Genomic DNA, 57,671 nt, shown 5'->3' on the forward strand with positions numbered 1-57,671 from the left:
GCGGTGATGGCGATGCGTACGTACCGGCTCTGGGTGGCGGGGAAGGTGATGGTGACGGTGTTCCCGTTGCCCGGGCCGAAGACGTACGCGGCCGACGCGACCAGGGTGCTGAAGGCGGCGCCGTCGCCGCTGCCCTGGACGGCCAGGGTCTGCGTGCGGCTCTCCCAGGACGCCGGCAGCTTCAGCACCACCTGGTCGACGCGGGTGGTGGCGCCGAGATCGGTCTGCACCCACTGCGGAAAGGTTCCGCCCGCGCTCTCCCAGTAGGTGGCGGGGTCGCCGTCCGTGGCCTGGGCGGCGCCGTGGACGCCGTTGCTGCTGCTCGCCGCGGCGGGCCGGCCCGCCGCGATGCCCGGACCGCCCGCGGCCGCGGCGGTCAGGGCGGGCCAGCCCATGATCAACAGGGCCGTACTGAGGACGGCGGCCAGCGCCCGCCACCTCCAGGTGTGCCTTCTCATAGGTCCTCGTCCCTCGACATGAACTTCCGGAAGCAGGTGAGACAGGAATTTGCGTGTTGCCGTGCGAGAATTGCAGAGCCCTGCTCAACCGTCCACACTTCTGACCGCACTTCCGTGCCTGCATCACTTGCGCAAGCTGGGCGTAAATAACGCAAGCGATTTGCGTGGACGAGGGAATTCCGCTGAGGCCGAAGCCGACCTACGGTGCTAGTCATGCGGTTCCTCCCCACCAGCGCTCGGCGCCTCGGGCTGCCCAGACGGGCCGTCTCCCAGATCCTGCTGACCCAGCTGGCCCTCGCGGCCGGGGTCCTCGCGCTGGCCACCGGACTGTTCCTGGCACCGCTGAGCGCCCAGCTGGACGACCAGGCCATGCGCCGCGCGCTGGCCATCGCCCAGAGCGCGGCGGCGGACCCGTCGCTGGCCGCGGACCTCCTGGGATCGGGCCCGGCGGCCGACACCCCCGTCCAGGCCGCCGCCGAACGCATCCGGCGGGCGACCGGAGCCGAGTACGTGGTCGTCCTCGACCTGAACGGCATCCGACGCTCCCACCCGAGCCCCGACCGGATCGGGCTCCCCGTGTCCACCGACCCGGGCGACGCACTCGCCGGCCGTGAGGTGATGGAGATCGACGAGGGCACCCTGGGTCGGTCCGCCCGTGGCAAGGTCCCGCTCGTCGCAGCCGACGGGGAGATCGTCGGAGCGGTGTCGGTCGGCATCGCCTACGACAACGTCCGCGACCGGCTGGTCGGAGCCATCCCCGGTCTGCTGGCCTACGCCGGCGGCGCCCTGGCGGCCGGCGCGCTCGCCGCCTACCTGCTCTCCCGCCGGATCCACCGGCAGACCAGGGACCTGGCCTTCTCCGACATCGCCGGCCTCCTCGCGGAGCGGGAGGCGATGCTCCACTCCATCCGGGAGGGCGTCATCGCCCTCGACGGGAAGGACCGGATCCGGCTGGTCAACGACGAGGCCGCCCGACTGTTGGGCCTCAGCCCGGACACCGCGCACACCCTCGCCGGCCTCCCCCTCGACGAGGTGCTCGGCGCCGGCCGCACCACCGACGTCCTGTCCGGCCGCGTCACCGGCCGCGATCTGCTCGCCGTCCAAGGGCCCCGCGTCCTGGTGGCCAACCGGATGCCCACCTCGGACGGCGGCGCCGTCGCCACCTTGCGCGACCGCACCGAACTGGAGCACCTGGGCCGCGAGCTCGACTCCACCAAGGGTCTGATCGACGCCCTGCGCGCCCAGGACCACGAACACGCCAACCGCCTGCACACCCTGCTCGGCCTGCTCGAACTGGGCCTGCACGAGGAAGCCGTCGAGTTCGTGACCGAGGTCGTGGGCGTGCACCGCACCACGGCCGAGCAGGTGACCGAGCGGGTCCACGACCCCCTGCTGGCAGCCCTGCTGGTGGGCAAGGCGACGGTCGCCGCCGAGCGGGGCGTCCCGCTCCGGCTCGCCCCGACGACCCTGCTCCCCGACCGGCTGGTGGATCCCGGCGGCCTCGTCACCATCCTCGGCAACCTGGTCGACAACGCCCTGGACGCGGCGGCGGGCTCGGCGGCCCCCCTGGTCGAGGTCGACATCCGCGCCGACGGCCGCAGCGCCGTCCTGCGGGTGCGCGACAGCGGCCCGGGCATTCCCGCCGGGCACCGCGAGGCGGTCTTCACGGAAGGCTGGTCCACGAAGCAGCCCCGGGCCCACCGCGAACGCGGGCTCGGCCTCGCCCTCGTACGCCGCCTCGCGGAGCGGCAGGGAGGCAGCGCCCGGGCCGGTGAAGCAGCGGACGGAGGGGCGGAGTTCTCCGTCGTACTCCCGGAGGCCCTGCGGTGAACGAGACCCCGATGCACGTATTGGTCGTCGACGACGACGTGCGTGTTGCCCGGATCAACGCGGCCTACGTGGCGAAGGTTCCCGGGTTCCGGGTCGCCGCGCAGGTCCATTCGGCGGCCGAGGCACTGGAGTTCCTCACCGCCCACCCGGTGGACCTGGTCCTCCTCGACCACTACCTACCGGACGAGAACGGCCTCGACCTGGTCCGTCGGCTGCGTCAGCGCGGCCACCACACCGACGTCATCATGGTCACCGCGGCCCGCGACCTGACCACCGTCCGAGCGGCCATGCGCCTCGGCGCCCTCCAGTACCTGGTCAAGCCGTTCACCTTCGCCGGTCTGCGCGGCAAGCTGGAGGCCTACGCCACCCTCCACCGCTCCCTGGCCGGGGGAGGCGAGGCCGAACAGGCCGAGGTGGACCGGATCTTCGGCGCGCTCGCCACGGCCGGAACCCCCAACGAGCTGCCCAAGGGCCACTCCCCCACCACCGCGGAGCTGGTGCGCCAGGTCCTGCGCACGGCCGAGGGCCCCCTGTCCACCCAGCAGGTCGCCGACCGCGCCGGCATCAGCCGCCAGACCGCCCAGCGCTACCTGAAGCTCCTCGACCGCGCCGGCCGCGTCACCCTCGCCCTGCGCTACGGCGAGACCGGCCGCCCGGAACACCGCTACTCCTGGCAGCCGCCCGGCGGAGCCTGAACCGGTCGGGGACCCGACGCGGCCGGAAGCCCGACCAGCCGCCTATACCGCCCCTGCCCCCGTCAGGGAGCGGACCTCGGTCTGCGCGTGCTTGCGCTCGTCCGGCTCCTCGCCGGAGGTCACCGTGCCCAGCCATCCCGCCAGGAAGCCCAGCGGGATCGAGACGATCCCCGGGTTCTGCAGCGGGAAGTACTGGAAGTCCACCCCGGGAAACAGGGATTCCGGACTCCCCGAGACCACCGGCGACAGCGCCACCAGCAACACCGAGGGAAGCAACCCCCCGTACACCGACCAGACGGCCCCCCGCGTGGTGAACCCGCGCCAGAAGAGCGAGTACAGCAGCACCGGCAGGTTCGCCGAGGCCGCCACCGCGAAGGCGAGCCCCACCAGGAAGGCCACGTTCAGGTCCTGGGCGAGCAACCCCAGGCCGATCGCCACCGCACCGATCCCGACCGCCGCCAGCCGCGCCACCGTCACCTCGCTGCGCTGCCGGGCGTGCCGGCGCTTGAGGGAGGCGTAGAGGTCGTGCGCGACGGAGGCCGACGAGGCCAGGGTGATCCCGGCCACCACGGCGAGGATGGTGGCGAAGGCGATGGCGGCGACGAACGCGAACAGCACCGCGCCTCCCGTGGACCCGGCGCCCCCGCCGAGGAAGGCGGCCAGCAGCGGTACGGCCGTGTTCCCCGAGGCGTTCGAGGCCCGCACCGCGTCCGGCCCCACCAGCGCGGCCGCACCGAAGCCCAGCACGATGGTCATCAGGTAGAAGCCGCCGATCAGCCCGATCGCCCACACCACCGACCGGCGGGCGGCCCGCGCGGTGGGAACGGTGTAGAAGCGCGACAAAATGTGCGGCAGGCCCGCCGTCCCGAGCACCAGGGCGAGGCCCAGGCTCATGAAGTCGAAGCGGGAGGTCCAGTCGCCGCCGTACTTGAGGCCGGGGCTCAGGAAGCGGGTCCCGTGCCCGCTGCGGTCGGCCGCGGTCGTGAGCAGCTGGTCGAAGTTCCCGTGGAAGCGCAGCAGGACGAGGACGGTCAGGGTCACCGCCCCGCCCATCAGCAGTACGGCCTTCACGATCTGGATCCAGGTGGTGGCCCGCATGCCTCCGAAGGTCACGTAGACCACCATCAGCGCGCCGACCCCGATCACGGTCAGGGTCCGCGCCCCGGGCCCCGAATCCCCGAGCAACAGGCCCACCAGGCTGCCCGCGCCGACCATCTGGGCGATCAGGTAGAGCACCGAGACCACCACGGAGGAGGTCCCGGCGGCGATCCGTACCGGGCGCTCGGCCATCCGGGCCGCGACGACGTCGGCGAGGGTGAAGCGCCCGCAGTTGCGCACCAGTTCGGCGACCAGGAAGAGGACCACGAGCCAGGCGACCAGGAAGCCGACCGAGTACAGCAGGCCGTCGTAGCCGAAGAGGGCGATCAGCCCGGAGATCCCCAGGAAGGACGCGGCGGACATGTAGTCGCCGGCGATGGCGAAACCGTTCTCCAGCGGGGAGAACAACCGCCCGCCCGCGTAGAACTCCTCGGCCGAGCCGTGCCGGTTGCGACTGACCCAGGTGGTGATGCCGAGGGTGACGGCGATGAAGAGGCTGAACAGGATCAGTGCCAGGGTCTGGTGTTCGGTCGTCACCTGGCTTCCCCCCGGGCCCGGTTCCGCTCCTGGTCGCGTTCCTGCTCGAAGACCGTCCACCGCAGGTCGAGCGCGGCCCGGTCCCGCCGCAGTCGGGCGTGCCGGGCGTAGGCCCAGGTCAGCAGGAAGGTGCTGAGGAACTGCCCGAGCCCCGCCAGCAGGGCCACGTTGACCGCGCCCACCACGGGCCGGGCCATCAGGCCGGGCGCCGCCGTGGCGGCGATCACGTAGGCGACGTACCAGAGGAAGAAGCCGATGGTCGCCGGGATGACGAACCTCCGGTAGCGGCTGCGGACCTCCTGGAAGGCGGCGCTGCGCTGCACTTCCAGGTAGATGTCGGATGCGCCGGGCGCGGGGCGGTCCCCCGGGGCCTGGTGTGGCGGGACCGTTTCCTCAACCTCGCCCCAGCCCACGGCCAGTGCGTCGTACCAGGGGTCGTCCAGCCGGATCGTTCCGGCATCGCGACCATCGTGCTTGTCCACCGAACTCTCCTTGTCCGCCGCCGCATTGGCCGCGTGCCCACAAGGATGTGCGGAATGAATCGTTTCCGGACTGGTGTCCCGGTGCTCTTCACTCCTTCAGGTGATGGAGTGAAGAGCACCGGTGTGCCGTGGCACCGGAGGGTGTCCGCCCGGTCAGGCGTCGATGCGCGAACGGTCCAGCGTCGCCGCCGAGCTGGTGATGAACTCCTTGCGCGGAGCCACCTCGTTGCCCATGAGCAGGTCGAAGACCTGCTCGGCGCCGTCCAGGTCACCGATGTTGATCCGGCGCAGCGTACGGAAGCGGGGATCCATGGTGGTCTCCGCGAGCTGGTCGGCGTCCATCTCACCGAGGCCCTTGTAGCGCTGGATGGAGTCCTTGTACCGGATGTTCTTGCGCTGGTACTCCAGCAGGGTCTGGCGCAGCTCGTTGTCGGAGTACGTGTAGACGTACTTGTCCTGGCCGCGCTTCGGCTGGACGAGCTCGATCCGGTGCAGCGGCGGTACGGCCGCGAAGACCCGGCCCGCCTCGACCATCGGCCGCATGTACCGCTGGAAGAGCGTGAGCAGCAGGCAGCGGATGTGCGCGCCGTCCACATCGGCGTCGACGAGCAGGACGATCTTGCCGTAGCGGGCGGCGTCGAGGTCGAAGGTGCGGCCCGAGCCGGCTCCTATGACCTGGATGATCGCACCGCACTCGGCGTTCTTGAGCATGTCCGAGACCGACGACTTCTGGACGTTGAGGATCTTGCCGCGGATCGGCAGCAGCGCCTGGAACTCCGAGTTCCGGGCAAGCTTGGCCGTGCCGAGGGCCGAGTCGCCCTCGACGATGAAGAGCTCGCTGCGGTCCACGTCGTCACTGCGGCAGTCGGCCAGCTTGGCCGGCAGCGAGGAGGACTCCAGCGCCGTCTTGCGGCGCTGCGCCTCCTTGTGCTGGCGGGCCGCGATCCGGGTCCGGGCGGCCGCGACGATCTTCTCCATCACGGAGCGGGCCTGCTGCTTGTCGTCACGCTTGGTGGAGGTCAGGAAGGCCTTGAGCTCCTTGGCGACGACGGCGGCGACGATCCGGGTGGCCGCCGAGGTGCCGAGCACCTCCTTGGTCTGGCCCTCGAACTGCGGCTCGGCGAGGCGGACGGTGACGACGGCCGTCATGCCCTCCATGGCGTCGTCCTTGACCACGTCGTCCTCGGCGACGCGCAGCAGCTTCGCCGAGCGCAGGACCTCGTTCACGGTCTTGGCGACCGAGCGCTCGAAGCCGGACACGTGGGTGCCGCCCTTGGGGGTGGCGATGATGTTGACGAAGGACTTGACGTTGGTCTCGTAGCCCGTGCCCCAGCGCAGGGCGATGTCGACGCCCAGCTCGCGGGTGACCTCGGTCGGCGTCATGTGACCGCGGTCGTCGAGGACCGGGACGGTCTCCTTGAAGGTGCCCGTGCCGGTCAGGCGCAGCACGTCGCACACGCCCTTGTCCTGGGCGAGGTACTCGCAGAACTCGCTGATGCCCCCGTCGAAGCGGAAGACCTCCTCGGTCTTGCCGGCGCCTTCGAGGGCGCGCTCGTCGCGGACGACGAGGGTCAGGCCGGGCACGAGGAAGGCGGTCTGGCGGGCCCGCTGGTAGAGCGTCTCCAGGTTGAGCCGCGCGTCCTTGAGGAAGATCTGCCGGTCGGCCCAGTAGCGGACCCGGGTGCCGGTCTTGCCCTTGGCGATCCGCTTGACCTTGCGCAGGGCGTGGTCGGGGTCGAAGGGACCGTCGGGGCCCTGCTCGGTGAACATGCCCGGGACGCCGCGCCGGAAGCTGATCGCGTGCGTCGAGCTACTGCGGTCCACCTCGACGTCGAGGCGGGCCGACAGGGCGTTGACGACGGAGGCGCCGACGCCGTGCAGACCGCCGGAGGCCGCGTACGACCCGCCGCCGAACTTGCCACCGGCGTGCAGCTTGGTCATGACGACCTCGACCCCGGAGAGGCCGGTCTTGGGCTCCACGTCGACGGGGATGCCGCGGCCGTTGTCCCGGACCTCGACCGAGGCGTCCTCGTGGAGGATCACCTCGATGTGGTCGCAGTACCCGCCCAGGGCCTCATCGACGGAATTGTCGATGATCTCCCAGAGGCAGTGCATCAGGCCTCGGCTGTCTGTGGAGCCGATATACATGCCGGGGCGCTTGCGAACGGCCTCGAGGCCTTCGAGGACGAGCAGGTGCCGCGCGGTGTAGTTGGAACCGTCCCGGTCTGCTCCGGACAGCAGCGCGCTGGAAGGCACGGACGTGTCGGCGGTCACGCAGTTCGCTCCTCGCTGAATTTCTTTTCTGGCCCGGTCGGGCGCAGGGGTGGCACGAGTGCCGGTCCGAGGGTACCGAGGCCTGGTAGAGCCGATGCAACGCCACCCTCTCGCGTTCCTCAGCCTAGTGCAGATCCGCACGGGTGTTCGATCCCCCGGGAGGGTGAAGCAAACATCACGTTCCCTTCCAGGCATGAACCATTTAGTGTTCGGGCACGTCCTCATGCACAACCGGCGCTCACGCCGGGAGGACGGGAACTGCTACAAGCGAACGACTGACAACGCGAAACCGTAAAGCAACGCAATACGGCTCCTTCGCCGCCAACCGGCAACAGCCGGCCAGCTTCGGAAGGAAGTTTCGAGGAAAAGCCGCGAGCGGGAACGTTTTCGGCCTGGTTGGATGTTGACCCTGGTACGACAGCTCGTCGAGCTAGAGAAGAGGCGACGTGACTACTGTTCTGACACCCGCGACCCCGCTGACGGCCGCTGACCGATGCGACCGCTGCGGCGCCCAGGCATATCTGCGCGTCGTCCTGCTGAGCGGTGGTGAACTGCTCTTCTGCGCCCACCACGGGCGTAAGTTCGAGCCGGAACTCAAGAAGATCGCCGCGGAAATACAGGATGAGACCGAGCGGCTGACGTCCGCTCCGGTGGCCGCTGCCGCCGATACCGAGGACCGCTGACACTTAGGCCTGCGCCTCGCATCCGACGAGCAAGGACCGGCCCAGGCCGGTCGACGGGCGGTATCCCTGAGACCCAGGGATACCGCCCGTCCTCATGCCGGGGTACTTCAGCGCCTCCGGACACCCCCTCTGACGCACGCACCCCCCTGCGAAGGCGTGAGGGGTGCCTGGACGCCCTCCCGGCACCCCCGGGGTGTCTTCACACCGCGTCGGACCGCGCGCGCCCCTGGGAGCCGCTCACGAACTCGATCAGCGGGGCCACCCTGGTGTAGACGCCGGGACTGTCGGCCCGCCCGCAGCCGCGCCCCCAGGACACCAGGCCGATGAGACGCCCGCGGGCCACCAGCGGCCCGCCGCTGTCCCCCTGGCAGGCGTCCTTGCCGCCGTCGGGATGGCCCGCGCACACCATGGAGTCGGCCCGGTACTGGCCGTCCCGGTCCCCCGGGTACGCCCGCCGGCAGGTGTCGTCGTCCAGCACGGTGACCGGCGCCGCCCGCAGGCCGTGGGCGTAGTCGCCGAAACCGCTGGTGTCGCCCCAGCCGTAGACGGTCGCCCCGGTCCCGGGGTCGTACGCGCGGTCGCCCGCGCCCGCCATGGGGAGCACGTGATCGGCGGGTACCGCCTCGGCCAGCTCCAGGACGGCCAGGTCCCCGGCATTGCTCGCCGGGTCGTAGGCCGGGTTGACCCGGGCCGCGCGCACCGCGATCTCCCGGCCGTCGGCGGCGCGCAGCTCCGTCCGCCCGGTGATCACCCGGAAGTCGGCGACGGACGCCACGGGGCCGCCCAGCACCTGGCTGCCGAGGCAGTGGGCGGCCGTCACCACCGTGGTCGGGGCGACGACGACACCGCCGCAGAACTGCCCGTCACGGGTACCCCCGAACCGGTCACGGCTGGCGAGGGCCACCACCCAGGGGTTGTCGCCCGAGGTCACGGGCTTCCCGCCTATGACCACGCTGTCCGCGGCGGCCCGGGGCGTCTGAGTGAGCGACGCGGCAGCCGCTCCCGTCACCAGCGTCAGCGCGCCCGCCAGGGCACGGGCAAAGGGACGACGCATGAGGCCTCCTGACTCCGAGTGTGTATGACTCCACCCAGAGTGGTGTGCCCGGTGGCCGTGCGCACCCGCGCGGCCACCGGCGTACGCCCCTGCGGAACAGGTCCCGTACCGGACCCGTCCCGAGGCCCCGCCGCGATCCGATCAGTCCAGGTAGTCGCGCAGCACCTGGGAGCGGGAGGGGTGCCGCAGCTTCGACATGGTCTTGGACTCGATCTGCCGGATGCGCTCCCGGGTGACCCCGTAGACCTTGCCGATCTCGTCGAGGGTCTTCGGCTGGCCGTCGGTGAGGCCGAAGCGCATGGAGACCACGCCGGCCTCGCGCTCGCTCAGCGTGTCCAGGACAGAGTGCAGCTGCTCCTGCAGGAGCGTGAAGCTCACCGCGTCGGCCGGGACGACCGCCTCGGAGTCCTCGATGAGGTCGCCGAACTCGCTGTCGCCGTCCTCGCCGAGCGGGGTGTGCAGGGAGATCGGCTCGCGGCCGTACTTCTGGACCTCGATGACCTTCTCGGGGGTCATGTCGAGTTCCTTGGCCAGCTCCTCCGGCGTGGGCTCGCGGCCCAGGTCCTGGAGCATCTGGCGCTGCACGCGGGCGAGCTTGTTGATCACTTCGACCATGTGCACCGGGATGCGGATGGTGCGGGCCTGGTCGGCCATGGCGCGGGTGATCGCCTGCCTGATCCACCACGTGGCGTACGTGGAGAACTTGTAGCCCTTGGTGTAGTCGAACTTCTCGACGGCGCGGATCAGACCCAGGTTGCCCTCCTGGATCAGGTCCAGGAAGAGCATGCCGCGGCCGGTGTAGCGCTTGGCCAGGGAGACCACGAGGCGCAGGTTGGCCTCCAGCAGGTGGTTCTTGGCGCGCCGGCCGTCCTCGGCGATGATCTCCAGCTCGCGCTTGAGCTTGGGCGCGAGCTTGTCGGAGTTCGCCAGCTTGTCCTCGGCGAAGAGACCGGCCTCGATCCGCTTGGCGAGTTCGACCTCCTGCTCGGCGTTGAGGAGGGGGACCTTGCCGATCTGCTTGAGGTAGTCCTTGACGGGGTCCGCGGTGGCGCCGGCGACGACGACCTGCTGGGCGGGAGCGTCGTCCTCGTCGTCGGAGATGACGAAGCCCTTGTTCTCCCCGCTCTCCTCCTCCTCGTCCGCCTCGCCCTTCGCGGCGTCGGGCCCGTCCTCCGTGGACTCCCCGTCGGCCTCGTCGGAGTCCTTCTTGGCCGCGGTCTTCTTCGCCGCCGTCTTCTTGGCGGCGGTCTTCTTCGCGGGTGCGGCCCTCTTGGCAGCCGTCTTCTTCGCCGCCGTCTTCTTCGCGACGGGTTCGGTTCCGGGCTCCGCGGTGACCGCGTCGGCGGCGGCGTCCGTCGCCACGGGCTCGGCCGGACCGGCCTCGTCCGTCACGGTTCGGGGTGCCGTCGTCGTCGACGCGACGGTCTTGGTCGCCGTCCGCTTCGCGGGGCTCTTGGCCGCGACGCTCTTGCGGGTGGTGCGCTTGGGCGACTCCGCGGCACTGACCATCAGCGTCACACCCTCTTCCTCGAGGATCTGGTTGAGGCTGCGCAGAACATTCTTCCACTGGGTCGCAGGAATCTGGTCAGCCTCGAAGGCCCGACGCACGTCATCGCCGGCGATCTGCCCCTCGGCCTTGCCTCGCTCGATGAGCGCCATCACAGACTCGGAATCGGCGATCTCCGACGGGAGCGTACGGGATGTGCTGGCCGACACGAACAACCTCTCGGAACGATGGAAACGGCTTCCGACCCCGGCCTGGTGCTGGACCGGAGCCGACGACCACCGACTGGGGATGGGCCGGGGGCGCGGGCAGGGGCCGGGGAGCTGCACAGCATCCCCAAGGGCTGCTGTCTTCCCTCCGTCGGCCATCACCTCTTACGTCATCGCGTGACGTCGCGGAGCGTTACGCCCCATCTTGGTGGCCAGGGTCACACGAAGGCCCGACCGACACCGTCCGTACGCTCACACAGACGCGTCCGGGGGCTGCGAACGACCCCCGGACGCCGGTGTCGCCGGACCCGAAACGGGCCCGGCGACGGTGCTGCACCCCCGCGCCCCCGCGCGTCGGTGCGTCAGTGCTCGCGCGGGGCGGGGACCACGCGCTCGACCTCCGGATGCACCGTCAAGAGCTGACGCATGGCGTTCTCGGCTCCCATGGCGTCACCTGCGGCGAGGGCCTCGACCATCCGCGCGTGGTGTGCCACGCAGGTCTCGCTCGGTCGGTCGCAGGCGGTGACGGGGCTGCCGGAAACCTGGAGGGCGGCGGAGACGATGCCGGCGAGGTGTTCCAGCATGCGGTTGCCCGCGACCTGGATCAGCAAGGAGTGGAACTCGTGGTCGGCGCGACCGAAGGTGATCACGTCCCCCTGGCCGAGGGCGTGGCCCATGATCTCGACCATGTCGGCGAGGCGCTGCTGGACGTCCGGGCGGCCGTGCCCAGCGGCGAGGCGGGCGGCGAGCGGCTCGATCGTCAGGCGGAGCTCGCCCAGCTCGCGGCGCTGGTCGTCACGCTGCGGTCCGAAGGCGCGCCATTCGATGATGTCCGGGTCGAGGAGGTTCCAGTCGGCGACGGGGCGGACGCGGGTGCCCACGTTCGGGCGGGCGCTGACGAGGCCCTTGGCCTCCAGGACCCGCAGGGACTCCCGGACGACGGTGCGGGAGACCTCGAAGCGCTGGCCGATCTCCTCGGGAACCAGCGGGCGGTCGGCGCCGAGGTCCCCGGAAACGATCATCTGGCCCAGCTGCTGGACGAGTTGGCCGTGCAGTCCGCGGCCGCGGCTGCCGGCGGCTCGGCGGCCGACACGGCTCAACTCGACGTCGGCGCCGTCCCAGTGGGGCGGTCCGACCCGGTCGGACCCGGAGGTCTCCGCGAAGGGGTAGCGGTCGAGTTCGCCCGGGCCGGCGAGGCCGGTGTCGGCATGGCGGGCGGCGGTCATCATGGTGTGCGCAAGGGTACTCACGAATCCTTTGTCGGCCGCGCCTCCTTCACCCTTGAGGTCTTTGGTGAAAAGCACACGAAAGGGTGATCGGTGCCACCTACGCAATTGACGACTTATCGTAAAGAACCGGGCCTTTTGCGGGGAGTTGCGATCCGCTTCACGTGATGTCGAGCGATCCGGTCTTCCATGGTCCTCCGGACGTCGTCTCCCGCACCGGAACGGTCACCAACGGACTCGCGCACGCAGTCCTGTGAACCCATAGGCGCACAACAGGACCATCAGCGACAACACCAGTGCGGCGCCGACGGGTTGGGCCACCATCCGCAGCGCGCCCAGGACGAGCCGGTCGGCCTCCGGCGGCCACTGCCCCCAGGCCAGGTTCCGGAGCCGGGAGCCCAGTCCGCCCACCGGGTGGGCGGACGGCCCCTCCAGGGTCTTGCGCACCAGCGGTACGACCATCACCGGTACGGCGAGCACCGCGGCCATCCCCGCGGTGGCGGACCGGAACACGCCGGAGGCGAGCACACCGGCCCACGCGCAGCCGACGAGGAGCCCGGACCAACTCGCGGCCTGGGAGATCCACTCGGCGGGCGGGTGCAGGGGCGCGGTCGCGAACACGAGGCGCAGGGCCGCCGCGTCGGCGACGACGGCGAGGGCACCGAGCAGCAGCGCGAGGGCGCCGCCGACCACGAGTTTGGCGGTGAGCAGCCCCAGGCGACGCGGCACGGTGCCGCGGTCCGCGGCGAGCGCGGGGTAGCGGTACTCCTCGCCGAAGGCGAGGGCGCCGAGCAGTCCCGCGCCGATCGCGGCAGGGGGCAGCGGGAGCAACTCGGGCCAGGCCGCCAGGAGCCGCCCCTGCGGGGTGTGGCCCGCCCGGGCGAGCACGAGGGAGATGAGCACGGAGGCCACGACGACGGAAGCCACTGTCAGGAGGGGCGTGGCGGTGCCGAAGATCCGGCGGAGTTCGTAGCGCAACGGACGCAGCGGCCCGCCGACACGGCGTACCCCGGAGGTGGCCCGCCCGGGGTCCGCGTAGCGGGGGCGGGCGCTTCCCGAGCGCCTGACCTCGAGGTACCCGGGGCCGGGGTGCGTCGCTCCGGAACGCGGCTCTGCTGAACGAGGCGCCTCGACAGGCCCGGGGTGGGGGGCCGTCGCTCCAGGACTCCATGTCCCGGGGCGGTCGCCTGCGGGTTGCTTCGAGCCGGCAACGGCGGCTTCCGGCGCCGGGCTCGGATCCGCCGGGGCTCCCGCAGGCTCCCTCGCGCCGCTCTCCGCGCCGGAACCGGGGCCGATGCCGTGTCCCGGGAGCGAGTGGGGCGCCGGGCGGGGTGCGGCTTGGCCGCCGGGGCGCGCGTCGGCCCGGTTCGTGCTCGCCGACGCCTCGAAGCCCGCCCCGGCGCGGATTCGGGCGCCGACTTCGAGGCGCACCTCGGAGCCGACGTCCGACCGGGCTTCCGAGCGGGTCTCGGAGTGGTGTTCCGAGCGTCCGTCGGAGCGGAGTGGGGCGCCTGCCCGGGTGCGGGCCTGCGGAACGGGCGAAACCGCTGCTGCGGCGTCACCGACCGGCTCGACGTTGCCGACGTCGCCGATGTCGCCGGTCTGCCCCGTCTCGTCGGCGAGTTGGTGAACCAGGACGCCGTGGCGGAAGGCCGCCTCGCCGATCTCCGCGCAGCTGCTGCCGTACACCGACAGGCGGCTGCCGCTCTCCTCGACGATCTCCACCGCGCGCCGGTCCGCCCGCGCCTCGCGGGTCAACACGTCGGCCAGCCTCGCCGCGTGCGGGGTGCGCACCGCGACGCGCGGCCGCAGCCGGGTGCGGGCGAAGTCGGCGGCGTCCTGGTCGGCCACGAGCCGGCCCGACGCGATGGAGACGACCCGGTCGGCGTTGCCGGCCGCTTCCTTGGCGTCTCCGGTGGTGAACAGCACCGCGCCGCCGAGGGAGGCGTGGCCGCGCAGCAGTGCGTGCAGCCACGCACGCTCCTTGGCGGAGAGCCCGGCGCCGGGCTCGTCGAGGAGGAGGGTGCAGGGATCCGCGAGCAGGGCGGCGGCCAGCCCGACCCGGCGCTCCATGCCGAGGGAGAGCGACCCGAGCCTCTCGTCGCGCAGGCCTCCGATGCCGACGACCTCCATCATCGTGTCGGCGCGGGAGGCCGACACTCCGGCGGCGGCGCACAGCATGCGCAGCTGGTTGCGGACGGTCCGCGCCGGATGGCCGGGCACGTCGCCGAGGAGCACGCCGACCTCACGGCCGGGATGCGGGATCCGATGGAGCGGGCGCCCTCGGAAGTACGTGATGCCGCGGCCCGGTTCGAGTTCGAGCATGAGCCGCAGGGCGGTGGTCCTGCCCGAGCCCGGATCCCCGAGCAGGGCTGTCACGGACCCGGGGCGGGCCTCGAAGGTGAGGCCGTCCACGAGGGGCGGGAGTTTCCGACGGGGTGCGCTGGTAAGTCCAATGGCCTGGAGCATCGCTTCTCTCGCGGGGGGTGAGACCGCTCTGCGGCAGTGTGAGTACCGCAAGCAAGATAACGCGATATGTCCGATTTTCTACGTAGCCGGTCCGTGGGGAAACCGGTGTCGTAGCGGCTGGCTCAGACCTCGGGGCGCAGCATCGGGGGGTTGAGCAGGGTGGCGCCGCCGGCCCTGAACAGCTGGGCGGGCCGTCCGCCCTGACGGGTCGTGGTTCCTCCGGCGGGCACCAGGAACCCGGGGGTCCCGGTGACCTTGCGGTGGAAGTTGCGCGGGTCGAGAGCCACGCCCCACACCGCCTCGTAGACCCGGCGCAGCTCGCCGACGGTGAACTCGGGCGGGCAGAAAGCGGTTGCCAGGGAGGAGTATTCGATCTTCGATCGAGCGCGTTCCACGCCGTCGGCGAGGATCGTCGCGTGGTCGAAGGCGAGTCCGGCGGACGCCTGGTCGGGCGATTCCAGGAGTTCGTCGACCGGCGCCCAGCGGGCGCTGTTGGCGTCGCCGCCGGCGCGTGGGGCGGGCAGGTCCGGGGCCAGCACCAGGTGGGCCACGCTGACCACCCGCATGCGGGGATCCCGCTGCGGATCACCGTAGGTGGCGAGCTGTTCGAGGTGCGCGCCGTTCCCCGCGTCGGGGGCCGCCGGATCGTGGGCGCACAGCCCGGTCTCCTCGGCGAGTTCCCGGGCCGCGGCACCCGCCAGGTCCTCGTCCCCTCGGACGAAGCCTCCGGGCAGCGCCCAGCGTCCCTGGAACGGCTGCTCGCCCCGTCGCACCACGAGCGCGCAGAGCGCGTGGCGCCGCACGGTGAGCACGACCAGGTCCACGGTGACGGCGAAGGGCGGATAGGCCGACGGGTCGTAGGGCGACATGCCGCGATCATAGTCGTCTGCCTGACGATAAACAGGGCTTTGGTGATCCCGGAGACCGTGATCTGGAACCCAGCGGCCATCTTCCCGATCACATCGGCCCCGTGGAGGCGTCGAGCGGCACTCGCCACACCTGCGACCCACCGGCGATCCCGGCCGGTGGGATCCGGTGCGGGCCACCGCAGGAGGCGGGGTCGGGAGCGTCCGTGACCGTCCGCGCGGTGGGTGCGGGTACCGAACGCCCCCCACCCGTCAGTGTTGCGAGGTCCCGGCCTATCCGCCCAGTTGGAGCACATCGGCGGCCTCCTCCACCATGCCCACGCCGAGCCTGCTGATCCGTACGGTGAACGCTTCCCCGGCGACGCGCAGGCCCGACAGGCGCAGGGCGCCCAGTGGCGCCCCGGCCGGCGGAGCCACCGCGACCGTCGCCGCCGGGGCGTCGGGTCGGATCCCGGCGAGGGCCGTCAGCGCGTGGATCCCGGCGGCGGCGGCCACCGCGGCGGGCCTGCAGGCGGTCGGGTGGGGAAGCGGGGCGCTGCCGGCGGTGCGCTGCTCGGCGGCGTACATCTCCGGCAGGCGGTAGCCGAAGGTCTCCGCGGCGTCCAGCAGGCCGCGGAGCAGTCCGGCGGCTTCCTTCTCGAAGCCCGCCTGGACGAGGCCCGCGACGGCGACGGCGCTCTCATGGGCCCTGACGGCGCCCGACCGGTGGCCGAAGGGATTGTGGCCCGGCTCCCGGGTGGCCATGCTCCGCAGTCCCCACCCGGAGTCCATGGCGGGGGCTCCGAGGAGCCGGGCCAGTTGTTCGGTACGCACCGGGTCCAGCAGGCCGGGGGCGAGCCGGCCACCGCCCAGCAACCCGGTGTCCAGCAGATGTGCGGCGGCGCCGGTGAGCCGGGGCAGCGGCCGCCCGTCGGGGTGCAGGGCCGCGGCGGGGCGGCCCCCGTCCGGTCCGTCGATCCAGAAAGCCGCCCGAAATCTCGCTCTCAGCTCGGCGGCCCGTTCCCGCCATTGCGCGCCTCCGGGTCGACCGCACGCGTCGAGCAGGTCGGCGCCGAGCAACGCGGCCCGATGTGCGTGGGCCTGGGTTTCCAGGCGCCGGGGTCCCGGTTCGGGGTCGGCGAGGAAGCCGTCCTTCCCGAATGCTCCGCGCAGCCAGTCCAAGCAGCGTTCGGCGGCGGGGAGCAGACGGGCCACCTCCTCCTCGGGAAGCCCCCATCGCCGCGCCTCGGCCAGGAGGGTCGGGAAGCCGAGGGTGGCCTCCGTACCGGTGCATCCCGGCGGCAGCTGCGGTCCGGCGGCGCGCAGGGGGCCGGGAATCTTCCCCGCGTCGGCGCCGGTGCCGCCGGTTTGGCTCCGGGCGAGCGTCCGCAGCGTGGCGGCGGCCAGTCCGGTGCCGAGCGGCAACGCCATCCGCGCGGCCCAGAGCGACTCCGCCGGGGCCAGACCCAGCCGCCACGGCGCTCCTGCCGCCACGAAGGCGTCGGCGGGCGACTCCGGGTCCCTGAGGAGCAGGGCGCCCAGGTCGTCGAGGCTGGTCCGGAACCAGGCGTCGGCCCTCGGGTCGTCGCCTTCGGCGCGGGCCGCGGCGAGGGGGTTCGCGACCCGTCCCGCCGGCGCCCTTCCGGTGCGGTCGTGCGTCGTGCGCAGTCCGATGGCACGGGACTCTCCCGGCGCCAGGTCCAGTTGCCACCGCAGGAGTCCGGCGGAGGCGAGGGCGTCGTCGGGGGCGGGTTCGGCGGTGGTGACGGCCAGCGCCTCACCTGCGCTCCAACGCAGTCCGGCGGCGTGGACGGCCGCGGGCAGCTCGGGCCCCGGTCTACCCGCTGCCACCGTGGCCAGTTCGGCCAGGTCGGTGCCGAGGAAAACCTCCACGGTGAGTCGCATCGGGCGGGCCGCGAAGCTGCGCAGAGTGATCCGCTCGGTGCCGTCGGCGTGCCGGACGCGCTCCACTCCGATGTCGGGGTCGGGTCCGGGTTCGAAGCCGGTGCGGACGGTGGCGGCGAAGGCGGCCCGGTCCGCGCCGAGGCTGCGCCCTTGGACGGCGACCGGATCCCGGCCGGCGACGCGGAGCACGCAGCGGGACAGGAGCCGTCGCCCGGCACGGTAGATCCCGTCGATGCCCCTCCCGGTGAGCTGGCCGTGCTCCGGGGAGATGGCCAGGCAGGGTGCGGAGACGCAGATCAGGGCGCCGTGCACGGGGGGAAGATCGGCCCGGCGGGCGCCCGGGTTCCCGGGTCCCGGCGTGCTCGGCCGGCCGGGACCGGCTCCCGGCGCTTCCACCGCACCGGGGTGCCCGTCGGCGGCGCCGGGCCCGTCCCCGGGTACCGGGCTCGGGCGCTCGCCCGATCCCCCGGGCTGCCGGCGGGGTCCTGGCGGGGTCGCAGCGTGTTCCGGAGGGGGAGGCGACGCGGGGTCGCCGGGCGGCGGACCCGCGTCGGGGCGCGCCCCGGACCGGGGTGAGGTTCCGGGGGGCCGGTGCGGGGCGCCCGGGGGGCCGGCCTGAAGGGAGGTGGGGGGCCCGGTGGGGTCGGTCCGGGGTACGGGGGGAGCCATGTGCCGCCTTGTCTGCGCTCCGGCCGGTTCGGCTGGGCGGCAGCGCGGCCGGGCCCCCACCGCCCTCCAGGGGAACGCCCCGGCCCCCACCCGGGTCACGGGCCCCGGTGGTGACTGGCCCCGCAGCGCGGGGCGAGCTGGGCGCAAGGCCGCACCCACCGCGTCCCTGAACCACCGGACGCCGCTGTCGCGGCACGAGCCGCGTCGGGCGCTCACTGTCCGCTCCCCTCGGTGCTACGGGACTCGGTGCGGCGGGACCCGGGGCGCCGGGACTCCGCACGGCGGCCGGTTCGGCGGCCGGGCGGCCGGGTGGTGGCGGCAGACCGCTTGCGGCGCGGCTCGCGACGACTGCGTTCCTCCCGCAGGCACTGCCGCAACCCCTCCGGGTCGATGCCCTCGTTGCAGGCGTGGTGGAGCAGTTGCGCGAAGCGGTACTCGGAGTCGGCCCGCAGCGCGAGCCCGAGCGCGATCCGTGCGGTCGGCTCGTCCCCGGTGGACCAGGAGACCCAGCCCGCCAGGGTGAGCGGGGCCGCCGCGTGTTCTCCGTACGCCCCGACGCAGCGCCGGGCCAGGGCTCGCCACAGCCTGAGGGCGGGGGCGGCCTCATCGTCCTCCATCCACTCGGCGGCGATGTCGCGGATCTCCCGGTCCTGGAGGCCGAGGATCACGGCCGCGGCCTCGTCGTGGCCGAGCAGCGCGTCGTCGCGGTCGTCGGCGCGGACTCCCGCTTCGGTGGGCGGGGCGAGCGCCAAACGCCGCATCAGGGTCTTGGCCACGGAGAGGGTTTCGACGCCGACCTCCTCGCGGGTCGCGCCGTCGAGGATCTTCGGCACCAGGGCGACGGCGGCGCGATCCAGTGCGGCCTCCTGGTCGGCGACGGGCGCCCCCCGCAGGGGCGCGAACCGGTCCTCGATCTCCTGCAGGGAGCCCCGCACCTGGAGCCCGGCGTAGGTCGCTGCCGCGGCCATCACCGAAGTCCCGGACGGGTTGAGGGGTTTGCCCTCGGCGGGGCAGCAGTCGGCGTCGTGACAGGTGTAGGACCAATAGCGGCCGGCCGAGAGGCACAGGGCCTCCAACACGGGCACGTCCAATGCTCCGCAGGCGATGCGCAGCCGCTGGGCAAGCGGGTGGAGCCGGGTCATGACCTGGCGGCCGCTCTCCCCCTCGCGCGGGTCCTGGGAGAGGAACACCACGATGCCGTCGGGCTTGGAGCCGCGCCGTTCACTGCCGCGGACCAGACATTCGGCGACCTGGCGGGCGGTCTCCTCCCATTCGACGGGCGAGAGGGGAATGCCGACGCGGAGCCGGCCGCCGAAGCGTCCTCCTTCGCCGTGCACGGCGACCATGACGAGGGAGTCCGTCGGGTGGAAGCCGAGCATGTAGGGCAGCGCGTCGGCCAGTTCGGCCGGGCTGCGCAAGGTGATCGGGGATGGGGTCGGGGTTCCGGACGGGCTCGGTGAGGGACGGCCGGACTGGCTGGGTGATTCGTGGTTCTTCGTCATGCGTCGACGGTCCCGCGCCCGGCCCGATCACGAAACCCCTGTGGATAACTCGCCATTCATCCGAGTTTCAACATCCACAGGTCGAGAGCGGCCCGGGCACGATGTCGGCGACATCGGGTTCCATGGACGCATGCACACACATCGCGCGCACTCGGCCGGCTCCGCACTCGACATCCCTCCACCCCTCGATCGCCCACGCGTTGAGGGTCGTCGCGCCCCCATCGGCCGTCGGCGCATGGAGGCATCCGTAGGTGCGAGGGCCGGAACCGCCGTCGACCCGATTCCGCCGTCGGGTGCCGGACCCCGCCTCAGAGCCGCTCATCCTCCGGGGACTTGCCGAGCGCCGTCACCACGAGGGCAGCCGCCGCGAGCCCGCCACCCCACCACATCACGGCGTTGACCCCGGCGCCGTCCGCCGCCAGCCCTCCGACCAGCGCCCCCAGGGCGATGGCCCCGTTGAAGACGCCGACGAACAGGGCGGACGCGGACTCCCGCGCCTCGGGGGCCGAGGACAGCAGCCAGGTCTGCGTGCTGACCGACACCCCGCCGTAGGCCAGCCCCCACACCACGAGCAGCACGCCGGCGGTCAGGACGGAGCCGCCGAACACCGGCAGCAGCGCGACCGTGGCCGCCAACGCGGCGCTGATCACCAACAGGGTGGAGCGGGGTGAGCGGCCCGCGCCCGCACCGGCCGCGAAGTTGCCGGCCACGCCGGCGACTCCGTACACCAGCAGCAGGGTGCCGATCATCCCGGCGCTCACCCCGGAGACCTCCTCCAGGACCGGGCGCACGTACGTGTAGGCCGCGAAGTGGCCGGTGACCAGGAGGGCCACCACACCCAGACCGGTCCGCACCCGTGGGTCGGCGCACAGACGCAGGACACCGCCGAGCCGGACCTCCTGCTCGGCGGGCAGCGGTGGCAGCGACACCGCAAGGGCGACGAGCACCACCAGCGCCAGTACGCCCACCGTCACGAACGCCGATCGCCAATCGGCGAGTTCGCCGATGTACGTGCCGGCCGGGACACCGAGCACGGATGCCACCGCGATACCGCTGAAGATGAGGGAGGTCGCGGACCCGATCGACTTCGGCGGCACCAGCCGCACCGCCAGGCCCGCCGCGATCGTCCAGACACCGCCCATGCCGATACCGACCAACACGCGGGCGGCGACCATCACGGCGAAGTCCGGCGCCCACGCGGCGAGCAGGTTGCCCACCGTCAGCACGGCCATCAGCGCGCACAGCACCGTCCGCCGGTCGAACCGCCCCAACAGCGGGGTCAGGAGCGGCGCGGACACCGCACCCACCAGGCCGGTGATGGTCAGGGCCAGCCCCGCGGTGCCCTCGGTCACCCCCAGGGCGTCCCCGATCGGCGTCAGCAGGCCCACGGGCAGCATCTCCGACGTCACCACCGTGAACGTCGCGCCCGCGACCGCCGCGACGCCCAGCCGGCCACGGGTCGCCGACCGTTCGGACACCCCGCCGGGGCCTGCGTTCTTCTCAGTCAGTGCCATGGCAACCAGCCAATCCGCTCCGACCTGCGGGAACAACAGCCGATCTCTCATCCTTCGATGAGCAGGACTACTCGATCCGTCCGCGCCCGGCACACCGCGGACGCGGGCGCCGAGCAGAGGGGAACACCATGGAGGGAGCGGCATGAGCGGTGTGGAGATCCGCGAGTTGGAGGCGTTCCTCGCCCTCGCCGAGGAGTTGCACTTCGGCCGGGCGGGCGAGCGGTTGTACGTGTCCCAGAGCCGGATCAGTCAGCTGCTGCGATCACTGGAGGGACGCATCGGTGCCCGGCTCGTCGAACGCACCAGCCGCCGGGTGGGGTTGACCCCGCTGGGTGAAAGCTTCCTGGCCGGTCTGCGCCCCGCGTACGATGCCCTGCGCGCCACCGTCGACGAGACCCGGGCCGCCGCGCGGGGAGGGGGCGGGGTGCTGCGCATCGGCTTCCAGGGCACGGTCGACGACCACCTGAATCGGGCGATCGCCCGATTCGGCGACCGGTACCCGGGCTGCGCGACCGAGATCGCCGAGATCCCGCTGTCCGATCCCTTCGGGCCGCTGCGCCGCCAAGAGGTGGACTGCGCGGTGGTCCTGCTGCCGGTGACCGAGGAGGACCTCCTCCTCGGCCCGGTCTTCTCCCGACAGCCCCAGACCCTCGCCGTGTCCGTCCGGCACCCGTTCGCCGCCCGCGAGTCGGTGCACGCCGAGGAGTTCGCGGACTGCCGACTCATCGGTATCGACGGCCCCGCCCCCGACTACTGGCGGCGGGCCCAGGCGCCGGGGCGGACGCCGGGCGGCCTGACGGTGCCGGCGGGCCCCCGCGTGAACACGCTCCAGGAGGGGCTGAGCCTGACGGCGGCCGACCGGGGCGCCATGCTGCTGTGCCGGTCCACGGCCGACTACCACGGGCGCCACGACTCGCTCACGTTCGTCCCGGTGCGGGGTCTGCCCGACTCCGAACTGGGCCTCATCAGGAGCCGTGCGCGTCCCTCCGCGCAGGCGGAGGCCTTCGCCGCGGCGCTCGCGGAGGCGGTCGGTACGGACGCCTGACGGTGGGCACGGCCCCGCAACGCAGGCGAACGACCCGCCCCGCCCCACCTCAGCCCGACGTCGCGAGGACCAGCGGCAACACCTGCTCGGCGCCGGCCTGCCGCAGCAAACGGGCGGCGACGGCGAGGGTCCAACCGGATTCGGTGGAGTCGTCGATGAGCAGGACGGGCCCGGGAGCCGCCGCCAGTGAGGCCGCCAGCTCATCGGGTACGGCGAAGGCCCCGGACAGGGCCCGCAGGCGCTGGGCGGAGTTGCTGCGGCGTGCGGCGTGGGCGCCGTCCGGCCCGGTGTACGTCAGGCTGCCCAGGAACGGGAGGCGGCCGACGGTCGCGACGCCCTGGGCAAGGGAGCCGACCAGCTGCGGTCGGGTCATCGACGGTACGGCGACGACTCCCACGGGCCGGGCCGTGGCGTCCTGGACGTTCGGCGCCCAGCCGCCCGCGGAGCGCGCCCAGTCGGCGAGGACGGCCACCGCGGCCTGCAGGACGTCATCGGGGACCGGGACGTCGGGAGCGGTGTCGGCGAGGAGCGGACGCAGCCGGTTGCCCCAGCCGATGTCGGACAGACGTCCCAGGGCCCGCCCGGTGGAGCACTGCTCCTTGGCCGGAATGCGGCCCTTGAGGTTGACGCCCAGCGCCGGCATGCCCGTCGGCCACATCCGGCGCGGCTCGACCTCCACGCCCGGCCGGTCCAGTTCCCTGGCCGCCCCCGTCAGGGTCTCCGCCGACACCGAGGAATCCGCCCAGGTACCCGCGCAGTTGTCGCAGCGGCCGCACGGGACGGCGCCTTCGTCGTCCAGCTGGCGGCGCAGGAACTCCATCCGGCACCCGGTCGCGCTCACGTAGTCCCGCATGGCCTGTTGCTCGGTGGCCCGCTGGCGGGCGACCCAGGCGTACCGCTCGGAGTCGTACGTCCACGGCTGACCGGTGGAGGCCCAGCCCCCCTTGACCCGCTTGACCGCCCCGTCGACGTCCAGGACCTTGAGCATGGTCTCCAGCCGGGTGCGGCGGAGGTCGACCGCGGCCTCCAGGGCCGGTACGGACAGGGGCCGTCCCGCTTCGGCGAGGGCCGTCAGGGTCTGCCTGACCTGCGCCTCGGGCGGGAAGGCGGTGTCGGCGAAGTAGCGCCAGATGGCCTCGTCCTCCTTGCCCGGCAGGAGCAGCACGTCCGCATGCTCGACGCCGCGGCCGGCGCGCCCCACCTGCTGGTAGTAGGCGATCGGCGAGGACGGCGAACCGAGGTGGATCACGAAGCCGAGGTCGGGCTTGTCGAAGCCCATGCCCAGTGCCGAGGTCGCGACGAGCGCCTTGACCCGGTTCTCCTGGAGGTCGGTCTCGGCCTGGAGCCGGTCGGCGTTCTCCGTGCGCCCCGTGTACGAGGCGACGCCGAAACCGCGCTGTCGCAGGTAGGCGGTGGCCTCCTCGGCGGCGGCGACGGTGAGGGTGTAGATGATCCCGGAGCCCTGCAGTTCGTCGAGGTGCTCGGCGAGCCAGCCCAGCCGGTGCGCGGCGTCCGGCAGCTGGACCACGCCCAGCCGCAGGCTCTCCCGCTCCAGCGGGCCGCGCAGCACCAGCGCCTCGCCGGCGCCGGTGCCCAGTTGCTCGGCCACGTCCGCGGTGACCCGGGCGTTGGCGGTCGCGGTGGTCGCCAGCACGGGCACGCCGGGGGCGAGCTCGGCGAGCATCGCGCGCAGCCGGCGGTAGTCGGGGCGGAAGTCGTGGCCCCAGTCGGAGATGCAGTGCGCCTCGTCGACGACCAGGAGGCCGGTCGTGGCGGCGAGCTTGGGCAGCACCTGCTCGCGGAAGTCGACCGAGTTGAGACGTTCCGGGCTGACGAGGAGGACGTCGGTCTCGCCGCGCTCGACCTCGTCGTAGATGGTGTTCCACTCCTCCGGGTTGGCGGAGTTGATCGTGCGGGCCTGGATGCCGGCCCGCGCGGCCGCCTCGACCTGGTTGCGCATCAGGGCCAGCAGCGGCGAGATGATCACGGTGGGGCCGGAGCCGCGCCGGCGCAGCAGGGCGGTGGCCACGAAGTACACCGCCGACTTTCCCCAGCCGGTGCGCTGCACCACCAGGGCCCGCCGTCGCTCCTCCACCAGGGCCGCGACCGCCTGCCACTGGTCCTCACGCAGCCGCGCCGACCCGCCCGGGGCGCCTACGAGCTCAGCGAGGATGGCATCGGCTTCGGTACGGAGCTCCAGGGTGGTCATGCCCCCATGCAACCCGATGGCAGGGACAATCGGCCAACTCACCCAGCGTGACGCGCCGCCCACACCAGGCCGTCGGCCGGTCCCCCGGGCCGGGCGGGGCCGGGAGGTGTTCGCGCTGGTGCCCGAGCCCGGGGCGCAGCAAATGCGTCATTCCCGATGGGATGGGGCAAGGATATGAACGGCATACCGGCGAATTCCGGTCTGCGGCCTCAAATGCTCATTGCCCCACCGTCACGGGCCACGCGAGAATCAGAGTGCTCCCACTCCGCTCGTCGGCGCTCCCCAGGGCCGAGCCGCGGCGTGCCCGCATCCCAGCCGTGCCCGTTCGCGGGCGTGTACCCGAAGGGAGGACCGTGACCTTCGGATTCACCTCGCCCACGTCCCTGACAACGGCCACCGGCGGCGCCAGTCGGCACGGCAGACTGCTCGAACCCGACGAGTGGACGGCGGCGGGCATCCCCCTGCTGCGCAGTCCGCGCGAGGTCGTGAGCGGCCTGCACTCCCGGCACGGCCCGGCGCCCTCCACCGCGGTGATCGCCGTCCTCGATCCCGAGGAGCGCCTCGTCGCGAGCGCCTCGTTCGTCCAGCGTTCGGCCTCGGCCGACGGCTGGGAGTACCGCAACGCCCTGCTGTCCCGGTTGCGCCGGATCCTCCCGCACGACCTGCGGCGACGGACCCCGGTCCGCACGGCGGTGTTGCTCTACTGCCGTGACAGCGACGAGCGCTGGACCGAGGAGGACGGCGCCTGGATGTGGGGGCTGCGGGACGCATGCACCCTGCACGGTCTGCGCTGCGGGGCGTACATCACGCTGACCCGCGGCGGCTGGCAGGTGCTCGGGGAGGGGCGCGGCGGACGGCACCCCGGCTCGGATTCCCGGCCGGAGCGCCTCGGCGGCACGACGGGCGAGGTCACACCGCTGACGCCGTTGACGCTGCGGACCGGCGGCGGCGCGGCCGAGGCCCTGCGACGGACCGCGGCCCGCTGAAGCCCGGGCGGGGCCGACGCCCGGGCCGCCCCGCCCCCGGACCGCGTGCGGTACGAGGCGTCAGACGCCCGCACCCAGCACGGAGTTGATCTGCTGCGCGTCGCCGCACACGATCAGCAGCGTCCCGGCACGCGTGAGCGCGACCGGCAGCGCGGCGGTGATGGTGTCGACCGGTCCGCCGTTGGCCGCGAAGACCACGACGGGACGGCCGGCGGCGCGCTGCGCCTGCGCCGCGTCCGCGTAGAAGACGTCGTCCCCGGCCTCGTGCTGGGCCCAGTACGAGGCCTCGCCGAAGGACAGCTCGTGAGCGGCCCACGGGTGCGGGTCGCCGGTGGTGAGCACCAGGATGTCGCCGGGCGCGCGCCCGGTGTCGAGCAGCAGGTCAACGGCCTCGTCGGCCGCGTCCAGCGCACCCTCGGCGGACGCCGGGATCAGCTGGACCTGCGGCACCGCCGCGGAGACGGACGGGGTGGTGGGGGCTGCGGAAACAGGTCCGGGGGCGGCCTGCGCCGCGCGCTGCGCGGGCGGGGCGGGCCGGGCGGGACCGGGGCGTCCGGGCCGGGGTACGGCGGCGGGACGCGGACCAGGTACGGGGCGGGGGGTCTGCGCGGTGCGGCCGGCGGCCGGCGTGACGCGGGGACCCTGGGCACTCTCGTGAATCTGAGGCTCCTCGATGGCGGGGGTGAGAGGCATGAGTTGATATCTATCAAACACCGGTACGAAACGTACCGGTGGGTGGCACGTGGGTGCGATCAGAAATCGAAGCCGAGTTGGCCTCCGTCTTCCAGCGCCGCCGCCTCCTCGCTGCGGCGCACCTTCTTGAGGTGGCGCCACCGCGGCAGCGCGTCGAGGTACGACCACGAGAGCCGGTGATGGGCGGTCGGGCCCCGCTCTTCGAGCACGGCCCGGTGCACGGGCGAGGGATAGCCGGCGTTCGCGGCGAAAGCGAAGTCCGCTATTCCGTCGCCCTGTTCACCCAGTTCGGCCATCATGCGGTCGCGCCGGACCTTGGCGATCACCGAGGCCGCGGCGACGGCGACGCAGGACTGGTCGCCCTTGATCACCGTACGGACCCGCCAGGGTGCGCCGAGGTAGTCGTGCTTGCCGTCGAGGATCACCGCGTCGGGCCGCACCGGGAGGGCTTCCAGGGCGCGCACCGCCGCGAGTCGCAGCGCGGCGGTCATCCCGAGCTCGTCGATCTCCTCGGGGGAGGCGTGCCCGAGGGCGTGGGCGGTGACCCAGTCCTCCAGGACGTCGAGCAGGGCGTCGCGTCTTCGGGGGGTGAGGAGTTTGGAGTCGGTGAGTCCCTCGGGCGGGCGGCGCAGGCCGGTGATCGCCGCGCAGACGGTGACGGGACCGGCCCAGGCCCCTCGTCCGACCTCGTCGACCCCGGCGATGACCTTGGCGCCGGTGGTTGCGCGGAGGGAGCGCTCGACGGTGTGGGTGGGTGCTTCGTACGGCATGGCGCCAGCAAGGTTACGCCGCCCCGGGCCGCCTGCACACCCCGGCCCACGTCGAGCCGTTCCCGGTTCGGCGCGGGCACGCGCACCAGCCCTCCCGGACGACGCCCCCGCGCCGCCTGACCGGGCGGGGGCTCCGGGGGTGCGGGGCAGCAGCGGCGGGACCGCTACCGGCCGGTCAACACTCCTCACCCTCACCCCTCAATTCGCTGCCGCACAGCAAGCAGCGACACATCACCGTCGCCGGAATCATGTCGGCCACAACCGGAGCACCTGCCTCCACCCGAGTGCTCCCCCGCCACCCCGCGCAGCAACAGCGCGAGGATCGGATCAGCGGGCGGACCCGCCCACGCAGCCCCGTCGGCGCAGGCCACCCACCCATGCGACGCGGTCGCGATCGCGAAGCCGTGAACGCAGCCGCACGTACGAGGACCCGGGCGCGGGGTGCTGCCCCGCGCCCGGGTCCTCGTGAGGCCGTCGGACGGGCTTCGACGAGCCCGACGAACCGGCCCGGACCGCCCGCGCCGACGAACCGGCCGGGACCGCCCGGCGCCGACTAGCCGGCCCGGGCCGGCTGCTCCGGCAGCCAGGCGGGCAATGCTTCGGTGCGGGCCAGCCAGGCCGCCGGCAGCACCTCGTCGCCGCGGCCGGCCAGCACGCCGCCGACGATGGCACAGGTGGTGTCCACGTCCCCGCCGACCTGCGCGGTGGTCCAGAACGCCTTCTCGTAGTCGTCCAGGGCCCGGGCCGCCGACCACAGGGCGAACGGCACCGTGTCGTGGGCGCTGGTGCGTCGGCCGCAGCCCAGCACCGCCGCGACCGTCGTCGCGTCGCCGTAGTCCAGCATGTCCCGCGCCCTGCGCACCCCCGCGCCCACCGCACTGCGCGGAACCAGCGCGATGACCCCGTCCAGCAGCTCGGCGGCCGTCGGCCGGCCCTGCGGAGAGGCCGCGAGCGCGGCCGCGGCGGCCACGGCCATCGCCCCGCACACCGCCTCGCGGTGCTGGTGGGTGGTGTAGGCGGAGATCTCCGCCTGATGCGTGGCCTGCTCGGGGTCGTCCGCGTACCAGGCGCCGAGCGGGGCGATCCGCATCGCCGCCCCGTTGCCCCAGGAGCCCTGCCCGTTGAAGAGCTCGGCCGCCAGGGTGCGCCAGTCCGCGCCCTCCCGGACCAGCCGGAGCATCCGGTTCACAGCGGGGCCGTAGCCGCGGTCGAAATCGTGGTGGGCGGCGAAGGAGCTCGCCAGCGCGTCCTGGTCGATGCGTCCGTGCGTGGCGAGCACGGCGACCACCGAGCAGGCCATCTCGGTGTCGTCGGTCCACTGCCACACGCCGCTGCCGACGGGCAGCTCGCGCCGTTTGAGCAGCGGGTAGTTCACGGGGACGAAGTACTGGGAGCCCAGGGCGTCCCCCAGAGCCAGCCCTCGGAGGCTGGACAGGGCGCGTGCGTAGCGCCTTTCGGGAGTGGTTTCAGCGGTCATCGCGCGTCACTCTAGCCGTCCAGGTCATAAGGCTCGGGTGTGGTCCAGCGCTCAAACGGGCGGTCCATCCGGTACCGGCCGTCCGGGCCGAGGAGCAGCACCCGGTATTCGCCGTTCCCCGGGTTGGACAGTGCCTCGAACTCGGCCACCGACCAGTGGAACCAACGCATGCAGAACAGCCGCATCGTCAGTCCGTGCGTCACCAGGAGCACGTTCTCGGGGTGGTCGGAGGCCTCGAAGCTGCGGTAGAGGCTCTCCAGGAAGGAGCCGACGCGGTCGTACACGTCGGCGCCCGACTCCCCCTGGGCGAAGCGGTAGAAGAAGTGCCCGTAGGCGTCCCGGTACGCCTTCTGCAGGCGTACGTCGTCCCGGTCCTGCCAGTTGCCCCAGTCCTGCTCGCGCAGTCGCGGCTCCTCGCGCATCCGTACCCGCGTGGGATCGAGGCGCAGCTCCCGGAAGGTCTGCAGGGTCCGGCGGTAGGGCGAGACGTAGGCGCTGATGTGCTCGTCGCCGAAGAGGGCGCGCAGCCGGACTCCGGCCTCGGCGGCCTGTTCGCGCCCCTTGGGGGTCAGGCGCAGGGCGTGGTCGGGCTCACGCTCGTACACCGTGTCGTCGGCGTTCCCCTCCGATTCCCCGTGCCGGACAAGGACGATGCGCCGTGGTCGTACCATCCCATGACCCTATTCGCCGACCGGCGCCCACGCGGACCGGGGCGCGCCGGGCCGGGAGGCGGGGCCTTCGTACGGTCAGACGGTCCAGCCGGGTTCGAGGTCCACGACGTCTCCGGTGAGCGCTTCGACGTCGGCCTCGGTCTGGGCGCGCAAGGAGAGCCGTTCGACCCGCTCCTGCCGGTACTTGCCGTGCTCCGCCGCCGCCCGCCACATCGACAATACGAGGAACTCGCGGCCGGGCGCTTCGCCGAAGAGGCCGCGGACCATGCCGGGCGAGCCCGCCATGGCCGGGTTCCACACCTTCTCCTGCATCAGCGTGAAGTGCTCCTCGCGCCCCTCCCGCACCCGGGTGTGCGCGACCCGGACCACGTCGGCGTCGCTGAACCGGGGCTGGAAACCGGTCTTCACGTCGAAGCGGTGGTCGAACAGCGTGGCGCGCGCGTGGGTGTACGTGCCGTTCTGCGCGGCGGCCAGCCGGTCGTGGGAGCGGGCCATGAAGGAGTCGTAGAAGGCGCGGCTCTCCCAGAACGTGAAGACGTGCGCGACGCCCTGCCGGCCCCGGCTCCAGCCGCCGCCCTGCCCGCGGAATCCTGGCTCCCCGGGCAGCCCCGCCCACTTGCGTTGCCCGCGCTCGAACCCGCGTCGGTCCGTCACCGTGCAGCGAATCCACTTGACCAGCACCGCGCCATCGTACGGGCCGGGTGCGGCCCGGGTCAGTCCCTTGAGCGGTGGATCCGAAGCAGTTCGGCCGCGTCCCGATCGGACAGCCGGAGACCGAACTCCCGATCGAGGAGCCCGATCAGGGCCTCGGCCGCGACGTCCTCCCGCTCGACGTGCCCGTCGGGGTGGAGGCGGGTGAGTTCGCCGCCCACCAGGGCCTGCCGGACTGCGTCGCCCTGGAGCTGGACGAGGGTCCGCCCGACGAAGGAGGAGCGGGGGTGGGAGGAGCTGTAGTGGTTCAGCACGACGTAGTCGACGGGGTGGTAGCGCTGCGGGGAGAAGGCGTACAGGTCGCGCCAGGCACCGGCACGCAGGGCGCACAGGACGAGGATCCCGTCCTCCTCCTCGCGGACGCGGAACGTCCACTGCCCTTGGCGGACCTCCTGGCCGGGCCGGGCGAGCGGTACGGGCTCGCACGGGCCCTGGTAGCCGAAGCCCGCGTCGCAGAGCCACGGCCGGCCCTCGACGGTGACGACGAGGACGGCGTGCGTCACCGCGAGCAACTCGTCGCCCCGGGTGCGGTTGCGGGCCCCGCGCCCGGACACCTCGAAGCCGATCCGCTCCAGGGCAGCGGCCAGCAACGAGTTCTGTTCGTAGCAGTAGCCGCCGCGACGGCCGTGCACGAGTTTGTCCTCCAGGGCTTTGACGTCCAGTTCGACGGGGCGGCCGAACAGTACGTCCAGGCTCTCGAAGGGGATGGAGGCGGTGTGGGCGCGGTGCACTGCGTACAACGTCTCCAGGTCCGGCCGGAGTTCCCGCGCCCCGGTACCGGTTCCGCCGCCCCGGCCGCCGCCGCCACCGTCCACCGGCCCGGTTCCGTCCCCGTTGCCCAGGCCGATCCGCACCAGGTACGCGTCCAGGTCCAGTTCGTCACCGCTCCACATGGCTCCCCCACTCCCCCCGCGTGACATTCCGGGGGCGCACCCCGTGGCGCACACCCCGCACCATGATCGCCGCGGCCGCCGCGCACGACCAGCCCACCCTCCGGAGGACCTGACCACCTTCCGGAGTACCTGACCGCGTCGCGGCGCCGGCCGGCCCCCCGCCGGGCGCTACAGCTCGGGTTCCGGGGGAACACGGTCGGTGAACGCGCGCAGCCTCAGCCGCGGATCACGATGGTCCGCCAGCCACCGCATTCCAAAGTCCTCCGCTGCCAAGCCCGCACGTGCGACCCCGGCCCAGTCGTCCCGGTCGAGGACCGCGAGGTACCTCGCCCGGAACTCCTCCCGCTGCTCCGCGGCGCACCCGACCGCCTCGGGCGACGCGACGGTCAGGTGCTGGGCGAGCAGTGCACACATGTAGTAGCGCTCCAGGTCCGGTCCCAGCGAGCCCACCCGCCGGGAATGCGCGTCCAGTACCGCTGCCGCGTGCGGGTAGCGGCCGAGGGTGAGTCCCATTCCGGAGCACACGGTCATCCGGTACAGCAGCCGACCGGTGTGGTCGACCATCCCGATGTCGTCATCGAGCTCGTCGAGCGCCTCGTGGGGCCGGGCGACCTTGATGAACTCGTCCACGAAGTAGGCGTTGAGGAAGTCGCCGTCGAAGGCCCTGCGGAGCAGCCACGGTCGGATGGCCGGGTCGTCGAGCCCGCACAGGGCGTGGACGACGTGGACGCGCCCCCAGCCGGTGACCCGCTCGGCGAGCCAGAACAGGGCCCCGACCCCTCCCGGCTGGCTTTCCAGAGCGCGCGCCGCCCACGGCCCCATGCCCCGCGAGAGCAGCCCGATCGTCCGGATCAGCGGGATGTCGTCGTCCGTACCGGCGGCGGTCAGCAGGGCGAGCCCGATGATGACCACGGCCCGGTCGGTGCCGTGCCGCACCAGCCACCGGCCGGTCGCGCGGGCCTGCGCGCGGTCCGCCCGTGCGGCTGCCGCGACGATGTGTTCTTCGGGGATGTGCGAGATTCCGAGGCCGTGCACGACCTCGGCCAGCTCGGCGGGAGGGGCGCAGCCGCGTGCGAAGTGCGCGTCGAGGAGGAGCACCACGTCCCGCTCGGCCTTGTCGCGGTCGGCGGGTTCGGTCAGGGGCCGGCCCCGGTACGACGTCTCGTCGGGATACGGTTCGCCGTTGCGCGGCAGCGGCTCGTCCGGGAACCTCCGGTGCAACCACAGCGCGTGCTCGAACAGGATGGTGGGTGATCCGGGAGCTGTCGTCCCGGTCGTCCCGGTCATCGGCGGATTGACGACTCGATTCTGTTGATCATGTCGGGGAGCATGCCACGGCCCGGCGCCGCCGACAAGGCCCCGCCCGCCGGCACCCGTTGCGCCGGACACGGACACGGACACGACGAAGGGGACCGCCCGTGGGGTCGGTCCCCTTCGTGAACTGCCGGTCAGCCGCGTGCGCGGGTTACGTCACGTGTCGCGTCCCGCGCCATCGCGCACCCGGATCAGCTGCAACCGCTGGTCGAGCCGCAGCCCTCGCAGATGTAGCAGGAGCCGGCGCGCTGCATCTTCGTGCCGCACGAGAAGCACAGCGGGGCGTCGGCGGAGACGCCGAGCTGCATCTCGACCAGTTCGGCGTTGCTGTGCGCCGTCTTCGGAGCCGGGACCGACGCGATCGCGACGGGCTTCGGGGCCGCCGGGACTACCGCGACCGGAGCCGACTGCGCGAGGGTCTCGGTGTCCAGTTCCTCGCCGTCGAGCGGCTCGTAGGAACCGGTGTCGAGGTGGCGCTGACGCTCCTCGGCGGAGTGGATGCCGAGGGCGGAGCGGGTCTCGAAGGGCAGGAAGTCGAGCGCCACGCGGCGGAAGATGTAGTCGACGATCGACTGCGCCATCCGCACGTCCGGGTCGTCCGTCATACCGGCCGGCTCGAAGCGCATGTTCGTGAACTTCGCGACGTACGTCTCCAGCGGGACGCCGTACTGCAGACCCACCGACACGGCGATGGAGAAGGCGTCCATCATGCCCGCGAGGGTCGAACCCTGCTTGGACATCTTCAGGAAGACCTCGCCCAGACCGTCGTCCGGGTAGGAGTTCGCCGTCATGTAGCCCTCGGCGCCACCGACCGTGAAGGAGGTGGTGATCCCCGGGCGACCCTTCGGCAGGCGCTTGCGGACCGGGCGGTACTCGATGACCTTCTCGACCGCCGCGCGGATGGTCTCCTCGGCCTTCTCGGTGACCTCGGTCTTCTCCGCTTCCTTCTTCTTCGCGGAGAGGGGCTGGCCGACCTTGCAGTTGTCGCGGTAGATCGCGAGCGCCTTGACGCCCATCTTCCACGCCTCGAAGTAGATCTCCTCGATCTCCTCGACGGTCGCCGTCTCCGGCATGTTGACCGTCTTCGAGATCGCGCCGGAGATCCAGGGCTGGATCGCGGCCATCATGCGGACGTGGCCCATCGCGGAGATGGAACGCTCGCCCATGGCGCAGTCGAACACCGAGTAGTGCTCGGTCTTCAGACCCGGGGCGTCGACGACCACGCCGTGCTCGGCGATGTGCGTGACGATCGCCTCGATCTGCTCCTCCTGGTAACCCAGGCGGCGCAGGGCCTGCGGGACGGTGCCGTTGACGATCTGCATCGAGCCGCCACCGACGAGCTTCTTGAACTTGACCAGGGCCAGGTCCGGCTCGACACCGGTGGTGTCGCAGGACATCGCCAGACCGATGGTGCCGGTCGGCGCGAGCACGGACGCCTGGGAGTTGCGGAAGCCGTTCTTCTCGCCGAGGCGCAGGACGTCCTGCCAGGCCTCGGTGGCCGCGGCCCAGATGATGTTGTCGAGGTCGTCGGTGCGCGGCGCGACGGCGTTGGCGTCGGCGTGCTGCTTCATGACGCGCTTGTGCGAGTCGGCGTTGCGGGCGTAGCCGTCGTACGGACCGACGATGGCGGCCAGCTCGGCGGAGCGCTTGTACGCGGTGCCGGTCATCAGCGAGGTGATCGAGGCGGCGAGGGTGCGGCCGCCGTCCGAGTCGTACGCGTGGCCGGTCGCCATCAGCAGGGCGCCGAGGTTGGCGTAGCCGATGCCGAGCTGACGGAAGGCGCGGGTGTTCTCGCCGATCTTCTGCGTCGGGAAGTCGGCGAAGCAGATGGAGATGTCCATCGCGGTGATGACCAGCTCGACGACCTTGGAGAAGCGCTCGGCGTCGAAGGACTGCTTGCCCTTGCCGTCGTCGTCGAGGAACTTCATCAGGTTCAGCGAGGCGAGGTTGCAGGACGTGTTGTCCAGGTGCATGTACTCGCTGCACGGGTTCGAGGCGGTGATGCGGCCGGACTCGGGGCAGGTGTGCCAGTTGTTGATCACACCGTCGTACTGGATGCCCGGGTCGGCGCAGGCCCACGCGGCCTCGGCGAGCTGACGGAAGAGCGCCTTGGCGTCGACCTTCTCGATGACCTCGCCGGTCATGCGGGCCCGCAGGCCGAACTCGGTGCCGTTCTCGACGGCCGTCATGAACTCGTCGTTCACCCGGACCGAGTTGTTGGCGTTCTGGTACTGGACGGACGTGATGTCGTCGCCGCCCAGGTCCATGTCGAAGCCCGCGTCGCGCAGGGCGCGGATCTTCTCCTCCTCCTTCACCTTGGTGGCGATGAAGTCCTCGACGTCCGGGTGGTCCACGTCAAGGACGACCATCTTGGCCGCGCGGCGGGTGGCGCCGCCCGACTTGATCGTTCCTGCGGACGCGTCGGCGCCGCGCATGAAGGACACGGGACCGGAGGCGTTGCCGCCGGAGGAGAGGAGCTCCTTGGAGGAGCGGATGCGGGACAGGTTCAGGCCGGCGCCGGAGCCGCCCTTGAAGATCATTCCCTCTTCCTTGTACCAGTCGAGGATCGACTCCATGGAGTCGTCGACGGCAAGGATGAAGCAGGCGGAGACCTGCTGCGGCTGGGGGGTGCCGACGTTGAACCACACCGGGGAGTTGAAGCTGAAGATCTGGTGCAGGAGCGCGTAGGTCAGCTCGTGCTCGAAGATCTCCACGTCCGCGGGGGAGGCGAAGTAGTCGAAGTCCTCGCCGGCCTTCGTGTAGGTGTTCACGATCCGGTCGATCAGCTGCTTCAGACCGGTCTCGCGCTGCGCGGTGCCGACCGCACCACGGAAGTACTTGCTGGTGACGATGTTGACCGCGTTCACCGACCAGAAGTCGGGGAACTCGACGCCACGCTGCTCGAAGTTCACCGAGCCGTCGCGCCAGTTGGTCATGACGACGTCACGGCGCTCCCAGCTCACCTCGTCGTACGGGTGCACGCCCGGGGTGGTGTGGATGCGCTCGATACGCAGGCCGCTCTTGGCAGCCTTGGTCCCCTTGGTGCGGGAACCTCGCGCCGAGCCGCTCGCCGTCTCTGTCATGCCGCTTCCTCCCATATGCGGGCAAAAACGCCCTAAAGTGCCAGCGCTATTCCGCGGCACGGTGCTGTGTGTCTTGTATCTACGAATCTCGCCCTGCCGACCCACGGGCCGGGCCGCGCCGAGGTGCGGCCCGTCGGGTCAGTCGGCGGCGGGGGCGGGCACGGGGACGACCCGGGGGGTCCCTCCGGGCTCGCACTCGTGCGGAGGCCGGGGCTCGCGGAGTTCCGCGATGGCGGCCTCGAAGTCTTCAAGGGTGTCGAACGCTCGGTAAACGGATGCGAACCGCAGGTACGCGACGAGGTCGAGCTCCTGCAAGGGGCCGAGTATGGCCAGACCCACGTCATGGGTGGTCAGTTCGGCGCTGCCGGTGGCGCGCACCGCCTCCTCGACCCGCTGGCCGAGCTTGGCGAGGGCGTCCTCGGTGACCGGCCGCCCCTGGCACGCCTTGCGGACACCAGAGATGACCTTGCTACGACTGAAAGGTTCGGTGACCCCACTGCGCTTGATCACCATCAGTGAGGCCGTCTCCACCGTCGTGAAGCGACGGGAGCAGTCGGGGCACTGACGGCGCCTGCGGATCGACGTTCCGTCATCCGTGGTGCGACTGTCCACGACCCGACTGTCGGGGTGCCTGCAGAAGGGGCAGTGCATGGTTCCCTCACCCTTCTTGTGGCACGACCGAATCACCCCACGGAGCCCCTGAACGGCAGGGACTGGTCTCTGCCGGGGGCTCGTGAAGCAGCTCCCAGCATATGCGATACCGGAGACCTTGACCGACCCGGGGACCACAACTTGTGGGCGGCGGCGCTCATCCAACCACTAGATCTTGGGTTGGGATGGATTTTCACCACTCCGCGTGTCGCGGCGCCCGACGGGCGGTGACCGGGGCCGGCGGTGCCAGACTGGACGGCGACCCCCACGGCGGCGGCCGCACCGGAAACGGTACCGTAGGCGCGAAGTGCGACATCGAACCCACATTCGACAAGAAGGCGGGCCCACACCCCGGGCCGATCGCGGGACCGTCGTCGGCAGTCACGGAACGTCACGATCCAGCAGCTTCGGCGAGCCGCGGCGGGCGCGCCCGGCCACTCGATCACCCGTCCGGCTCAGCCATACACCCAGCCGCCTGACCCAGGTGGACGATCCTCGATTTTTCACTCGAACGTGTGTTTGGCGCAACCTTTCGAAAGCAACTACCGTTGTCCAGCGAGGGAGAACATTTCGAGAGGGGCCGACGTGACCACCACCGCAGACAGTGCCACCATCACTGCCCAGAACCGCTCCCAGAGCCGACTCGAGCCGGTGCATGCCATGAACGACGCAAGTCCGAACCCGGAGGCGGAGCCCGTACGCCCCGCACGGTCGCTGCCAGGGCGACCTCCAGGCATCCGCGCCGACAGTTCCGGACTCACGGACCGGCAGCGCAGGGTCATCGAGGTCATCCGCGACTCCGTACAGCGCCGCGGCTACCCGCCGTCGATGCGCGAGATCGGCCAGGCGGTCGGCCTCTCCAGCACCTCGTCGGTGGCACACCAGCTGATGGCTCTGGAGCGCAAGGGCTTCCTGCGCCGCGACCCGCACCGTCCCCGTGCCTACGAGGTGCGCGGCTCCGACCAGCCCAGCTCGCAGCCGACGGACACCACCGGCAAGCCGGCCGCGTCCTACGTGCCCCTGGTCGGCCGGATCGCGGCCGGTGGTCCGATCCTCGCCGAGGAGTCCGTGGAGGACGTGTTCCCGCTGCCCCGGCAGCTGGTCGGTGACGGCGAGCTCTTCGTCCTCAAGGTCGTGGGCGACTCCATGATCGAGGCCGCGATCTGTGACGGCGACTGGGTCACCGTCCGCCGTCAGCCCGTCGCGGAGAACGGCGACATCGTCGCCGCGATGCTGGACGGCGAGGCCACCGTCAAGCGCTTCAAGCGGGAGGACGGTCACGTGTGGCTGCTCCCCCACAACGCCGCCTACCAGCCCATCCCCGGTGACGAGGCCACCATCCTCGGCAAGGTCGTCGCCGTACTGCGCCGGGTCTGACCCCGCCGCCCCTCAGTCGGCTCCGGGACCCACTGCGCCGGTCCCGGAGCTGTCGCGCGTCCGGATCCGGTGCGGTTCGTTCCGGTCTGATCCGGTTCGGTCCGGTCCGGTTCACCGAGTGCTCCGGAGCCGGCGGTTCCGGAGCTGGGTCGTTCGAGTGAGGGCGCGTTGGCTTCCCTGTCGGCCCTAGGCGCCGTCCGCCTGCGCGGTGGCGTCGATCGCGGACAGGGAGCGGCGCACCTGGTTGCGGTCCGTGGTGTACCAGAAGTCCGGCAGCGTGGCCCGCAGGAAACTCCCGTAGCGGGCCGTGGCCAGCCGGGGATCCAACACCGCGACGACACCGCGGTCGCCCGAGGCGCGGACGAGCCGGCCCGCGCCCTGGGCCATGAGCAGGGCCGCGTGCGTGGCGGCGACCGCCATGAATCCGTTGCCGCCGTGTTCCTCGACCGACTTCTGCCGCGCGCTCATCAACGGGTCGTCGGGGCGCGGGAACGGAATCCGGTCCATGACGACGAGCTGACAGCTGGGTCCCGGCACGTCCACGCCCTGCCAGAGGGAGAGCGTCCCGAACAGGCAGGTCTTCGGGTCGGCCGCGAACGTCTTGATCAGCTCGCCGAGCGTCTCCTCGCCCTGGAGCAGGATCGGGTTGTCGAGCCGGCCGCGCAGCTCCTCTGCCGCGGCCTTCGCACCCCGCATCGAGGAGAAGAGGCCCAGGGTGCGCCCGCCCGCCGCCTCGATCAATTCGGCCAGCTCGTCCATCATGTCGCCGCGGGTGCCCTCGCGGCCCGGCGTCGCCAGGTGCTTGGCGACGTAGAGGATGCCCTGCTTCGGATAGTCGAACGGGGACCCGACGTCCAGGCCGCGCCAGAGCGGGACGTCCTCCCCCTCGACGCCCTCCGGGGAGAGGCCGAGCGAGGCCGCGATCCCGTTGAAGTCGCCGCCCAGCTTGAGGGTGGCCGAGGTGAGGACCACCGAGCGGTCCTCGAAGAGCTTCTCGCGCAGCAGCCCGGACACGGAGAGCGGTGCGACGCGGAGGGTGGCGCCGAACCGGTCGTGGCGCTCGTACCAGACGACGTCGTACTCGGAGCCGGCCGTGATCCGCTCGGCCACGGAGTGGACGTTCTCCACCGCGGCCAGCGCCTGCTTGCGGACGGCGTCCTCGTCGTGGACGGACTTGTCGCGGGTGGCGCCGATCGCGGAGATCACGTTGCGCGCCGCGTCCCGCAGGGACATCAGGGCGTAGCCGAGATCCTCGGGGACCTCCTCCAGACGGCCCGGGAGCGCCAGCTCCATGACCCGCTCGAAGGACTCGGAGGCGGTCTGGAGGGAATCGGCCGTCTTCTCATCGACGAGCTTGGCCGCTCGCTTCACGGCCCGGTTCACCTGGCCCGGCGTGAGCTCGCCCGTCGCGACGCCCGTCACGCGCGAGACGAGCTCGTGGGCCTCGTCCACGATCAGCACCTCGTGCTGCGGCAGCACCGGCGCCCCTTCGATGGCGTCGATGGCGAGCAGCGCGTGGTTGGTGACGACCACGTCCGCGAGCTTGGCCCGCTCCCGGGCCGCCTCCGCGAAGCATTCGGCCCCGTACGCGCACTTCGTGGCGCCCAGGCATTCCCGGGAGGAGACCGAGATCTGGCTCCATGCCTTGTCCGAAACACCGGGGGTGAGGTCGTCGCGGTCGCCGGTCTCGGTCTCGTCCGCCCAGTCGCGCAGCCGGATCAGGTCCTGGCCGAGCTTGCTGGTGGGGGCGGCCGCCTCGAACTGGTCGAAGAGCCCCTCCTCCTCGTCCTGCGGAGCGCCTTCGTGGAGGCGGTGCAGGCAGAGGTAGTTGGACCGGCCCTTGAGCATGGCGAACTGCGGGCGGCGGCGCAGCTGCGGGTGCAGCGCCTCCACCGTGCGCGGGAGGTCACGTTCGACCAGCTGGCGCTGGAGCGCCAGCGTCGCCGTCGCCACGACCACGCGTTCGCCGTGCGCGAGGGCGGGCACCAGGTAGCCGAGGGACTTGCCGGTACCGGTACCGGCCTGGATCAGCCGGTGGGAGTTGTCGTCGATCGCTTCGGCGACGGCTTCGGCCATGGCCACCTGGCCGGGGCGCTCCGTGCCGCCGACGGCGGAGACGGCGGCGTGCAGCAGGTCGGGGAGGGAGGGCTTCGTCATAGCAGTGCCAACCCTACGGGGCGCCACCGACAGTGGTGGAATCGATCAGCCGTCACGGTCGGTGGAGGGGGTTGGGCACCGTGCCGTGCCGGACCGCGTGCGGGCGTTCCGGGCGGTCGCGGTAGCCGTCCTCGTGCAGGCGGTTGCGGTTCAGGCAGAGCCGGTCGATCCGCTCGGTGAGCAGGTCGAACTGCTCGTGGCGGTCCTTCAGCTCGGGGAAGCGTGCCTGGTGGCGCAGGATTTCCGCCCGTACGAGGGACCAGAAGTCGCGCTCGGGGACGGCGAGCCGGTCCTCGCAGATCGCCGACAGGTAGCGGAAGACGCCGATGAACAGCCCGGAGTGGATGAACTGGGTGAGGAAGGCCGGCGGCTCGGTGAGCAGGGCGGCACGGACCTCGTCCGGCATGGTGGCGTGCTCGGGGAGCGGTATGCGGCTGATGTTGATGTCGTCCACGAAGTCCTTGACGGCGAGGCGGACCGGTACGTCCTGCTCGTCGAAGATCACGATCGTGTTCTCGCCGTGCGGGGAGAACACGGTGCCGTAGCGGTGGAGGAAGTGGAGCAGCGGGGGCAGCAGGGCGGCGAAGAGCCGTTGCAGCCAGGCCGCCGGAGCCAGGCCGGAGCGGGCGACGAGCTCGGCGGTGAAGGAGCGGCCGCGCGCGTCCGTGTGGAGGAGGGCGGCCAGGGTGCGGGCACGCTCACCGGGGGCGAGGCGGCCGGTCAGCGGCTCGCGCCAGATCGCGCCGAGGAGCTCCTTGTACTGGTACGGCACCTCGGGGAGCCGGCCGTAGACGGGGTGGCGGACCGTGACGGAGGCGACCTCACCGAGCAGGATCACGCGGCATTCATCGCGGAGGAAGGGGTCGGTGTCGCGGAGGGAGTGGATCCAGGCGGTGACGGCTGGGGCCGCGAGGGTGAGGTCGCTGGGCAGACCGCGCCAGACCATGGTGTTGAACACGGACAGCGGGAGTTTCACGCTGTGGCGGTCGGGGCGGGTGAGGTTGAGGAAGGTACGGATCGACTGCTGCGGGAGCCTGATGTCGGGGTCCGCGGGCAACGGAACGAGAGTGCCCGAGGCCAGGGCGGGGGCGAAGAGCGGGAGCACGACCTCGTCCCACTGCCAGGGGTGGACCGGCAGGTAGAGGTAGTGGAGCGGGTCGAGGCCACGGTCGCGCAGGAACCGGTCGAAGCCGGCTCGGGTCACGGGGTCGAGCTCGGCCGAGTAGAGCCGGGCGGGATCCTCCAGGCCCGCGGTCCCGCGGTACTCGGCGAGGGAGGTGTGGGCGGCCAGCCACGGCAGGCGCTGGGGGGTACGGGCCTCGGGGGCCCAGGCGGCGGCGTCGGAGGCTGCCCATCCGACGCGGCCCTTGTTGAGGACGAGCCAGGGATGTCCCGTCTGGTGGCCTTCGAGCGCGGCGTGGTCGAGGTCGGCGAGGACGTCGGCGGTGAGCGCGTGGTGGTCGAGGCGGGCGTCGGCGGCGAGGGTGGCGCTGAGCTCGCGGATCAGGTGTCCGAGCGTGGCACCGTCGAGGCGCAGGAGGGTGCGGGCGCGGACCAGGAACTCGTACGGGTCCCCGAAGGCGACCGGGGGCCGGGTGGAGGGGGCGGGCGGGGTGAGGGTGAGCGTGTCGGCGGCGACCTGCCAGCTGTCGTAGGCGCGGCGGCGGGCGCGGAACCCGAGGCTGCTGCCGTCGTCCAGCGTCAGGGTCCAGGCGTCTCCGGCGGCGGCCGGGGCCGGAACGGGGATGACGATCTCCTCGTACGCGAACTCGCCGAGCATCTTCGCCAGCAGCCGCCGGGCGGCGAAGTCCCAAGTGGGACGGTTGAGTTCGGGGGGCGTGCCGGGGCGCTCGGGCGACGGCGGCAGGGCGGACTCCGGGGAGTCGGGGGCGACGGGGAAATGCGGCACGGGACTCCTCGAGGATCGGGAACTTTGCTGCGTCGCGCAGAGTTTTCGAAGGGAGAGGCGTTGCGGGAGGGACACCGCCGGGGTGGTCGGTCGGATCGGTCGAACTGGTCGGACTGGTCGGATCGACTGAATCGGTCGGATCGGTCGATCCGTTCGGGGAGCGCGGGGCGGCAATCAGAGGAGGTTGCGCAGCGCCCGCTCACGGAACATCAGGGCGGCGCGCTTCTCGGGGAGGTCGGTCTCCGCGGCGTAGCGGAAGCCGGCGGTCAGGAAGGCTGATACGGAGGGGGTGTTGGTGATGTCGGGTTCGGCGATCACGCGCGTGCACCGGGGTCGGTTGTCGAGGACGAGGTCGGCGACCGCGCGCAGCAGGATGGCGCCGAGACCGCGGCCGCGGTTCGTACCGTCTCCGATGAGCAGGTGGAGACCGGTGTCATGGGGCTGCGCCGCGTAGTACTGGGACAGGGGGTCGAGGTCGGCCCGGTAGATCTCCCAGTAGCTCATCGGGGTGCCGTCGAGGAGGCCGACGCAGGGGGTGCTGTGGCCGTCTCCGTCGAGTTGGGCGCGCAGGTGCGCGGCAGTCACGGCGACGGGTCCGGCGAGGTCCCAGTAGGCCGCGACCTCGGGGTCGTTCATCCAACCGGTGAGCAGGTCCAGGTCCCGGTCCGGGCGGACGGTTTCGAGGCGGAAGGCGCCGACCGGGGTGGCTGCCGCGCCCCAGCCGGCAGGGGAGTCGAGGAGATCGGCCTCGGCGAGCAGGGGGAGCAGTTCGACGGCGGGCCGGCGTCCCGGGGCCGGAGCGGGAGCAGGTACGGCGAGGGAACCGGTGGTGGTGTCGGTGGAGGGCATCGGCTCTTCTCCGGGTCGGTGGGCGCGCGTCAGTGGTGAAGGGGGTTGGCGATCGTGACGTAGACGGACTGGGTCTCCACGGGGCCCACGAGCTCGTCGAGGCCGCCGAGGCGGGTGAGCAGGTTCGCCTTGCACCGGAGGGTCGGTGAGTCCAGCAGTTGCGCGGGGAGCGGGCCGAGGTGCGCGGCCTTGCCGAGGAAGCGACGGAACGCGGCGAGCAGCACGCGTTCGTCGGCGAGCCTCTGAGCGCCGAAGGCCCCGATGAGACCGAGCACGTTGTTGATGCCGAGGTAGTAGGCGAAGCGTTCGTCGGTGACGGCGTCGGGAACGAAGGTGTCGCTGGTGCCGCCGATGCCGGGGAGCCGACGTTCCAGTTCCGTTCGGCGGGAGTCGCGGAAGTAGTACCCCTGGTTGTCGCGGAAGCGGCCGCCCACGGGCCAGCCGGCCGGGTCGAGGATCACCAGGGTGTTCTGCTGGTGCGCTTCGAGGGCGATGCCGGCGAGCGCGTCGAAGGCGAGGACCGGCAGGACGACGTGGTCGAGGTAGCGCAGGAACCACTCCGTGGACACGGCCGAGGTGGAGCGGCCGGTGGCGGTGGCGAGGCGCAGGACGGTGTCGGCGAGCCGGGACCGCATGGTGGTTCGACCCGGCCAGGGGCGGGGGGAGGTGAGTGCGGCGACGCAGACGGCGTCGTCGTCGGGACGGAAGGGGTTGTGTCGCAGGAGGACGTCGAGTCCTTGGACGGGAGCGCCGTCCAGGCCGTTGACGGCGACCCATGCCGGGTCGCGGACGATGTCGAAGCCGGGGTGGGCGGCCTGCCACTGCTCGGCAAGGCCGGTGCGCAGCAGCCGGTGCACTTCGACACCGCGATGGAGTTCCTTGCGGAGGTTCTCGCGACGGGAGTTGGTGATGCGCAGGCCCAGGGAAAGCTTGAGCATCGCGGGACTGCCGGGGCGATGGACGGTGCGGACGGAGGAGGTGGGGTACCAGGGTGCGCCGTGCGGACCGAGGTCGGTGAGGAGCCCGGCGTCGCGGAGGGCGGCGACAGCGGGGCGCTCGAGGAGGTCGTGGGCCTGCCAGGGGTGCAGGGGCAGGGCGGTGGTGCCGACGGGCAGCGGGAGGCCCGGGGCGAGGCGGGCGAGGAGTTGGGGGGCGGAGACCGGGCGGCCGCGTTCGGTCCAGGCGGAGTCGGTGGCGAGGGCGTCCGGCGCGACGGCGAACCAGTGGAGGGGGAAGGAACCGTGGAGTTCGGGTGAGTAGCGGCGTACGTCTGCTTCGGAGAGCCCCTCGCGGCTCTTGGGGTCCGGCTGGAGGGGGTGGCCGAGCAGGAGCGACTGCTCGGCGGTGAGGAAGCGGTCCCCGCCGATGGGGGCGGGCGCGGTGGGGCGGTGGCGCCGGTCGGCGATGAACTCGGCGGTGCGGCGTACCGAGTCGGCGACCCGACCCACGAGGTCGACACCGGCGCGGCCGGTGCCCTCGCGGGCGATCAGGGCGGCGAGGGTGACGGCGTCCAGTGCGGGGGCCGTGGCGGGGGCGCCCTCGATCCGGGCGGGCGCGAAGCGGTGCCAGCCCGACGGGGACCAGTACCGGACGGGGACGAGCAAGGTGGCGCCGGACGCGGGGAGGGGGATGCGGAGCAGGGTGCCGGCGGGCCCGTCGATGCCACTCTCACGGACCCAGCACCGCAGCAGGTTCTCCACCGCGACGACATCGGCGGCGACGGCCGGATCGGCGTGGTCCAGCAGGTCGGGCAACACCGCCGGCTCGAACGCTACCGGCCCGACCCCGCCCACCCGTTCCCGAAGCACCCCGTCCTTCTGCCGCGGCACCCCCACGGCCCGAACCTCCTCGACGCCGGAACCCGTACCGATCCCGGGGGCGGGGGCCTCGCCGGGGGCTGCGGTGGGCGGTGTTGAGCGGGTGGGGGCCTTCGCGAGGTCGGAGGTGGGTGGCATGGCGCGAGTAGGGGCCGTCGCGGGGTCGGAGGTGGGTGGCATGGCGCGGTTGGGGGCTGCCGTGCCGGCGGGTGCTTCGCCGGGGGCGGGTTCCGGGGCAGGGGCCGGCTGCGTCGCGGACTGCGGCTGTGGGGTGGGAAGGGCCGCTACCGAGGGGGCGGGCTCTGCTTCGAAGGTGGTCGCCGGCAAGAGAGCGGGCTCCTCAGCGAGGGAGGGCGGGGTGGACAAGCCCAGCGGCAGGGCGGGCTCGGAGGCGGGGGCCGACTCCGGCGCGAGGGCGGGCAGCGTGACGGGCGTTCCGGGGGCCTGCCCGCCCGGGGCGGCTGGACCTTCGTCGTGCGGAGCCGCTTCGGGTTCCGTCGCGCGGGAGCCTGACCCGTGCGGCGGGACAACCTCCGCTGTGGTGGGGAGCATGGGAGGTCGGGAGGTCGGGTGCGACCAAGGAGTGCCTGCCGACGGGGCACTCCCCGTGATGGGCATGGTGGGGACGGATGCCGGCTCTGGATTCGGTGCGGACGGGCGGGACCATGAGTACCCGCTCGAAGAGGCCCCGCACGGGCGCAGGCCCGGCGCCGGTGCCGAGTCGGCCCTCGGTGCCCCGACAGGGGAAGTCTCGTCGTGCGGTGTTCCGGACGACGGAGCGCCTGCGCGCTGGAGCTCGGCCGACAGGGCTCCGATGGGCGAGGTGCCGGGCGACTGCGTCGCGCCCGACGGTGGTTCGGTCTGCCGGAGTCCGGCCGTAGCCGTCTCCGCCCGGGGCATTCCGGCTGGTGTGAGCCCGCCCCACGGCAGGGTGGGAGACGGCGTGACCGCCGCCTCCCGGCTGGAGGACGATGCCGGCTCGGCCTGCGGCTGCTCAGCCGTCACGGCGCGGACCGGCGGCGTCCCCGTTTGCGGCGTTCCGACCGAAGGCCCCGCGGCCGGCGCACATCCGACCTGCCGGACCGGGCCGGATGACACCCCGGTTTGCGGCGTTGCGTGTTCTCCCGTGAGCGGGGCCGAGTCGCCGGGCGACGACATGGCGGCGGTCGGCGGGGCGCTGTCCCCTGCGGGCACAGGTGCGTGGGCAGGGGCAAACAGCTCCAGGGAGGGAAGCCGCTCCGGAGCCGGGAACAACAGGGCTACGGGAGCCGACGCGTCAAAGGACGGATCGACGCTGCCCCCTACGGGCGCGGGCTGCTCTTGAACGGCGGCTGACAGCGCCGGGGAGGGGGAAGGCTCCCCCGCCCAGAACGACAGGGCTCCGGATGGCGACGGGAGCGCGGCAGGCAGGACGTTGCCGGCCGCGGACGAGGTCGCCTGAACCAGGCCCGATGGCGCCGGAAAGACGGACGGCTCCACGGCCCAGGACGACAGGGCTCCGGGAGACAGGACGACGTCGGGCACAGGACCGGCACGGTCCGCCGGCAGCGTCGGCGGCACCGCCCGCACGGCAGCCACACGCGCGGCACCCGGGCCCGCAGGCTCTTGCGAGAGAGCCGAAGGCACCGCGGGCATGGCCACCACAGCGCCGGCAACAGAACCGACATCGTCCGGCGGCAGAGCCGAGGGCGCCACCGCAGTGGCCACCCCACCCCCGGCCCCACCCCCGGCAACAGCACCGGCACGGTCCGGCGGCAGCGTGGGCGGCACCGCCCGCACGGGGGCCGGGCGCCCCGCGCCGGAGGCCTCGGGCTCCGGCGGCAGGGGCCGGTCGGCCGGCCGGGGCGCGAGGCCCGGGGTGACGCCGGCGGTGCAAGGGGTCGGGGTCCAGGTCAGGGTCGGCGGCGTGGTCGAGGTCCAGGACGGGCTCGGGCTCGGCGGCGTGGCCGGGCTCGGGCTCGGGCTCGGCGGCGTGGCCGGGCTCGGGGTCAAGGTCGGCGGCGTGGCCGGGCTCGAGCTCGGGCTCGGCGGCGTGGCCGGGCTCGGGGTCAAGGTCGGCGGCGTGGCCGGGCTCGGGGTCGAGGTCGGCGGCGTGGCCGGGGTCAGGGTCGGGGTCAGGGTCGGGTCGGGCATCGGGGTCCTTCGCGTGCGGGTCAGTGGGGGCGGCGGGCCGCGGCGGGGACGGCGTCTGCGAGCCGGTCCAGGACGGCCGTCGCCTGCTCGTCGGTCAGGGTCAGCGGGGGCAGCAGCCGCACGACGCTGGAGTGACGGCCTCCGAGTTCCACGATCAGGCCCCGGTCGAGGCACGCCTGGCGGACGGCGGCGGCCAGGTCGGGTGCGGCGGCGCCCGTTTCGGGGTCGACGAGTTCGATGCCGATCATCAGGCCGCGCCCCCGGACGTCCCCGACGCACGCCTGGTCGGCGGCGAGCCCGCGCAGCGCGGTCAGCATGCGCGCGCCCAGGACGGCCGCGCGCTCGGCGAGGCCGTTGCGGCGGACGTGGGCCAGGGTCGCGGTTCCCGCCGCCATGGCGAGCTGGTTGCCCCGGAAGGTGCCGGCGTGCGCGCCCGGTGCCCAGACGTCGAGTTCGGCCCGGTAGACGATGACGGCGAGCGGCAGACTTCCGCCGATGGCCTTGGACAGGACCATCACGTCGGGCACGACCCCGGCGTGGTCGACGCCCCAGAAGGCGCCGGTGCGACCGACGCCGGTCTGGACCTCGTCCGCGATCAGCGGAATGCCCCGGGCGGCGGTGATCTCCCGCATGCGGCGCAGCCAGTCGTCGGGGGCCGGGTGGACCCCGCCCTCCCCCTGGACCGGCTCGACGATCATGCCGGCGGGGGCCGGCACCCCGCCCTTGGGGTCGTCCAGCAGGTTCTCGGTCCAGTGCGCGGCGACCCGCGCGCCCTCGGCTCCGCCGATGCCGAGGGGGCAGCGGTAGTCCTGCGGGTAGGGCAGTCGGGTCACCCGTACGTCGGTGGCGTGCCCGGAGGCGTCCAGGGCGCCGGCGGTCATGCCGTGGTAGGCCCCGGTGAAGGTGAGCAGTCCGGAGCGGCCGGTGGCGGCGCGCACCAGTTTCAGCGCCGCTTCGACGGCGTCCGTCCCGGCGGGTCCGCAGAACTGGACGCGGGCGTCGGCTGCCAGCTCGGGCGGCAGGTTCGTGAAGAGCTCGGTGGTGAAGGCGTCCTTGACGGGCGTGGCCAGGTCGAGGACGTGCAACGGGGCCCCCGAGTCGAGGACTCCCCTGATGGCTTCGAGGACGACGGGGTGGTTGTGCCCGAGGGCGAGGGTGCCCGCGCCGGAGAGGCAGTCGAGGTAGCGCCGCCCGTCGGCGCCCTCGATGGTCAGACCGCGGGCCCGGACGGGAACGATGGGCAGGGAGCGGGCGTACGTGCGGGCGGCGGATTCCCGCATCGCCTGTCTGCGGAGGATGCCCTCCGCCACGACGGGGCCCCGCATTCCCTGTGTCGGCACGGAGGCCGCTGCTGCGGCCGGCTCGGTCAAGGCCACGACTGTCGGTCCTCCCGCACGGAATTCCCTTCCGGATTGCGTCTCGAACATGAACGCTGGTGCACCATCCCCCGTACGTACCAACGACGGGGGAGGCGACGGATCACGGGTGACCGGAAGATCCTTGGCCGCGATCGGACAAACCCGCGTGCCGGGTCGCCGGCCGACGGGCCGAGCGGATCACCGGACGGCCAAGTGCCCGCGTGCCCGGGCACGCGGGCACAGGAGGACGAGGAGGACGAGGAGGGCGATGACGGTCCGGCCCGCAGGAACCGCGGACCCGGGCGCCGCCGTCCTCAAGGGCGGCGGCATAGTGGGGGGCTGCACGGCACCCCGATCCATTCCGCTTGAACACCTCGAAACACCAGGGGGACTGACGACATGCGACCGAACCGACCGGTCACCGCGATCCTGTGCGTGGCCGCGCTCGCGCTGACCGCCGCGGCTTGCGGACCCGGCGACGGGGAGGCCGGCGGCGACGCCAAGCCGACCGTGGCTGTGAACCTGCCTTCCGGCGCCCCGTCCGGGATCAAGATCCCGGACGAGCTCAAGGACAAGCTCAAGCAGCACGGCTTCGACCTGGAGAAGTGGAAGGGGGGCGAGTGGAAGAACTGGCAGAAGGACGACTGGCTCCGCGAGGCGGGCGACTACATCAACCCCATCATCGAGGGCCTGTGGGACCCGGACCGGATGCGTGACGCGGAGCAGCCGCAGCGTCCGGCCGTGGATCCGGACGCCGGCAAGGACCAGGGCGTCACCGACCCGACCCCGGCCGCGGTGACGGCGAAGCCCGCCGCCGCGCCGTACCACTCCAGCGTCCCCGCGTCGGGCAAGGTCTTCTTCGACGGCCCCGAGGGTTCGATGGTCTGCTCGGCGACCGTGGTGAAGGACCCCGCCCACCCGGGCAAGTCCAACATGGTCTGGACGGCGGGCCACTGCGTGCACGCGGGCAAGGCCGGCGGCTGGTACCGCAACATCGCCTTCGTGCCCTCGTACAACAACACGGGCAAGCCGGCGGCCGCGCTGAAGGGCGCGCCGCGCGAGCAGGTGGCTCCGTACGGCGTGTGGTGGAGCGACTGGGCGCAGACGTCGGACCAGTGGATCGCGACGGGCGGTCCGACGGGCGGCGCGGGCGCACCGTACGACTTCGCGGTGCTGCACGTGACGCCGGAGAAGGGCAGCGGCAAGTCGCTGGAGGAGACCGTCGGCACCGCGCTGCCGGTCGACTTCGCGGCTCCCGCCGTGGGGAAGGTCGCGGGCATCACGGCGACGGGTTACCCGGCGGCGGCTCCGTTCGACGGGCAGAAGGCGTACCAGTGCGCGGACAAGCCGGGGCGTCTGACGCTGAAGGCGGCGGAACCGGTGATGTACCGGATCGGCTGCACGATGACGGGCGGCTCCTCGGGCGGCGGCTGGATCGCCGCGGGCGCCGACGGCAAGCCGGCGCTGGTGTCGAACACCTCGATCGGTCCGGCGAAGGCCGGCTGGCTGGCGGGACCGCGGCTGGGTCCGGAGGCCAAGGGGATCTTCGACGCGGTGAGCGGCAAGTTCAAGTAGGACGGTCCGTCGGCCGACACGCGCGGGACGTCGGCCGACGAACACCGGACCTCGGCCGACGAACGCGAGACGTCGACCGACGCCGGACATGACGGAGGGCCCCCGCCGAAGCGGGGGCCCTCCGTCATGCGTGCGGCGCGTGCCGCGTCACCGTTACTGCTTCGCGGGTACGAACGGCGCCAGTTCGGCCGCGAGTTCCGGGTGGACACGGGCCTTGAGCAGGGTGCCCTCCGGGGTGTGCTCCTCGGAGATGACCTCGCCCTCGGCATGCGCCTTGGCGATCAGCGAGCCGCGGGTGTACGGCACGAGGGCCTCCACCTCGACCTCGGGCCGGGGCAGTTCGGCGTCGATGAGCGCGAGGAGTTCCTCGATGCCCATCCCGGTGCGGGCCGAGACGGCGATGGAGTGCCGCTCGATGCGCAGCAGGCGCTGCAGGACGAGCGGATCGGCCGCGTCCGCCTTGTTGATCACGACGATCTCGGGCACGTTGACGGCGCCGACCTCGCGGATCACCTCGCGGACCGCCGCCAGCTGCTCCTCCGGCGCCGGGTGCGAGCCGTCCACGATGTGCAGGATGAGGTCGGAGTCGCCGACCTCCTCCATCGTGGAACGGAACGCCTCGACGAGGTGGTGGGGCAGGTGCCGGACGAAGCCGACCGTGTCGGCGAGGGTGTAGACCCGGCCGGACGGCGTTTCGGCGCGGCGCACGGTCGGGTCCAGGGTGGCGAACAGTGCGTTCTCCACCAGGACGCCCGCGCCGGTGAGGCGGTTGAGCAGCGAGGACTTGCCGGCGTTGGTGTAACCGGCGATGGCGACCGAGGGCACCTTGTTGCGACGTCGTTCCTGCCGCTGGATGTCGCGGCCGGTCTTCATCTCGGCGAGTTCCCGGCGCATCTTCGCCATCTTCTCGCGGATGCGGCGCCGGTCGGTCTCGATCTTGGTTTCACCGGGGCCTCGGGTGGCCATGCCGCCACCGCCGCCGCCACCCATCTGCCGGGACAGCGACTGACCCCAGCCGCGTAGTCGCGGCAGCATGTACTGCATCTGCGCGAGTGCGACCTGCGCCTTGCCCTCTCGGGACTTGGCGTGCTGGGCGAAGATGTCGAGGATCAGGGCGGTCCGGTCGACGACCTTGACCTTGACGACGTCTTCGAGGGCGATGAGCTGGCCGGGGCTGAGCTCGCCGTCGCAGACGACGGTGTCCGCCCCGCTCTCCATGACGATGTCGCGCAGCTCGCGGGCCTTGCCGGAACCGATGAAGGTGGCCGGGTCGGGCTTGTCGCGGCGTTGCATCACGCCGTCGAGGACGAGGGCGCCCGCGGTTTCGGCGAGGGCGGCGAGCTCCGCGAGGGAGTTCTCCGCGTCCTGCACGGTCCCGGAGGTCCAGACACCGACGAGGACCACACGCTCCAGGCGGAGCTGGCGGTACTCGACTTCGGTGACGTCCTCGAGCTCGGTGGAGAGACCCGCGACGCGGCGCAGGGCCGCGCGCTCGGAGCGGTCGAGCTGGTCGCCGTCCCGCTCTCCGTCGATCTCGTGGCTCCAGGCGACGTCCTCTTCCATCAGGGCATCGGCCCGAAGGCTCTCGGTGAAGCTCTGCGGGTCACGCGCGTCCTGCGCGTCGTCCCGCGGGTCCTGGGAAGGGGAAGAAGAGGAGGTCATTGGATCCTTACGTCGATTCGAATGCGTCGCGCCGGCCGCGGTGCGAGCCGTTGCCGGGCCTGTCCGGCGAGGCCCGGCCGGTTATGGCCAAAGGTACCGCCGCGCGTGACATCACACTGTCACGTGCAACGCGTCACCCCGTCCGGTGATTCCCCGGGCGAGCGTTCCCCGGGCGAGCGTTCCCCGGTTCCCGTGACGGCCTCGTCGATGGTGACATGCCCGTTCCCCGCCCGTCATACCGTTTTCCCACCGTCCGATGCCGCGCCGCCGGCGGTCGCCGCGGGCTTTGCCGCGCCCTTCCCCCCGGTCGCCGCCGGGACGCTCCACTCCGGGTGTCCCGGCATCGGCGGGGTCGTCGCCCCGTACAGCCACGGCTTCAGGAAGGGCCCGAGGTCGCGGCCGGCTTCCTGCGAGGCCAGCCGTACGAAGTCGGCCGTGCCGGCCACCCCGTCCCTGTGCTCGGCGACCCAGCGGCGCTGGATGCGGTCGAAGGCGGCCGTCCCGATCTCCTGGCGCAGGGCGTAGAGGATCAGCGCGGAGCCGTCGTAGACCACGGGCCGGAACAGCCCGATCTTCTCTCCGGGACCGGAGGCCTTCGGGGCCGCCGGGGGGCCGCCCGCCGCCCGCCACTGGTCGGAGCGCTGGTACGCCTCGCGCATGCGCCGCTCCAGGGAGTACTTGCCGAGCCCGTCCGCGTAGAGGGCCTCGTACCAGGTCGCGTGGCCCTCGTTCAGCCACAGGTCCGACCAGGTGCGCGGGCTGACGCTGTCGCCGAACCACTGGTGGGCCAGCTCGTGGACCATGACCGCCTCCACGTACCACTCGGGGTAACCGGCTCCCGTGAAGAGTCCGTGCTCGAAGAGGGAGAGGGTCTGCGTCTCCAGCTCGAACCCGGTGGTGGCCTTGGCGATCAGCACCCCGTAGTTCTCGAAGGGGTACCGCCCGACCCGCTCCTCCATCCAGGCCACGTGCCCGGGGGTCTTCTTCAGCCAGGGTTCCAGCTTCTCCCGGTCGGCGGCGGGCACCACGTCGCGCAACGGCAGCCCGTGCGGGCCGGTGCGGTGGACGACGGCGGAGCGGCCGACGGAGACCTGGGCCAGTTCGGTGGCCATGGGGTGCAGGGTCCGGTACGTCCACTGCGTGGCGCCGCCGGCCCGGGCCGCGGGCAGCGCCACCGGCACCCCGTTGGCGACGGCGGTGAGCCCCGCCGGGGCGGTGATCCGGAAGGTGAACCAGGCCTTGTCGGCGGGGTGGTCGTTGCAGGGGAAGACGCGGTGCGCGGCATCGGCCTGGTTGGCCATGGCCAACCCGTCCTCGGTGGGGACCCAGCCGCCGTCGCCGCGTCCGCGCGGGTCACTGGTGTGCCGGACCGTGATGCGCAGCGGGACGCTCGCCGCCACCGCCCGCGCGGGGGTCAGTACGAGATCCTCCCCGACGCTCTCGAACCGCGCCGGCTCCCCGTTGACCTCGGCCGACGCCACCGTGCCGTGGGCGAAGTCGAGGTTGATCCGCTCCAGCGGCTCCAGACTGCGCGCTTCGATGACGGTGACCGCGTCCAGGGGGCTGCGATTGTCCTTGTACGTGAAGGACAGGTCGTACGAGAGGACGTCGTACCCGGGGTTGCCGAGCTCCGGGAACAGCCGGTCGCCGATGCCCAGCGGCTTCGGCGGGGGCAGCACGGCGGCGACGAGGGTGAGGGAGGCCGCGGCCAGCAGGGCGGCGCGCAGGCGCGGGGAGGTGAGCTGCATCCACCACCGCTTACCAGCGGCGGCCTCGCACCCGCGCGCGGCGCGCGACGCGACCACCCGAACGAGGTGCTCCCCCCAGGGACCGGCCTATGCGCGCCCCCTTGCGCGCCCCGGTCGCCGCTACGTGCGGCGGACGTCGTAGACGCCCGGGACGTCGCGCATGGCACGCATCAGGGCGGCCAGTCCCGTCGCGTCGGGCAGTTGGAGCGTGTACGAGTGGCGGACCCGCTGCTCGACGGGCGGTTCCACGGTCGCGGAGACCACCTCGACCCCTTCGCGGGCGATGGCCTCGGTCAGGTCGGCCAGCAGGTGCGGGCGGCCGAACGATTCGGCGAGGAGCGTGACCCGGCAGTCCGCGGTGGCCCGCCAGTGCACGGCGACGGCCGTCCGGCCCACGGACCGCATCTGGGCGACGGCCGGACAGTGGACGCGGTGCACGGTCACGGCCCCGCCCCGTACGAGGAACCCGGCGACGGCGTCCGGCGGTACGGGGGTGCAGCAGCCCGCGAGGCGCACGGTGGCGTCCGGCAGGTCGACGACGGCGTTGCCCCCGCCGCCGCGCGCCCCGACGACGGACAGCGGTGCGCGGGGGGCCGCTGCGGCGGGTCCGGCGCCGTCCGGGTGGGACTGGAGCCAGCTGCTGATGGCGATCCGGGCGGCGGGGGTCCTGGCGTGGTCCAGCCAGTCGGCGGCCGGCCCGGAGGAGGCGTCCTGGGCGAGCAGCAGTTGGACGGTGTCTCCGTCGGAGAGCGGGGAGGACAGCGAGGTGAGGCGCCCGTTGACCCGGGCGCCGATACAGCCGTGGGCCGCCTCCCCGTGCTGGGCGTAGGCGGCGTCGATGCAGGAGGCCCCGGCGGGCAGGCTCATCGTCCCGGAGGCGCTGCCGTCCTCGCGGTAGACGGTGATCTCGCGGTCCTGGGCGAGTTCGGCGCGCAGGACCGTCCAGAAGGTGTCCGGGTCGGGAGCGGACTGCTGCCAGTCGAGGAGCCGGGACAGCCAGCCGGGCCGCGTGGGGTCGACGCGTTCCTCGTCGCAGTCGGCGGGCTCGCCGGTGGCGTACGGATTGCCGAGGGCGACGACGCCGGCCTCGGCGACGCGGTGCATCTGCCGGGTGCGGACGATGACCTCGGCGACGTAGCCCTCGGGGACGGCGACGGCGGTGTGCAGCGACTGATAGAGGTTGAACTTGGGGACCGCGATGAAGTCCTTGAACTCCGATACGACGGGGGTGAAACAGGTGTGGAGCTCCCCCAACACGGCGTAGCAGTCGGCGTTCTCGCCGACGAGGACGAGGATGCGGCCGAAGTCGGAGCCGCGCAGTTCGCCGCGGGTGCGTGAGATCCGGTGGACCGATACGAAGTGCCTGGGGCGTACGAGTACTTCTGCGGTGACACCCGCCTCGCGCAGCACGGCGCGCACGGAGTCGGCGATGGCGGGGAGCGGGTCGGCCTCGCCGGCGTGGGCGGCGATGAGGGCGCGCGTGTGCTCGTACTCCTCGGGGTGCAGGATCGCGAAGACCAGGTCTTCCAGTTCGGTCTTCAGGGCCTGGACGCCGAGCCGTTCGGCGAGCGGGATGAGGACGTCGCGCGTCACCTTGGCGATGCGTTCCTGCTTCTCGGGGCGCATCACGCCGAGGGTGCGCATGTTGTGCAGCCGGTCGGCGAGTTTGATGGACATGACGCGGACGTCGTTGCCGGTGGCGACGAGCATCTTGCGGAAGGTCTCGGGTTCGGCGGCGGCGCCGTAGTCGATCTTCTCGACCTTGGTGACGCCGTCGACGATGAAGCAGACCTCGGCGCCGAACTCCTCGCGGACCTGATCGAGGGTCACGTCCGTGTCCTCGACGGTGTCGTGGAGGAGGGAGGCGGTCAGGGTCGTCGTCTCGGCGCCGAGTTCGGCGAGGATGAGGGTGACGGCGAGCGGATGTGTGATGTACGGCTCACCGCTCTTGCGCATCTGGCCGCGGTGGGAGGTCTCCGCGAGCAGGTAGGCGCGCCGCAGAATGGAGAGATCGGCGTCCGGATGGTGGGCACGGTGGGCTTCTGCTACGTGTCCGATCGCGTCCGGGAGCCGGTCGCGGGACGTGGGCCCGAGCAGGGCCGCCCGGCCGAGCCGCCGCAGATCGAGCCGCGTCCGGCCCCGTCTGCGCAGCTCAGGACGCACTTCGGCATGTGCTTCGGGGTTCGTGGCCTCTGCACTCATGGGCACCTCCGACGGCTTCGACCGGCGGTGGCGGGCATGGGGTGAGCCCTCAGGGCCGGTGCCTGATGTTACCGACCCCACCACGTGGCGCAGTCCACCTCTCGCTCAGCGTGAAACGGATCACCCATGAGAGGGAATCTTCAGGCGAAAGCCGTTTCGGTGAGCCAGGTGGGTTCGAACTCTCCGGAGGCGACGATGACGGCCGGTCCGGTCATGTCGATCCGCCCGTCGGGGTGCTCGGTGATGACCAGGGTGCCGCCGGGCAGGTCGACGGTGTAGGAGGCCGGGTCGCCGGTGACGGCCGGGTCGGCGCCGTCGCGCCGGATGGCGGCGACCGCGACGGCGCAGGCGCCGGTGCCGCAGGAGCGGGTCTCGCCGGAGCCCCGCTCGTGGACGCGCATGGCGACGTGGCGGGGGCCCCGGTCGACGACGAACTCGACGTTGACCCCGGTGGGGTAGGCGCTCGCCGGGCTGAACGGCGGGGCGTCGAGCAGGTTCCCGGCGTCGTCGAGGCTGTCGACGAAGGCCACGGCGTGCGGGTTGCCCATGTTCACGTTCCGCGCGGGCCAGGAGCGCTCGCCCACGGAGACGGTGACGTCGCCCTCGGGGAGCGCGGCGCGACCCATGGAGACGGTGACGTCGCCGGTCTTGGCGAGGTGGACCCGCTTGACGCCGCCGCGGGTGGCGACGGCGAAGTCGCCGGGTTCGATGTGGCCGGCGTGGTGGAGGTAGCGGGCGAAGACGCGCACGCCGTTGCCGCACATCTCGGCGACCGAGCCGTCGCTGTTGCGGTAGTCCATGAACCACTCGGCCTCTTCGGCCAGGTGGGCGGCCTCGGGGTGGGCCGCGGAGCGCACCACGTGGAGCACGCCGTCCGCCCCGATGCCGGCCCGTCGGTCGCACAGGGCGGCGACGGCGGACGCCGGCAGGTCGATGGCGTTGTCCGGGTCCGGGACGATCACGAAATCGTTCTCGGTGCCGTGACCCTTGAGGAAGGAGAGGGCGGTGTGCGTCACCAGGCCATCGTACCGAGGCGGGGTCCGGGGCGACGGGCGGGATCAGCGCGGCGTCAGCGCGGGTCGGGCGGGATCCAAGGGGGACGGCCTAGCGGAGCCGGGCCACCCGGTGGACGGCGAGGGCTACGACGGCCAGCGCGAGCAGCGCGTACAGCGCGGCCATCCGCCAGTCGGGGCGGCGGCCGCTGCCGCGTGGCGGCAGCCCGGGCCAGGAGTAGCCGACGCGACGGGCGGCCATCATGCCCCAGCCGCCGGCGCAGCAGCAGATGAGGAAGCCGAGCATGGCGACCACGGCTCCGCCGTCGCCGAACTCGAAGGCGAGCGGGAACGCGAACATCAGCGAACCGGAGGCGGCCAGGATCACGATGGGGGCGATCTGCCACAGGCGCAAGCGGCGCTGCGGGCGCAGCTCGACCTCGAACTCGGGGCCGGAGACGTCCTCCGCGCCGACCTCGGGGGTGTCGGGGCCGTCGGGGGTCAGCCGCGCGGGGTCGGCCGGCAGACCGAGCCCGTCAGGGGCGTCGGGTCCGCCCGACGCGTCCGGTCCGCCCGACGCGTCGGGTCCGGCGCCGCCGACGGTCCGTCCGGACCCGCCGTGAAGCATCGGGTCCGCTTCCCGCCCGGTGTCGTCCCGCCCGGTGTCACGAGGGCCGGCCTCCATCGCCACGCGCCCTCCCCACTCGGACTTCGTACGTCGCTGTTCAGAAGTTTGATGATGGCACGGTCCCGGGCCCCGGACGGGCGTGCGGGGCGTCCCGATGCCATCACGTGATCAGGCTGTGACCGCTCGTTCGACCAACGACTGCGCGAGTCCGGGGAGTTCTCCGCGATCCGCGACGGCCCCGCTGAGCCAGTGCACGCGGGGGTCCCGGCGGAACCAGGAGTCCTGGCGGCGGGCGAAGCGCTTGGTGGCCCGTACGGTCTCGGCACGGGCCTCGTCCTGCGTGCACTGCCCCGCGAGGGCGGCGAGCACCTGCTGGTAGCCCAGCGCGCGGGAGGCGGTGATGCCGTCGCGCAGGCCGCGGGCCTCCAGGGCGCGGACCTCGTCCACCAGGCCCGCCTCCCACATGCGGTCGACGCGCAGCGCGATCCGCTCGTCGAGTTCCGGGCGGGCCACGTCCACCCCGATCTGCACGGTGTCGTAGATCGAGTCGTGGCCGGGCAGGTTCGCGGTGAAGGGCTTGCCGGTGATCTCGATGACCTCCAGGGCCCGGACGATCCGGCGGCCGTTGCTGGGCAGGATGGCGTGGGCGGCGGCGGGGTCGAGCGCGGCGAGGCGGGCGTGCAGGGCTCCGGGGCCGCGCAGGGTGGCCTCCTCCTCCAGCCGGGCCCGGACCTCGGGGTCGGTGCCGGGGAACTCCATGGCGTCGAGGGCGCCGCGCACGTACAACCCGGAGCCGCCGACGAGGACCGGGGTGCGGCCCTCGGCGAGCAGTTTGTCGATCTCGGCGCGGGCGAGGCGCTGGTACTCGGCGACGCTGGCGGTCTCGGTGACGTCCCAGATGTCGAGGAGGTGGTGCGGGATGCCGCCGCGTTCCCCGGTCGTCAGCTTCGCGGTGCCGATGTCCATCCCCCGGTAGAGCTGCATGGAGTCGGCGTTGACGACTTCGCCGTCGAAATGACGGGCCAGGGCTACGCCCAGATCGGACTTTCCGGCCGCGGTGGGACCGACGACGGCGATGACCCGCGGGGCGGGGGCTGCTTTCCTCACCGACACAGTCTCGCAGCCCCCGGTCAAGACGCGGCCGTGTACCCGATCGAGCGACGTGACGGGGTCGCGACGGGGTCGTTGCCCTCAAGAGGTTCCGGCCCGGTGCATGCCTTGTGTGCACCGGGTGGAGGCCGCTGCGGCCGGGGCGGAACTTCACTCCCACGAGTAACGTTAGAGGAGCAGACATGGGCGTTTTCAGCCGGTTTTTTGGCCGTAAGGACGAGGTAGCGACCGAGACGGTCGCGGCCGAGGCCGACCCGGCGGGAACGCCGGCGGCTGAGACCGGACCGGCCGCACCGGCCGAGAAGGCCGAGACGGCGGCCGGGACCCCTGCGGCGGAAGCCGTGGAGATTCCGAAGCAGCAGTCGGCGGAGGCCGCCGCGGACAGCGAGGCCGGCGAGGGCGCCCGTACGTAACCGTTCCCACTGGAAGGTGACCCATGGGCCTGCTCGACAACCTCAAGGCCAAGCTCGCTCCGGCCAAGGACAAGGTCGGCGACCTCGCGCAGCAGCACGAGGGCAAGATCGGCGAGGGTCTGGACAAGGTGGCCAAGGCCGTCGACTCCAAGACCAAGGGCAAGTACAGCGGCCAGATCACGAGCGGTACGGGCAAGGCGAAGGACGCCCTGGGCAAGATCGCGCACAAGGACGACACCCCCGGCGGGCCCACGCCGCCGACGCCGCCTCCGGCGGCTTCCTGA

42 protein-coding genes (1 of these 42 cut by a window edge) are annotated in these 57,671 nt (G+C 72.5%); 9 read left to right on the plus strand and 33 right to left on the minus strand.

What is annotated here, in order from left to right:
- A protein-coding gene (locus ACFY0I_RS18745; RefSeq protein WP_388896684.1) for a discoidin domain-containing protein crosses the window boundary here: on the minus strand, positions 1-458 show its start. Its footprint begins 3,829 nt before the window's first position; the window shows 458 of its 4,287 coding nt (coding positions 1-458); the start codon lies at positions 456-458; its stop codon lies beyond the left edge, outside the window.
- 213 nt (positions 459-671) lie between these two features.
- On the opposite strand from ACFY0I_RS18745, the gene ACFY0I_RS18750 reads away from it, so the two are divergent.
- Positions 672-2,288 (plus strand): ATP-binding protein, encoded by a 1,617-nt coding sequence (locus ACFY0I_RS18750; protein ID WP_388896687.1) that lies wholly within the window; start codon positions 672-674, stop codon positions 2,286-2,288.
- A gap of 11 nt (positions 2,289-2,299) precedes the next feature.
- A complete protein-coding gene (locus ACFY0I_RS18755) occupies positions 2,300-2,983 on the plus strand; it encodes a response regulator (RefSeq protein WP_388896894.1) in 684 nt (227 codons plus the stop codon).
- 42 nt (positions 2,984-3,025) lie between these two features.
- Here ACFY0I_RS18755 and ACFY0I_RS18760 read toward each other — a convergent pair whose 3' ends face one another.
- From ACFY0I_RS18760 to ACFY0I_RS18770, 3 genes are all read right to left on the minus strand, one after another.
- Entirely contained in the window at positions 3,026-4,618 is a 1,593-nt protein-coding gene (locus ACFY0I_RS18760) for a cation acetate symporter (RefSeq protein WP_388896690.1), read from the minus strand.
- Positions 4,615-5,100: a DUF485 domain-containing protein gene (locus ACFY0I_RS18765; protein WP_388896693.1), complete on the minus strand. Its 486-nt coding sequence runs from the start codon at positions 5,098-5,100 to the stop codon at positions 4,615-4,617. The genes ACFY0I_RS18760 and ACFY0I_RS18765 overlap by 4 nt, the downstream gene beginning before the upstream one ends.
- Positions 5,101-5,253: 153 nt before the next feature.
- Complete coding sequence (locus ACFY0I_RS18770) at positions 5,254-7,374, minus strand: type IIA DNA topoisomerase subunit B (protein ID WP_388896696.1); 2,121 nt, start codon at positions 7,372-7,374, stop codon at positions 5,254-5,256.
- 446 nt (positions 7,375-7,820) lie between these two features.
- On the opposite strand from ACFY0I_RS18770, the gene ACFY0I_RS18775 reads away from it, so the two are divergent.
- Positions 7,821-8,057 (plus strand): hypothetical protein, encoded by a 237-nt coding sequence (locus ACFY0I_RS18775; RefSeq protein WP_362877969.1) that lies wholly within the window; start codon positions 7,821-7,823, stop codon positions 8,055-8,057.
- A gap of 199 nt (positions 8,058-8,256) precedes the next feature.
- On the opposite strand, the gene ACFY0I_RS18780 is transcribed toward ACFY0I_RS18775, so the two are convergent.
- From ACFY0I_RS18780 to ACFY0I_RS18815, 8 genes are all read right to left on the minus strand, one after another.
- Positions 8,257-9,111: a S1 family peptidase gene (locus tag ACFY0I_RS18780; RefSeq protein ID WP_388896699.1), complete on the minus strand. Its 855-nt coding sequence runs from the start codon at positions 9,109-9,111 to the stop codon at positions 8,257-8,259.
- A gap of 141 nt (positions 9,112-9,252) precedes the next feature.
- Positions 9,253-10,827, minus strand: coding sequence for an RNA polymerase sigma factor (locus ACFY0I_RS18785; protein ID WP_388896701.1), 1,575 nt, complete (start codon positions 10,825-10,827; stop codon positions 9,253-9,255).
- 359 nt (positions 10,828-11,186) lie between these two features.
- Positions 11,187-12,128, minus strand: a complete 942-nt coding sequence (locus ACFY0I_RS18790) for a FadR/GntR family transcriptional regulator (RefSeq protein WP_388896703.1) — start codon at positions 12,126-12,128, stop codon at positions 11,187-11,189.
- A 147-nt stretch (positions 12,129-12,275) separates the two neighbouring features.
- Positions 12,276-14,465 carry an ATP-binding cassette domain-containing protein gene (locus tag ACFY0I_RS18795; RefSeq protein ID WP_388896705.1) on the minus strand — a complete coding sequence of 730 codons (2,190 nt, stop codon included), beginning with the start codon at positions 14,463-14,465 and terminating at the stop codon, positions 12,276-12,278.
- Between the two features lie 176 nt (positions 14,466-14,641).
- Positions 14,642-15,388, minus strand: a complete 747-nt coding sequence (locus tag ACFY0I_RS18800; RefSeq protein ID WP_388896708.1) for an NUDIX domain-containing protein — start codon at positions 15,386-15,388, stop codon at positions 14,642-14,644.
- A gap of 270 nt (positions 15,389-15,658) precedes the next feature.
- Positions 15,659-17,581: a glycogen debranching N-terminal domain-containing protein gene (locus ACFY0I_RS18805; protein WP_388896711.1), complete on the minus strand. Its 1,923-nt coding sequence runs from the start codon at positions 17,579-17,581 to the stop codon at positions 15,659-15,661.
- A 569-nt stretch (positions 17,582-18,150) separates the two neighbouring features.
- Entirely contained in the window at positions 18,151-19,440 is a 1,290-nt protein-coding gene (locus ACFY0I_RS18810; protein ID WP_388896713.1) for a DUF4192 domain-containing protein, read from the minus strand.
- A gap of 308 nt (positions 19,441-19,748) precedes the next feature.
- A complete protein-coding gene (locus ACFY0I_RS18815; protein ID WP_388896715.1) occupies positions 19,749-20,954 on the minus strand; it encodes an MFS transporter in 1,206 nt (401 codons plus the stop codon).
- 142 nt (positions 20,955-21,096) lie between these two features.
- On the opposite strand from ACFY0I_RS18815, the gene ACFY0I_RS18820 reads away from it, so the two are divergent.
- Positions 21,097-21,999: a LysR family transcriptional regulator gene (locus ACFY0I_RS18820; protein WP_388896718.1), complete on the plus strand. Its 903-nt coding sequence runs from the start codon at positions 21,097-21,099 to the stop codon at positions 21,997-21,999.
- Positions 22,000-22,048: 49 nt separating this feature from the next.
- On the opposite strand, the gene ACFY0I_RS18825 is transcribed toward ACFY0I_RS18820, so the two are convergent.
- A complete protein-coding gene (locus ACFY0I_RS18825) occupies positions 22,049-24,208 on the minus strand; it encodes a RecQ family ATP-dependent DNA helicase (protein ID WP_388896720.1) in 2,160 nt (719 codons plus the stop codon).
- 353 nt (positions 24,209-24,561) lie between these two features.
- On the opposite strand from ACFY0I_RS18825, the gene ACFY0I_RS18830 reads away from it, so the two are divergent.
- A complete protein-coding gene (locus ACFY0I_RS18830) occupies positions 24,562-25,194 on the plus strand; it encodes a hypothetical protein (protein WP_388896723.1) in 633 nt (210 codons plus the stop codon).
- A gap of 60 nt (positions 25,195-25,254) precedes the next feature.
- Here the strand turns inward: ACFY0I_RS18830 and ACFY0I_RS18835 are convergent, their stop codons facing one another.
- The 9 genes from ACFY0I_RS18835 to nrdR all read right to left on the minus strand — a co-directional run bounded on the left by ACFY0I_RS18835 (position 25,255) and on the right by nrdR (position 35,457).
- Positions 25,255-25,887 carry a hypothetical protein gene (locus ACFY0I_RS18835; RefSeq protein ID WP_388896726.1) on the minus strand — a complete coding sequence of 211 codons (633 nt, stop codon included), beginning with the start codon at positions 25,885-25,887 and terminating at the stop codon, positions 25,255-25,257.
- Positions 25,888-25,946: 59 nt separating this feature from the next.
- The gene (locus ACFY0I_RS18840; protein WP_388896729.1) at positions 25,947-26,657 is read right to left on the minus strand and encodes a ribonuclease HII; all 711 of its coding nucleotides are present in this window, start codon (positions 26,655-26,657) and stop codon (positions 25,947-25,949) included.
- A 553-nt stretch (positions 26,658-27,210) separates the two neighbouring features.
- Complete coding sequence (locus ACFY0I_RS18845) at positions 27,211-28,134, minus strand: ADP-ribosylglycohydrolase family protein (protein WP_388896731.1); 924 nt, start codon at positions 28,132-28,134, stop codon at positions 27,211-27,213.
- Positions 28,135-28,145: 11 nt separating this feature from the next.
- On the minus strand, positions 28,146-28,805 hold the full coding sequence (locus tag ACFY0I_RS18850) for a histidine phosphatase family protein (RefSeq protein WP_388896734.1): 660 nt from the start codon (positions 28,803-28,805) through the stop codon (positions 28,146-28,148).
- Positions 28,806-28,880: 75 nt separating this feature from the next.
- Positions 28,881-29,486 (minus strand): YdbC family protein, encoded by a 606-nt coding sequence (locus ACFY0I_RS18855; protein ID WP_388896737.1) that lies wholly within the window; start codon positions 29,484-29,486, stop codon positions 28,881-28,883.
- A 32-nt stretch (positions 29,487-29,518) separates the two neighbouring features.
- On the minus strand, positions 29,519-30,409 hold the full coding sequence (locus ACFY0I_RS18860; RefSeq protein WP_388896740.1) for an arylamine N-acetyltransferase: 891 nt from the start codon (positions 30,407-30,409) through the stop codon (positions 29,519-29,521).
- Between the two features lie 168 nt (positions 30,410-30,577).
- Complete coding sequence (locus tag ACFY0I_RS18865; RefSeq protein WP_388896742.1) at positions 30,578-31,696, minus strand: hypothetical protein; 1,119 nt, start codon at positions 31,694-31,696, stop codon at positions 30,578-30,580.
- Positions 31,697-31,914: 218 nt separating this feature from the next.
- Positions 31,915-34,806 carry a vitamin B12-dependent ribonucleotide reductase gene (locus ACFY0I_RS18870; RefSeq protein WP_388896745.1) on the minus strand — a complete coding sequence of 964 codons (2,892 nt, stop codon included), beginning with the start codon at positions 34,804-34,806 and terminating at the stop codon, positions 31,915-31,917.
- A gap of 138 nt (positions 34,807-34,944) precedes the next feature.
- The gene (gene nrdR / locus ACFY0I_RS18875) at positions 34,945-35,457 is read right to left on the minus strand and encodes a transcriptional regulator NrdR (protein ID WP_388896748.1); all 513 of its coding nucleotides are present in this window, start codon (positions 35,455-35,457) and stop codon (positions 34,945-34,947) included.
- A 585-nt stretch (positions 35,458-36,042) separates the two neighbouring features.
- Here nrdR and lexA point away from each other — a divergent pair.
- Positions 36,043-36,834, plus strand: coding sequence for a transcriptional repressor LexA (gene lexA, locus ACFY0I_RS18880; protein WP_362879276.1), 792 nt, complete (start codon positions 36,043-36,045; stop codon positions 36,832-36,834).
- Positions 36,835-37,020: 186 nt separating this feature from the next.
- On the opposite strand, the gene ACFY0I_RS18885 is transcribed toward lexA, so the two are convergent.
- The 5 genes from ACFY0I_RS18885 to ACFY0I_RS18905 all read right to left on the minus strand — a co-directional run bounded on the left by ACFY0I_RS18885 (position 37,021) and on the right by ACFY0I_RS18905 (position 47,075).
- A complete protein-coding gene (locus ACFY0I_RS18885) occupies positions 37,021-38,991 on the minus strand; it encodes an ATP-dependent DNA helicase (protein WP_388896751.1) in 1,971 nt (656 codons plus the stop codon).
- Positions 38,992-39,043: 52 nt separating this feature from the next.
- Positions 39,044-40,900: an IucA/IucC family protein gene (locus tag ACFY0I_RS18890; protein WP_388896754.1), complete on the minus strand. Its 1,857-nt coding sequence runs from the start codon at positions 40,898-40,900 to the stop codon at positions 39,044-39,046.
- Between the two features lie 174 nt (positions 40,901-41,074).
- Positions 41,075-41,749, minus strand: a complete 675-nt coding sequence (locus ACFY0I_RS18895; protein WP_388896757.1) for a GNAT family N-acetyltransferase — start codon at positions 41,747-41,749, stop codon at positions 41,075-41,077.
- Between the two features lie 29 nt (positions 41,750-41,778).
- Complete coding sequence (locus ACFY0I_RS18900; RefSeq protein ID WP_388896759.1) at positions 41,779-43,704, minus strand: IucA/IucC family protein; 1,926 nt, start codon at positions 43,702-43,704, stop codon at positions 41,779-41,781.
- A gap of 2,015 nt (positions 43,705-45,719) precedes the next feature.
- Positions 45,720-47,075: a diaminobutyrate--2-oxoglutarate transaminase family protein gene (locus ACFY0I_RS18905; RefSeq protein ID WP_388896762.1), complete on the minus strand. Its 1,356-nt coding sequence runs from the start codon at positions 47,073-47,075 to the stop codon at positions 45,720-45,722.
- A 381-nt stretch (positions 47,076-47,456) separates the two neighbouring features.
- Here ACFY0I_RS18905 and ACFY0I_RS18910 point away from each other — a divergent pair, with 381 nt between their 5' ends.
- Entirely contained in the window at positions 47,457-48,632 is a 1,176-nt protein-coding gene (locus tag ACFY0I_RS18910) for a trypsin-like serine peptidase (protein ID WP_388896764.1), read from the plus strand.
- A 153-nt stretch (positions 48,633-48,785) separates the two neighbouring features.
- Here the strand turns inward: ACFY0I_RS18910 and hflX are convergent, their stop codons facing one another.
- From hflX to miaA, 6 genes are all read right to left on the minus strand, one after another.
- Complete coding sequence (hflX, locus tag ACFY0I_RS18915; protein WP_388896767.1) at positions 48,786-50,294, minus strand: GTPase HflX; 1,509 nt, start codon at positions 50,292-50,294, stop codon at positions 48,786-48,788.
- A 233-nt stretch (positions 50,295-50,527) separates the two neighbouring features.
- Positions 50,528-52,042: a M1 family metallopeptidase gene (locus ACFY0I_RS18920; protein WP_388896769.1), complete on the minus strand. Its 1,515-nt coding sequence runs from the start codon at positions 52,040-52,042 to the stop codon at positions 50,528-50,530.
- Positions 52,043-52,162: 120 nt separating this feature from the next.
- Positions 52,163-54,244 carry a RelA/SpoT family protein gene (locus ACFY0I_RS18925; RefSeq protein ID WP_388896771.1) on the minus strand — a complete coding sequence of 694 codons (2,082 nt, stop codon included), beginning with the start codon at positions 54,242-54,244 and terminating at the stop codon, positions 52,163-52,165.
- 140 nt (positions 54,245-54,384) lie between these two features.
- Positions 54,385-55,260 (minus strand): diaminopimelate epimerase, encoded by an 876-nt coding sequence (dapF, locus tag ACFY0I_RS18930; protein ID WP_388896773.1) that lies wholly within the window; start codon positions 55,258-55,260, stop codon positions 54,385-54,387.
- Positions 55,261-55,348: 88 nt separating this feature from the next.
- Entirely contained in the window at positions 55,349-55,921 is a 573-nt protein-coding gene (locus ACFY0I_RS18935) for a hypothetical protein (protein WP_388896897.1), read from the minus strand.
- A 111-nt stretch (positions 55,922-56,032) separates the two neighbouring features.
- A complete protein-coding gene (miaA, locus tag ACFY0I_RS18940) occupies positions 56,033-56,971 on the minus strand; it encodes a tRNA (adenosine(37)-N6)-dimethylallyltransferase MiaA (protein WP_388896775.1) in 939 nt (312 codons plus the stop codon).
- A gap of 185 nt (positions 56,972-57,156) precedes the next feature.
- On the opposite strand from miaA, the gene ACFY0I_RS18945 reads away from it, so the two are divergent.
- Both ACFY0I_RS18945 and ACFY0I_RS18950 read left to right on the plus strand, forming a co-directional pair.
- Complete coding sequence (locus tag ACFY0I_RS18945) at positions 57,157-57,387, plus strand: hypothetical protein (protein WP_388896777.1); 231 nt, start codon at positions 57,157-57,159, stop codon at positions 57,385-57,387.
- Between the two features lie 23 nt (positions 57,388-57,410).
- A complete protein-coding gene (locus tag ACFY0I_RS18950; protein WP_388896779.1) occupies positions 57,411-57,671 on the plus strand; it encodes an antitoxin in 261 nt (86 codons plus the stop codon).

This window comes from Streptomyces sp. NPDC001568 (assembly GCF_042893755.1).
Classification (GTDB): domain Bacteria; phylum Actinomycetota; class Actinomycetes; order Streptomycetales; family Streptomycetaceae; genus Streptomyces.

Excerpts from the sequence above, each read along its gene's own strand:
- ACFY0I_RS18935 (WP_388896897.1), bottom strand. The coding sequence starts at position 55,921 with ATGGAGGCCGGCCCTCGTGACACCGGGCGGGACGACACCGGGCGGGAA.
- nrdR (WP_388896748.1), bottom strand. The coding sequence starts at position 35,457 with ATGCACTGCCCCTTCTGCAGGCACCCCGACAGTCGGGTCGTGGACAGT.
- ACFY0I_RS18920 (WP_388896769.1), bottom strand. The coding sequence starts at position 52,042 with ATGCAGCTCACCTCCCCGCGCCTGCGCGCCGCCCTGCTGGCCGCGGCC.
- ACFY0I_RS18825 (WP_388896720.1), bottom strand. The coding sequence starts at position 24,208 with ATGACCACCCTGGAGCTCCGTACCGAAGCCGATGCCATCCTCGCTGAG.
- ACFY0I_RS18870 (WP_388896745.1), bottom strand. The coding sequence starts at position 34,806 with ATGACAGAGACGGCGAGCGGCTCGGCGCGAGGTTCCCGCACCAAGGGG.
- ACFY0I_RS18945 (WP_388896777.1), top strand. The coding sequence starts at position 57,157 with ATGGGCGTTTTCAGCCGGTTTTTTGGCCGTAAGGACGAGGTAGCGACC.
- ACFY0I_RS18800 (WP_388896708.1), bottom strand. The coding sequence starts at position 15,388 with ATGTCGCCCTACGACCCGTCGGCCTATCCGCCCTTCGCCGTCACCGTG.
- ACFY0I_RS18840 (WP_388896729.1), bottom strand. The coding sequence starts at position 26,657 with ATGCCGTACGAAGCACCCACCCACACCGTCGAGCGCTCCCTCCGCGCA.
- ACFY0I_RS18815 (WP_388896715.1), bottom strand. The coding sequence starts at position 20,954 with ATGGCACTGACTGAGAAGAACGCAGGCCCCGGCGGGGTGTCCGAACGG.
- ACFY0I_RS18845 (WP_388896731.1), bottom strand. The coding sequence starts at position 28,134 with ATGACCGCTGAAACCACTCCCGAAAGGCGCTACGCACGCGCCCTGTCC.
- ACFY0I_RS18950 (WP_388896779.1), top strand. The coding sequence starts at position 57,411 with ATGGGCCTGCTCGACAACCTCAAGGCCAAGCTCGCTCCGGCCAAGGAC.
- hflX (WP_388896767.1), bottom strand. The coding sequence starts at position 50,294 with ATGACCTCCTCTTCTTCCCCTTCCCAGGACCCGCGGGACGACGCGCAG.
- ACFY0I_RS18750 (WP_388896687.1), top strand. The coding sequence starts at position 672 with ATGCGGTTCCTCCCCACCAGCGCTCGGCGCCTCGGGCTGCCCAGACGG.
- ACFY0I_RS18835 (WP_388896726.1), bottom strand. The coding sequence starts at position 25,887 with ATGCCTCTCACCCCCGCCATCGAGGAGCCTCAGATTCACGAGAGTGCC.
- ACFY0I_RS18755 (WP_388896894.1), top strand. The coding sequence starts at position 2,300 with ATGCACGTATTGGTCGTCGACGACGACGTGCGTGTTGCCCGGATCAAC.
- ACFY0I_RS18860 (WP_388896740.1), bottom strand. The coding sequence starts at position 30,409 with ATGTGGAGCGGTGACGAACTGGACCTGGACGCGTACCTGGTGCGGATC.
- ACFY0I_RS18910 (WP_388896764.1), top strand. The coding sequence starts at position 47,457 with ATGCGACCGAACCGACCGGTCACCGCGATCCTGTGCGTGGCCGCGCTC.
- ACFY0I_RS18850 (WP_388896734.1), bottom strand. The coding sequence starts at position 28,805 with ATGGTACGACCACGGCGCATCGTCCTTGTCCGGCACGGGGAATCGGAG.
- ACFY0I_RS18780 (WP_388896699.1), bottom strand. The coding sequence starts at position 9,111 with ATGCGTCGTCCCTTTGCCCGTGCCCTGGCGGGCGCGCTGACGCTGGTG.
- ACFY0I_RS18925 (WP_388896771.1), bottom strand. The coding sequence starts at position 54,244 with ATGAGTGCAGAGGCCACGAACCCCGAAGCACATGCCGAAGTGCGTCCT.
- ACFY0I_RS18885 (WP_388896751.1), bottom strand. The coding sequence starts at position 38,991 with ATGACGAAGCCCTCCCTCCCCGACCTGCTGCACGCCGCCGTCTCCGCC.
- ACFY0I_RS18895 (WP_388896757.1), bottom strand. The coding sequence starts at position 41,749 with ATGCCCTCCACCGACACCACCACCGGTTCCCTCGCCGTACCTGCTCCC.
- ACFY0I_RS18865 (WP_388896742.1), bottom strand. The coding sequence starts at position 31,696 with ATGACCGGGACGACCGGGACGACAGCTCCCGGATCACCCACCATCCTG.
- ACFY0I_RS18810 (WP_388896713.1), bottom strand. The coding sequence starts at position 19,440 with ATGACGAAGAACCACGAATCACCCAGCCAGTCCGGCCGTCCCTCACCG.
- ACFY0I_RS18900 (WP_388896759.1), bottom strand. The coding sequence starts at position 43,704 with ATGCCACCCACCTCCGACCTCGCGAAGGCCCCCACCCGCTCAACACCG.
- ACFY0I_RS18820 (WP_388896718.1), top strand. The coding sequence starts at position 21,097 with ATGAGCGGTGTGGAGATCCGCGAGTTGGAGGCGTTCCTCGCCCTCGCC.